The sequence below is a fragment of the Steroidobacteraceae bacterium genome, assembly GCA_041395505.1.
Lineage (GTDB): Bacteria > Pseudomonadota > Gammaproteobacteria > Steroidobacterales > Steroidobacteraceae > JAWLAG01.
Window position 1 is genome coordinate 1034631 of record JAWLAG010000001.1, and the last position, 57671, is coordinate 1092301.

The window sequence follows — 57671 nt, forward strand, 5'->3', positions numbered from 1 at the left end:
CCCATCGCAATGAACAGCTGTGGCAACACGTAGCGGTACAGACATATGAGCGTCGAGACTGGATTTCCGGGCAAGGCGAACACCGCAGCCCCATTGCCGGCGATGCCGAACCACATCGGCTTGCCGGGGCGCTGCGCGATCTTGTGAAAGACCCTGCGCACGCCGAGGTCGACCAATACCTTCGGGAGCAGGTCGAAGCGACCCATCGAAACGCCGCCGCTGAGGATGAGGATGTCCCGCGTATCGAGGTGAAATTGCAGCCGCTCCCTGATCTTGTCCTCGTCGTCCGCGACATGATCGTCGACTGAGCGTTGTAGCCCGGCTTTTTGCAGTGCTGCGAGCACGCCATAGACATTGGAGCGGCGAATCTGGTGACCGAGTATCGCCTCGCCGGGTTCGACAAGTTCGTTGCCGGTCGAGACAATGGCAATGCGAGGTTGCGCGCTTACGCGCACACGTGCCATGCCGGCGCCCGCGGCGATCGCAACCTGCACTGCGCCCATGATCTGGCCGGCATTGAGCAATAGCGAGCCCTGGGGTTGATCGGAGCCGCGCCGATGAACGTTGTCGAAAGGGCGGGGGAGAACATCGGCCGCAATGGCCGCGCGACCGTCGGTAACGGTGATTTCTTCCACCGGTATGACGCAATCGCAACCGTCCGGCAGCACCGCGCCGGTCATTACCTCGATGCAGGATTTCTCGCCGACCAACGCGATGGGCGGGTCGCCGGCCGCCAGTGTGGCTTGAATCTCGAGGTTGCGATCGAGCGCACTGACGTCGCTGCTCCTGAGCGCGATGCCGTCCATCGCCACGCGGTCGAATGGCGGCTGGTCGCGCTCCGCGTAGATGTTCTCGCGCAGCACGGCGCCGGCTGCATGCTGCAGCGGCAGTGATTCAATAGGCAGACACAGCAGTTGCTCGCCGATGATGCGCTCTGCATCAGCCGGCGTGATCATGCGGCCGGAATCGTTCATCGCTCCCGGCGCTGGTGGGATTACTTCTTGCTGTGTTCCTTGAATACGCGCACCTGCTCGTTGAAACGCGCAGCGACCGCCTGGGCATCATCGACGGCCGCGTTCTGTTTCTTGATCAGCATGTTCTCGAGCTCTTGCTTCTGCTCCGGCGTGAGCTCCTCGCCCTTTTCTGCAAGGGTAGCCTGCTGTTCGAGAGTCAGGCAATTCTGATAGGCCGTGATATCGGCATCGAATTGCTTGACCTGTTTCTGAGCGGCCAGCATGTCTTCCATCGTCGCCGTGCTGCCGTCCGGAATGGACTCCGGCGCCGCGGGGTAGGTGCAGGCGGCATGTGCGGCCCCCAGGGACAGGCTCAAGGTAACGGTGGTCGCGAGCAATAAGCGCATATTGTTTAATCCTCGTTCGTGGCGCCGCGCTGGCGCCGGCAGATTGGGCCGCCTGATTGTCCGTCTTCCGGCTGAACCCATGCTGAATATCGCGGCGCAGGACGGTCAAAAGCCGCACTCAATAATAATGACATACAATTGCCAATCGCAAACATTTTGCGCGCCCGTAGCTCAGCTGGATAGAGCATCAGGCTTCGAACCTGAGGGTCGGGAGTTCGAATCTCTCCGGGCGCGCCAAAGCCTACTTGCCCGCGGGGACGGCAGGCGGCAACAGCGGGGTGCACTTGAGCCGGGATCACTCGACAGCGGAAACAGCCAATATCGTGGCCCGGGTCTACAAGCCCACTTTTTCCGAGGCCGCCCGGCAGCGATTCGTACTCGGCGTCAAATTGCTGGCGAACAAGCCGATGCAGCAGCGTGTCCGCAGGCATTACGAAACGGCCATCCTGCCGCAGGTATCGGCCCGGCTCGGGCGTAGTCCCGTGTCGCGACGGGAGGTCGAGCGCGAGGTCGCGGCGTCGCCCGAATTCCGCGATTGGGCAACTTTTGCGCACTATTCGCAGAGCATGATGTGGAATGCCGTCGAGGCCACCACCCGACGCTCGCTGCAACGGGCTGGTGCACTTTACGAGCAGGTGACGAATCGTGCGGACGATTGTGGAAGCCTGAAATTGAATCCAGACCTGGCCGTCCCCTGGCCGATCGGCGCTACGGAGATACATCGCCAGCCGCAAGGCTACGCCGTGAGCGAACACGATCATGACCTCGCTGCGGGTCTGCGTTACCTCGGGTCATCGCTCATATATGGCCCGGCCAAAGGCAATGCCGCGGATGCGACTGATGCGCGCGGCGCTGAAATCGTCACCCAGTTGCACGACCGCTTTCCGGGGCTTGCGCCAGAACGCGTCCTCGAGCTCGGCTGCGGCATCGCGCGCGCGGGTCAAACCGTCGCGCGCGCATTCGCTCCGGCGGAATATCATGGCGTGGACGTAGCGCCGGGTCTGCTACGAATGGCCCATCTGTTGGCGCGGGAGAATCGCGTGCCAATGCACTTTCACCAGCGTGATGCCGCGGATACGGGCTTTGCCGGCGGCAGTTTCGATCTTGTCGTCTCGTTCATACTCTTTCATGAAACCAGCCACGACAAGCTCGGTGCGATTCTGCGCGAATGCCACCGGTTGCTGCGACCAGGCGGTGCCATGCTGCACCTCGACGTCGCCATTCAGACCAGGCGGCTGAACCTCGTCGACCAGACGTTGAATGACTGGCAGGTGCGCTGGAATGGCGAGCCGTTCTGGACAGGTTTTGCCGAAACCGACATGCGTCGAGCAATCGTTGATGCCGGGTTTTCCGGCGACAACGTGTTCGCCGAATACATGCATCGCGGCGATGGTGGTGCCTGGCATGTCTTTGGCGGCGTGCGCGACTGACATGCTGCCGCTGCGCGCTGGCGAAATCGTCGAAGTTGCCGATCGGGTCTGGCGAATCGTGGCCGGCAATGCCTCGATGATGACCGGCCCCGGCACCAACAGCTACCTGCTCGGCAATCCGCCCTCCGTCGTGGTCGATCCGGGACCCCGGCTCGATGCTCACCTGGCCACGATCGATGCCGCCTGCACGTCCCTTGCCGCAGTACTGGTCACGCATACCCACAATGATCATTCCCCGGGAGCCCATGTGCTCGCCGGCAAGCGCGGCTGCCGGCTCATCGGGCGCGAGGCGCCGCCGGACGGTTACCAGGATCGCAGTTTCAGTCCCGATCACGAACCGGGCGACGGCGAAATACTGCGCATGGACGATGTCGAGCTGCGCGCCATCCACACGCCGGGGCATGCTTCGAACCACGTCTGTTACCTTCATGAAGCGAGCGGCATGTTGTTTTCGGGAGACCACATTCTCGATGGCGTGACGCCGGTCATCGTCGCACCGGATGGCAACATGCGCGATTACATCGCCTCGCTCGAGCGACTGAAGACTCATCCGATCACCGCCATCGCACCCGGTCACGGTCACGTCCTGCGCGATCCAGGTGCGCAGATCGACGGCATCATCGCCCATCGCATGCGACGCGAAGCAAAGGTTGTCGAGCGGCTGCGCGACCTCGCTGGCGCCACGATTCCCGAGCTCGTGAGCAGCGTCTACGATGACGTGCCGGCCGATCGGCATGACTGGGCCCAGAAGACCCTGGCTGCGCACCTGTTCAAACTCGAGCAGGATGGCCTTTGTGTGCGGGAGGGTGAGCGCTGGCATGTCCGCTAGCAGACGCGGCCGCATACGCGTCGAATTGCGTGGCATCGAGCTGACCCGGGCGCGCAAGGCGATCCTGCGTGATGTGCATTGGTGCATACGCGATGGCGAGCATTGGCTGCTGCAAGGCGCGAACGGTGCCGGCAAGACACAATTGCTGAAGCTCCTGGCGGGCGACGTCTGGCCCGATGCCAACACACGCGCATTGCGGCGCTACTTTGCGGACGACGGGACTGCGCTGCCCTTGTCGCTGGCTCGCGATCAAATCAGCTACTTCGGACCCGAACGCCAGGACCGATACGAGCGCTATGGCTGGAATCATTCGGTGCCGCGTATCGTTGCGACCGGCATCGAGCGCAGCGACATACCGCTGCGCCGGCTGACTCCGGTCGATCGCCTGCAGGTCGCAAAGTTGTTGCAGAAGCTGTCGATCACTCATCTGGCACGGCGCAGATTCCTCACCCTGTCCTATGGCGAGCGACGGCTGGTCCTGCTGTGCCGGGCACTGGCCAGCCGGCCAAGGCTGTTGCTCCTCGACGAACCGTTCGCTGGGCTCGATGCGCAGAATACGCGGCGCCTGCGCGCCTATCTTGCGGGCAGCGGCAGCGCGCGCATGCCCTGGGTCATCACTTCGCACCGCGCCGACGTACTGCCGCCGGCCATCACCCACGTTGCCGGCCTGGATGGCGGCCGATTGCGTCGTCGGGCGAAAACGCGGCGCATTGCGCAAACCACCCACAGGGCGCGCGCTGTGCGGACTGTCCGGGCCACGGCCGCAAGCGCGCCAACGGTACTGCAGTTGACGAAGGCAAGCGTCTTTCTCGACGCGCGGCCGGTGCTGCGCTCCATAGACTGGCGCGTCGCCCTCGGCGAATGCTGGGTGCTGTCCGGCGCGAATGGCGCGGGGAAATCGACCTTGCTGCGCGCGATATATGGCGATCACCGTATTGCCATCGGCGGCAAACTGCATCGTGACTGGCTGCAACCGGGCGCTGCAATTTCGGAATTCCGCGAGCGGGTGGGTTATGTCAGTGCCGAGCTTCAGGCGGCGTATCCCCGCCGTGCCATTGCCCTCGACGTCGTGCTCTCGGGCCGCCACGCCAGTTTCAATCTCGCCGCGCCTGCGACCGCGGCCGAGAAAAAGCGCGCGCGATCGTCACTGGCTCGAGTCGATCTCGCGGGATGCGCCGATTGCGAGCTCGCGCAGTTGTCCTATGGACAGCAACGTCGCGTACTGTTGGCCCGGGCGCTCATCAACGAACCGCGGCTATTGTTGCTCGACGAGCCCTATGCGGGGCTGGATCGGGGCGCGAGGCATGCCATGATGCAAACGGTGGACAGTCTGGCGCAGGAGAAGCGGACCTTGCTGCTGGCACTTCATCATGCGGACGAGTGGCCGCGGAAGGTCACCCACGAATTGCGTCTGGCGCGCGGCCGGATTGCCTATCGCGGGCGGGCGAGGCCATGAAGCGCGCGGCGATCACGCTCCTTTGCGCCCTGCTGGCCTGCCTGCTGATTGCCGTCGGCCCGGGTACCGGCCGCAGCCGGCTGTATTGGCAGGCGCTGCTGCACGGGGCCGGTTCGATCGATGCAGGCAATGCCACGCGCACGATCTCGATCGACGAGCCGGCGCAGCCTTCGCTGCCGCCGTTGGATCCTGCGGCAGCCGGAATCAATCCGCTCGTGATCGAAGACGTAATGTCCCTCGCCGACTCACAGAACGCGACGGCGGTCGTGATCGTGCGGGATGGACATCTCGTGGCCGAGCGTTACTTTCGCGGCACCGATGCCAGTACGTCATTTGCCGCTGATCGCTTTGCGGCGCTGCTCGCGACACTCGCAGTAGGTGCCGCATTCGACATGGCGCGTTTCGGCAGCGAAGCCGAACCGATTGGCAACTATCTGCCGTCCTGGCGAGGTGATGCGCGTGGCGCGGTCACGATCGCCGATCTGCTGGCAGGTCGCGGCCGCTTCGTGCCATTGGGCGCGGCCCGCTGGCCTGGCAGCCCGGCTGTTACCAGTCGCACGGCCGCGGATTTTGAGGCGTTCTGGCTCGCGAGACCCCTGGGCGAGATCGCTGAGTATGCGAATGAGACGGATATCGAACTGCTTGCGCTTGCGCTTCGCAACGCGACCGCCACGAGCTATCCGCAATTTCTCCAGCAAACAATTTGGCGACCGCTCGGTGGCGGACGCCTGACGTTTCTTGCCGACGGCGGCGGGCAGGTGCGCGCCGCTTGCTGCCTGCAGATGCGCCAGGGCGATATCGTGCGACTGGCCGCACTGCTGATGGGAGACGGTGTCTATATGGGCGAGCAGATCCTGCGCCCAGGCTGGATTCGGCATATGTGGCCTCGGCACGAACCGGATCACCGGCCCGGCATGCAGCTGAACGCAGCGACGCCACATCCGCGTATCGATCCCGATAGCGGCGAGATGACCGATGCACCATGGCGCGAGCCGTTCCTTGTCGATGACGTGGTATTCGCGGCCGCGCGCGAACGTCAACGCATCTGGCTCGTGCCCTCGTTGCAGCTTGCGGTCATTCGATTGGGCAAGGCGCCGCCTGCAGGCGCCGATTGGCAGGAGAGCGCGCTGGTCAACGCACTGATACGCGGTATATCCAAGCGTTCCGCGACGACACGCGCTCCCGACGCCATGGATCCATCGCAATTCGCGCCGCATTGACACATGTTCCCGTGGCCGAGCACGATTGCCGATGCCTGATCCCACGACGCGGTTTGCCGGAGGTGTGATTCATGAGTAGCAACCCATTCCAGCCCTGGAGCCAGGGCGACATCCTGGCGGGCGCCACCTTGCTCAACGATGCCCATGACGATCATGCGGGGCGCGGCCGGATACTGCACTTCGACAGCGCACTCGTGCCAAAGGGGGAAATCTGGCTGCCGCGGACGACGCATCTGGTCACCGGACTGAAATTTGCGCCTGATGGGGTATTGTGGGCATTTGATACCCACGCGCACCTGGTGCTCAACATTCATCGCGATGGTCGCATCCTCGTGCGCGAGGAGTTCCCTTCGCGTGCGTTCTCCAACGTCAATTTCCTGCGTGACGGCTCGATACTGCTGGGCGAGCATGTGACTGGCAGCGAGATTTCACCCCGGGTCAAGGCGCGCATGAAGACGACGATACCCCACGTGCCGGGCACGCAGCGGTTCGGCGAAGGGCATGTCTATCGTTTCAGCGCGGCCGGCAAGCTCCTCGAGGAATACCCGACAGAGACGCATGGCGGCATGGCCGGATTCCTCGGAGTCACGATGTCGGCTGTCACGGCGAGCGGGCATATCCTCGTGTATTGCTCGGAGACCGGACCACGATTGATGCGCTACGACCTCGAACGCCGCAGCCAGCTCCCGGATCTGCAATCGTTCGCGCCACCCTATCCGCCCGGTCCGCCGCCGATGTTCTTCGGCATGGCCTTTGGCCGCGACGGAACACTCTTCGTGTTGCGAGGCGCTGCCTTGCATACGATCGACCTTGCAACGGGTGCCACGTTGCGGCAATTGCCATTGCCGGATTTCGGCTGGGCGACGCTGGCTCTGACGGCGCATGAACAGTCGGCCGTGATTGCCAATTTCATGACAGGCGAGATCGCCCTGCTCGATCTTGACAGCGGTCAGCTCGGTGCGCGGGCGCAGACCGGTGCCGCGAAATCTCTCGCGGGCGTTGCGGCAGTCGTCTCCGGCTGACCGCGAAGGCCAGCCGGAGAGCGAACTCGCGTTCTATTTCTCGTCGTTCAGGTAACGGTCGAGTTCGCGATGGAAATGCCGCAGGCGTTGCTCCTGCTCGCCCCACAACGGGCCTTTGAATGCGCGCGAGCGTATGCCCTGCTGCTGGACAGGTAACAACTCGGAATCCTGATCGAGCACGTCGCCGAGGTTCGGCGGATCGCCGGGCGGCACGTTGATGCAGTTCGGTCGCGTCGCTCCCGTGACATCGATGCCTGCCGGCAATCCCATCCAGGCCGGAACCGTGTAATCCGGGTCCTCAACGTGACGGTAGAGAATCATGGTTTCGTAATAGAACACTTCCGGATCGGTGGCATGCGGCAGGAAGCGCATGATGAACACACCTTCCGGATGCATACCCATCTGCACGTTGGGGAAAAGGCCTGTCGCCCAGCTATCGGTCAGCTGGCCGTCGCTGAAATTCTCATAGTGCGCGAGGCCGACCCGTTGCGCCCTTGCCCGCTTGGAGCGCTGGATGGCTGCCCGCACTTCCCGTGCAGTACCGTTGAACGCCGCAGGATCGATTCCGCCTTCCTTCAGCATGAACTTGAGATAGTCATCGACTGTGTCCTGGTCCCCGACGCGATGCGACTTGACGCAGATTGGCACGATCATTCGACTCGCGCCATTGGGATAGAGGTCGTACTGCGAGAAATCCTCCATGACGCCCTGCGTCTGCGGGTGGACATAGGGCAGGTGATAGGTCTCGTAGAATGCATCGACACCCGTTTTCCAGTTTGCGCGCCACTCGGTGAGCACGTGATGCACGACATGCATCTTGTCGATTTCGTACATTTCGATGTAACCCTTGGGCAGGCCAAGGTATTGCGCCAACGGCGGCGCCTTGCCATCCATGTTGATGAACACGATGCCGCCGAGCGTCTCACAGCGAACTTCTGTCAGGCCCGGTCGATGCGCAATCAGACGCGGATTGAAGGTCTTTTCATCGGAGATTTTCTGCAACTTGCCGTCACAGCCGAATTGCCAGCCATGGAAACCGCAGGTGAAGCGATCGACGCTGCCGCGTTCGTTCTGGCACACGCGATTGCCGCGATGAGGGCAGACGTTGTAGAAAGCCTTGATCGCGCCATCCGGCTGTTTGACAACGATGAACTCCTCCGGGCCAATGCGAAAAGTGAAATAGTCGCCGGCTTCCTGCAGGTCGGCGGTGACGCCCGCCAGCAACCAGACGCGTGGCCACAGGTTCTGCCATTCCTTGCGCATGAACTCGCTCGAGTAGTAGCGCGACGGATCCGGCACATCCAGGCCGTTGTCGATTTCCGGCTGTTTGGCTTCCAGCGAATTCCTGGGCGCGTTGAGAGTCATCGGCCATTCGACTTTGTAATTCACAGCCATGTTCAATCTCCTTGGGAATTGTGTTCAGGCCGCGGCGGTCGCGAACCGACAATAGTTTTCTTTTTCCACGACGTTGAGTACGAACGACAGTTTTGCCATGCCGCTGATTATCGCCATGGTGGTGCCTAGTTCGAGTATCTGCTCGTCACTGAAATGCTTGCGAAGTCGCTGGTACAGGTCCCTCGACATGTTCCCGTCCATGTTGGTCAGCGCAACCTCCTGGGCGTAGTCGATCACCGCACGTTCGGCCGCATCGAAGCCCTCATTGCCACCGGCGCTCAAGCTGTCGATCTGCGCCTGGCTGAATCCTGCCTCGAGTGCGCCGGGGATGTTCTGCTTGTTACAGGTGCGGCAGCCGTGCACCAGGGATAGCTTGAGCCGCGCAAGCTGTTTGTAACGCTGCCCCACCTTGCCGCCGAAGAATACAGGTCCGTAGAACTTGTTCATCACGAAATCGAGCATCTCCGGCGCTGCGGCAAATACCTCGACGAACTGCGGCGTACCTGTCAGTGAATTAAGCGTGTCCCAGGCGAGATGCCACTTCGGGTCGAGCCTGTCGCGTGAAATCCTCGGAAGCAGAGTCTCGCTCATGGTGCTGTCTCCTGATCGTTCCCGTGGCCGCTAGTCGCCGGAGATCCTGAAGTAATCGGGAATGCCGGCCGGCCAGGCATTGCCGTATTGATTGTTGCCGCCATCGATGACCAGCACCTCGCCAGTGATGAACTTGCCGGTCGGCGCAGACAGATAGACGACCGCCTGGGCAATATCCAGCGCATCGCCAAACTCATGCAGAGGATTGGCGAGCTTCAGTCTTTCCGCGACTTCCGGTTCGTAGACATTGAGTCCTTCGGTGGCTATGGAGCCGGGCGAAATGCAATTGACGCGAATTCGGTGCGGCGCCCACTCTGTAGCCAGCGATTTGCTCAGGTAAATGACGCCGGCGCGTGCCGCGCAGGTATGCGCAACCTGCGGCATGCCGCGCCAGACGTTGGCGACTATGCTCACGATATTGCCGGGCAGTTTGTTGTCGCGCCAGTACCGCGCCGCCGCCTGCATCATGTACCAGGTGCCGTTGAGGTTGGTGTCGATGACGGTGAGCCAGCCTTTGACGGTGAAATCGATCGCAGCCTGAGGATATTGTCCACCCGCGCTGTTGACCAGCGTGTCGAGCTTGCCGAATCGTTCGACGGTGGCTCGATGCACAAGCGCCACCTGTTCGGGGTCGCGGATGCTCATCGATTGGTAGGCAATTTCGCGACCGAGTTCGCGCTTGATCCCGGCGGCGACCTGCTGCAGGCGCTCTTCGCGACGCCCGCAGATCATGACGTCGGCTCCGAGTCGAGCGCATACGAATGCCATGGCCCGGCCCATGCCGCTGCCGCCGCCCGATATCAGCAGGGTCTGGCCTGCAAGCAGGTCGTTGCGAAACGCGAGCGGCATGCTCGCGAGCTGCGTATCGCTCAAATCCCAATTCTTGGTGCCAGGGCGTTGTCTCGGCACTGGTTTCAGCTTGGCGTCGTTCATACACTCGCGAGACCGAGTACCGATATGCTGGCGATATTGCGATTGGGTATGCCGCCAAGATTGTGCGTAACGCCAATGCTCGGTGACTTCAACTGTCGGTCGCCGGCGCGGCCGAGCAACTGCTGATAAACCTCATATGCCATGCGCAGTCCTGATGCACCGATGGGATGTCCGAAGCATTTCAGGCCGCCGTCGATCTGGCAGGGTATGGCACCGTCCGCGTCGTAACGCCCGTCCAGCACATCGTGAGGTGCCTTGCCGATAGCCGACAATCCAAGATCTTCCATGAGCACCAGTTCGGTGATCGAGAAGCAGTCGTGCACTTCGATCAGGTCGATCTCCCGTTGCGGATCCCCGATACCCGCTTCCTGCCATGCGCGCTGACTCGCGATGCGGGTCGTCAACGTGTAACTGCCATCCCAGGAATTGTGCCCCATTTCGACGCCGTTGCTCGGTGCGAGCTGCAACGCCTTGATACTGACCACGTCACGCCGGCCGAGGCCGCGCGCGATTTCCGGCGTGGTCACGATGGCACAGGCAGCACCGTCGCTGACGCCACAACAATCGAATACGCCGAGCGGGTAGGAAATCATGGGCGCATTGAGGGCTTGGTCGATGGTGATGCGGTTGCGCAGGTGCGCCTTCGGGTTGCGCGCGCCATTCTCGTGGCTCTTCCAGGAGATATGCGCCATGGCACGGCGCAATTCGTCCATCGAATAGCCATGCCTGGCTGCATAGGCGCTCGCGAGTTGGGCGAAGGCACCCGGCGCGGTGCTGCTTGGCAGGTACAGGTCCTCGAAGGTTCCCTTGGTGCGCTCCGGCAGGCCACCGTAGCCGGTGTCCTTGAGTTTTTCGACACCTAGCGCTAGGGCGATGTCGCAGGCGCCGGCAGCGACAGCGTACACCGCTCCGCGCAATGCCTCGGTTCCGGTCGCGCACAGGTTCTCGACGCGGGTCACGGGAATGTTGGGCAGGCGCAGCGTCATCGACATCGGCAGGGGTGACTTGCCGATGTTCTGCTCATCGAAGAAGACGCCCAGCCATGCCGCCTGCAATTGGTCGCGCTCGATCCCGGCATCGGCAATGGCCTCGTTGAATGCCTCGACCATCAGGTCATCGGCACCGCAGTCCCAGCGTTCGCCGAAACGCGAGCAACCCATGCCGATGATCGCAACCTTGTCCTTGATACCGCTTGCCATCGAGTCAGCTCTTTACTGCTTTCCAGAAGTAGCGCCGGAAGCCACGTCGCGTATCGAAATCCTTGATGCGAAATTCGAAACTGACCTGATCACCCACCACGAGTTCTCCGGTCGCAAGATCCGCGAACTCCATGAGCAGATTGCCGCCTTCCTCGAACGCAACATTGCCGTAAATATACGGCGGTCGGGGCGAATATGCCTGCCAGTCCTCGGTGAAGGTCTTGACGCGGCCGCGGCTGTTGGCAAGGCGATACGGCTGCTGCGTATCGGTCGCGCGGCACTCGGGGTTGACGCAGACCCGGGCGCGCGGAAACTGCACGGCCTGGCAGGCGCTGCAGCGGCCACCCACGAAGCCGTTGACATCGCGGTGCCGGCGCCACGCGGTCGATTGCGCGCTGCGATTGTCTCGCTCGGCGCGCATGCCAAAATCGACATCGACGATGCCGGCGTGCGAGAGATAACGAACATACTGCTCTTCCGCGCGGCCTGCCGAGATCGCCGTGTTGAGCGAAGATTTGCGCGCGAGCGCCGCCGCGCCGCCGCTTCGCAGCACCAGGGCATCCACGCCCTGACCAAAGCCCACGAGCAGGATGTTCTGTCCAGGCTGCGCTGCATCGAGCGCCGCGGCGAGCATCATGAGCGGTTGGGCGGCACCGCAATCGCCAACGTCCGCTGCGAGATCCGGCGTCAGCGGGCATTCGCCGAGCTTCGCCGCGCGGGCAATTGCGCGCGCCATCGCGCCGCCGCCCGGCAAAATTGCGGCGTGCAGGTCCGTGCGCTGCAGGCTGGCAGCGGCGAGCGCGCGATCGACAGCGGCAGGAATGAGTTTGGTCAGGCCTTCGTCCCGGACCCAACGCTCCTCCAGCGTGTAGTCGAAATCAGCGTCGGTGCCGCGGTAATGGTCGACGAAATCTGCGCTGAGCTCGGCCGACCCGAGCAACTGGGCGAGCGGATCGGCAGTCGCTTCGATGCGCAGCGCAACCGCCCCATGTCCGTACTTGAGTTCCTCGGGACTGGCCGGCCGCGCTTTGCGCGCATCGCTCGCAATAACGAGCTGTGCTCCGGAGCAAGAGTTGCCGATTGCCCGCAGCAGTGCGCCGGTGCCTGCGCGGAGCGAGCCTGTGACGTCCGTGCCGGCGTGCGCGGGATCGAGGTCGAGCGCCTCGCCGACCAGCGCTGCGTTGCTGCGGTCGGCGAAGGGCAGGGTGGTGGAGGCGAGCCACAGCGCATCGACCGAATGCTCATTGCCCATCGCGCCGCGCGCGGCAGCAACGGCCATGGTCAGGGCATCCTCATCCCAGTTGCAGATCGATCGCGAACCCTTGGCCTTGGCAGCCTGCGGATTCGCCCAGGCGGTCGCCGCGGCGATGCTCGAGCGAGCGAGTCGCAGCCGCGGCACGAAGACATGAATTCCGGTTACGGCCGCTGTACGCATGACTAGAACTGGTAGTAGGGCTCGAGCAGCGGTTTGATGCGCAGATTCTCCGGCACCTGATCGGCGCCTATGCGCCGGTCGAGTTCTTCGTGCCAGTGATAAATTCGCCGCTCCTGATAGTTGAGCGGCATGCCCTTGAAGCCGGGCGACATCACGGATTGCTGGATCTGCGCTGCAAACTGCAGGTCCTCGTCGAGGATGCGGTCGAAGTTGGCAATGCGTGTGTCCCAGATCGCATCGAGTGGACCATCACCCCAGTCCGGGGCGAACCAGATGCATTCGATGCGCATGGTCGTGTCCGAGGTCGGCCAGAACAACAGGAACGGGCAGCCGCTCGGGTCGATCGGAGTGACCAGGTTCGGATAGAAATTGAACGACGGATTGTTCTTGTCGGCGATTACGGTCGCCGTTGCAACGCGCTTGAGTCCGCGGGTACCAGGGTCTGACCAGTCTTCCCTGCGGTTCGGCGTCACCATCAGTGAGTGACCGTTGCGATAAAGCTCGATGCACGCACCGCGATGATCAAGAAAACGGTCGACTGTATTCTGGTGGATGGACTTCAGGTGGTAGACCTCGAGAAAGGCATCCATCAGGACTTTCACGTTGCACTCGACGTCGAAGGCCTCCTCACGCACGTAGCGCCAGCTGAGCGGCTGGAACTGTTGAAAATAATCGCCGAAAGGCGCGACATGTTCGGCGAGGGGCTCCGCCTGCGGGTCCTCGTTGATGAAGATCCAGTTGAAGAACCTCTCGCAGCGGACCTCGATGAGCCGCCTTTCGGCCGGGTCCAGGCCGACGAAATCGCGCTTGTCGCGCAGGTTGATCAGTTCGCCATCGAGTCGATAGGTCCAGCCGTGATAACTGCAGACAAAGCCCTCGCACTTGCCGGAAGCATCCTTGACGAGCGGTGCGCCGCGATGACGGCAGGTGTTGTAGAAGGCGCGCACGACATTGTCCTTGCCCCGCACGATGACAATCGGCGTGCCGGTCTTTTTCCACAGGAGAAAGCTGCCGCGTTCGGGCAGTTGATCGATATGGCAGGCATAGAGCCAGCTGCGTCGCCACAAGTGCTGGCGCTCGAGCTTCAGGAACTGCGGATCGACATAGCGACCAGCCGGAATGTCGGGAAATTTCGGGAAGCCAGGCGGCGGGGCAGTGCGTGCCGCCTCGTAGCGCATCGTGCTGAGTATTCTTTCGACTGTGCTGGCATCCATGGCGGACTGACGATCCGAAGGTGGGTCTGTGCGGGCCGGGCAGATGCCCGTTCCCTCGACATCGATCCGATTATAGGCGTGGTCCGTCGAAAAGAAACAGGCCTGACTGTTTTTATGCCGTCAGCACGACATAACAGATTGATTTTTATAGGAAAGCAAGAAAATCAGGTGACTCCCGTGAGGGAGTCACCTGATCGCAGAGTGCTTATTCGCCGACGATGCGCAGGACCACGCGACGATTGGTCTGGCGTCCCTCGTCCGTGGCATTGCTCGCAATCGGCTGCGCCTCGCCATACCCACGGGCACTCAAGCTGTTGCTCACCCCGTGAGCCTTCAGATACCCCATCACCGTCTCCGCCCGGCGCTGCGAGAGCGTCTTGTTGTAGCCCGCCGATCCCACGCTGTCGGTGTGCCCGGCCACTTCCACTTCAAGCTCCGGATAGCGCTTCAACGTCGCGACCGCACGATCCAGCACCGACTCGCTCCCCGCGCTCAGCTCGGCACTGTTGGTCTCAAAAACCACCCCGGGCAGGCGGATCTCTTCCTTGAATGAACAGCCGTCCTCATCCACCCGATCGCCCTTCGGCGTGCCAGGGCACTTGTCCTTGCTGTCCACGACCCCATCGCCATCGGAGTCCACTTCGCAGCCGCGCGCATCGACCTTCGCACCCGCGGGCGTCCCCGGGCACTGGTCCTGGCTGTCGACCACGCCATCGCCATCCGAATCGAGCTCGCAGCCCCTCGCATCCACCCGCGCTCCGGCCGGCGTCCCAGGACACTTGTCCATGTCATCCGTCACACCATCGCCGTCACTGTCCACAGGCGCAGGCGGCGGCGGCGGTGGTGGCGCTACAGCTCGCGGCGCTTCGCCGCCGCCGAACTTGTAGTTGAAATTGATGCCGATGACCCGCGGATGCGGCCGCAGGCGAATACCACTGGCGCCGAAGTTCTCCTGCGTACCGGTGTAGTACTTGGTGTCGGTCAGGTTCTGCACATACAGACCGACGCTGGTGCGTTCCCAGTCCATGCCAGCCCGCAGATTGATCAGATCGAAGGACGGGCTGAGATAGGGGAACTCGCCGACCAGCGGCGCACGCTGCAGACCCTGGTTGGGCGACGGGCCCAGGGTTTGCTGATTGGTGAGACCTTCAACGTCGGAATACTGACCGTCACGATGGACGAACTCGCCACGGATCCAGGCATCGCCACCGGCGGCCGGCCAGCGATACTCGCCGAAAGCGTTGAAGGTGATCTCCGGTGCCTTGGGCAGCACGAGGCCTTTCAAGGTGGGCGTGAATCCACCCGTGATCTGAACGCCGCGCTGCGGCTGGTTCAGCGCATTGATGAAGATCGGGTCTTCGGTGATCTCGCTGCTGAGATAGCCGAAAGCGCCGCCGATAGTGATGCGCTCGGAGGTGCGTGCCACGATTTCGATTTCGAGGCCCTTGGCTTCCGCCTTCGGCACGTTGATCGTCTGCTCGAAGTTCGACGACAGGTCACCTGGCGTCAGGAAACGGAACGCCTCCATCTGCAGGTCTTTCCAGTCGAGCTTGAATACCGAGGCATTGACCCGCACCCGGCGATCGAGGAACTCGGACTTCATGCCGATTTCGTAGTTGGTGAGGGTCTCTTCGTCGTAGGGCACGATGAAGGGGACGTCGTTGGCGTTCGTATTGTTGCCGACGCTGCTGCCGCCCGCCTTGTAGCCGCGCGAGACAGTCGCATAGAGACGGGTGTTGTCCGAAGCCTTGAAATTGAACACCAGCCGCGGCGATACGTTGCTGAACGAGCGCTTGGCGCTCGCCGGCGGGCGCGCATAGTTCTGGAAGCTCTGGAAGAAGCCGAAGCTCGGCGGCGGAGACGGCGGGTTGACTGGGGCAATGCCGAAAGATGCGACCTCGTTGAGCACGTCGTCACTGGTGTAGCGGGCACCCAGGCTGATGTCCAGCCGATTGGTGGCATGCAAGGTCGCGTCGGCAAACACCGCCAGGCTGTCGACTTCGAAATTCTTGTTGTTGCGCGCAAGACCCAGCCCTTCCGGGAAGGGCGGCAACAAGCCCGGCGGCGCCGTTGGATCGGAGGACACCGCGACGTTGTTGAATTGCTCCTGGTCGTCCTGGGCGTACAAGGCACCGACCGTCCAGTCGGCGCGCTCGCCCGAGGCCTCGAGGCGCAGCTCCGTGCTCCAGGATTTGCCGTCGTACTTGTTGGTGCGCTTCAGCGCATCGACACCGCCCATCAGGTCGTTGTCGAACAGGCGCTCCTGGCTGGCGTCGATGAGGCCGCTGATCCACTTGAGCGTCATGCCATTGCCGAAGCGGTGCCGGAGGTTCGCGACCGCTACGAAAGTATCGAGGGTGTTCTTCTCCGGCAGGTCGTGGCTCAGCTTGTCCTGGTTATCGGGCCAGAACCCGGTGCCCGGATCGAACGCCGAGGTAATCCCGAAGGTGTCGATCGAGTCGAGGTCGAGCACGCCCGAAGGCACGTTCTCGTCGGTGCCCTGGCGTTGATTGCTATAGAACAGGCTCAGCTTGAGATCGGTATCTTCAGTGAGGCTCCACAACGCCTTGACGCGCGTGTCGACATATTGATGGCCGCTGTCCTTGCGTCCGGTCGGGTTGATGTTCTTGACGATGCCGGAGCTGTCCTCGTAGTAGGCCACGCCGCGCAGCTTGAACCGGTCCGTGACCGGCAGATTGATGACGCCATTGATATTGAACATGTCGCCGGTGGTGCTGTAGGTCTCCGCACCGGCGCCTATGCTGCCTTCGAACACATCGGTTGGATCACGCGTCGTGAGGTTGAGCGCGCCACCCAGGGAGTTGCGGCCGAAATAGGTGCCCTGCGGGCCGCGCAGTACTTCGATGCGCTCCATGTCCGGCAGCAAGGGGTTCGCCACCTGGTTCGGCACCGAGGCAACACTGAACTCGTCGAGATAGATACCGACGGAATTGACGAAGGCGTTCTCTCCGGACACCAGGTTGTTGATGCCGCGAATGGCGATGCCAATACCGCGCGCACCGGACTGGCCATCTTCCGTGTAACTGACGTTGGGCGTCGTCGCGAGATAATCCGTCGCGCTCTTGATGCTGAGTTTGTCGATGTCGCCGCCGCTGATGGCCGTCACGCTGATCGGCACGTCCTGCAGTCGCTGCTCGCGGCGCTGCGCCGTGACCACGACCTCCTGCAGGCCGGCGTCGTCCTGGGCTGGCAAGGTGGTGGGAACTAACAAGACTACGGACAGGATCGCAAGCACTGACCTTTGCATAGACCTTCCCCTCGAAACACGGTGTTCTTGAATTCTACCGATGGGCCGTCGGGCCCGCCGTACGGTTGCAACCATGATACAGCGGCGCAAGCCTTGGGGGATTAGTTTATGCCTCAACTAAATGCTTGGCAACGGAGGTCAACTTAGAAACATCGAGTGCATGAGCCGGCCCGGCGTGAAGGCCAGGACCCCTGCAACGAGCGCGCCGCCGATGTAGCTTCCAAGCAACGCCCGCCGGTGCCCTGCGACATGGCCGCGGCGAATGGCGCGCAGTGCGAGCGCGATGGAAATCAGCGTGAGGGGTACGAACAGATGAATCCAGCCGAGATTCAAAGGTCCCAGGGCGATGCGAGCGAAACCGGGCGATTCGATGAATACGGCGGAGAATGAAGTGAGGGTCATCAGCGCCATGTACAGGACGCCGACGACGCGGTGAGTGAGCGAGCCCTTTCGGCTTGCCAGAAAGAGCCAAGCGCCCAGTCCAAAGGCCGGCACAACCGTGTAGACGTGAAGCTGGACGGGGAGCGACGCTTCGGCGAGCAGGGCAAGGTTCATTCGGTGTCTCCTGTGGTGCCTGTCGGGCCGCCGGTACCGACCAACCGGCCGAGGTGTTCGACATAGGCCTTGAATGCGCTGCGTCCTTCGGCTGTAAGCGCACATTCCGTGCGCGGTTTGCGCGCGATGAAGTGCTTGGTGATCGTCAGATAGCCTGCTTCCTCGAGTCGCCGCAGATGCACGCTGAGATTGCCGTCTGTGGCACCGATGCGATCGCGCAGAAACGTAAACTCTGCGCGCTCGAGCGTTGCGAGCACCGCCATGATCGAAAGGCGCAGCCGCGAATGAATGACATCGTCAATGCGGCTGTGATCGAAGACCCGATCGGCCATCAGCCGTTGCGCCGAGTCGCGCCGCGAGCCATGCGATTCAGCTGGAGCCCTGGAACGACGAACAACAGCAGCACGCAGCCGATGAAGAGCCAGTAGGCAGTAGCGCCGGGGAAGAGCAGCATGGCCGCACCGGCAGCCCACCAGGCATACGCGGTGTTTCGAAGCCAACGCAGGCGAAACAACAGCCCATTGACGAAAACGCCGATGGCAATGACACAGGCGTCGATGCCGAACGCGGCAGCCGCAGGTACTGCGCCACTTGGCAGCCCCACGAACATCACGATGCACAATGCGAGGCCCGTTGCGAACCAGACCTGCCCGGACAAGCGACTGTCAGGTGCCGAAGCCTCGGCCAGGCGGCGCAGGCGCCGGATGGCCAGGTAGGTAAGGAGCCACCCGAGCGCGATGCAGGCAACCCAGATGGGCAGGGCGGTCAGCCCCAGACGCCAGGGTGTGGGCAAGGCAGTGACTACCATTGCCGTACACAGTATCGTGCCCCAAATGAGAAAGAATTGGCCGGTAACTGTCGCGAATCGGTGGGTATCTACCATCAACTGCCGAATTTCACGCAGGTCAATCGGTTTCGCGGTCATTGCAATTCCAAAGTACTTTAAAAAACAAAGTATAGGCTGATTTGAGCCCTGGCGCAAGAAGAGCTCCGTTATTGATTCAAATCTGGGTCAACCGCCAGCTGGCGCCGGTACAGCGGGATTCGGGCCCGGTAGGACTGCGCGGCATAACGGATGCGGGCCCGGTCGTCGGCGGATGCCTGGCGGACGACTTTGCCGGGCGAGCCCATGACGACCGACTCGGGTGGAATGACCTTGCCAGGCGGCACGAGTGCACGTGCCGCGACGATGCTTCCGCGGCCGATTTTCGCGCCATCGAGAACGATCGCGCCGTTGCCGATGAGACACTCGTCGGCAACGGTGCAGGCATGCAGCGTGACGCCATGACCCACGCTGACATCCGTGCCGATGCGCGTAGGCTCGTCGTCATTGACATGGATGATGCTGCTGTCCTGGATGTTGCTCCCGGCACCGATGATGATCGGTGCGATGTCGGCCCGGAGCACGGCATGGAACCAGACGCTCGCATGCTCGCCGAGTTCGACCGCGCCGATCAGGTCCGCGCTCGGCGCAATGTAGTAATGTGTACCGAGCAACTTGAGTCGTCGCTCGCCAAGTGTGTAAATCATTCGCTGTCCGCCCAGACGGGTGATTCCGTTAGCATAGTTGCGTGAACGCGAAAAAAGTACTGCAGGGCGTGCGTGTGCTCGACTTCGGGCGCTACGTCGCAGGCCCGTATGCCGCCACCTTGCTCGGTTATCTCGGCGCTGATGTGATCCGGGTGGAGCGCCGTGAAGGGGGCGAGGATCGTTTCATCGCGCCGGTGACGGCCAATGGGGAAGGCGCGGTATTCCTGCAAACGGCGTGCGACAAGCGCTCGCTGACCCTCGATCTCGCGCACGCGCAGGCGGCGCAGGTGCTGCGCCCACTGATCGCATCCTCCGATGTGGTGGTGGCAAACTTTCCGCCCCGGCAACTGCAGAAGTTCGGGCTCGATTACGCATCTCTGTGCGCGATACGCAGCGACATCATTCTCGCAACGCAAACCGCGTTCGGCGAGTCGGGACCTTATCGCGATCGCGGTGGTTTCGACGGGATAGGTCAGGCGCTCTCCGGCGCCATGTATATCACCGGCACGCCGGGCGCGCCGGTCAAGGCGGCGGCCCCGTATGTCGATTTCTCGACAGCCGTGTTGTCGGCTTTCGGCATTCTGGCAGCGATTCTGCATCGGCGCGAAACCGGTCAGGGTCAGCAGGTCGGCGCCAACCTGCAAACAACCGCCATGGCGGTCTTCGGCTCGCATCTGATCGAGCAATCGGTGCTCGAACTCGATCGCGTCGGCTCAGGCAATCGCGTGCAGACTTCCGCGCCCTCGGATGTCTTCCCCACCCGCGACGGTCATGTGCTCACCCATGTCGTCGGCAATGCCTTGTTCGCGCGTTGGGCGCGCCTGATGGGTGACGCCGCGCGCTGGCTCGACGATCCGCGATTCTCGACCGATCAGTCGCGCGCCGATAATAGCGATGACATTCTCGCGCGGATGCGACTCTGGTGCGCCGAGCGCAGCTGCGAGCAGGCCATTACGGAGCTCGAGGCCGCGGGCCTGCCCGCGGCCCGCGTCTACACACCGCGCGAGGCATTGGCAGATCCACAGGTGACGGCCCTCGGGTCGCTGCACGAAGTCCATGACTATCCGGGTTTGCCGCGCGCGGCGGCGATACCGGACCTGCCGCTGCGGTTCTCTCAACTGCATGCCGGCATCAGCCAGCGGCCGCCAACGCTTGGCGAACACACAGACGAGATCCTCGCAAGCCTGGGCTTCGATACGCGCGCGATTGCCGCACTGCGAAACGCCCAGGTGGTTTGACGACCCGATCGGCCCCTAGGCGCGTTCGATGCGATAACCAAGCCGCGGGAAATGTACGATCACCTCCCCGCAACGGTCATGGCTGCGAAGCAGCGCCACGCTCTCTGGCGTCAGTGACACGAGTTCGCCCTGTACCGCGCCGCGGCGACTGTCATCGGGTCCGACCTGCACCCGATCTCCCGCCGCAAGGCGCAGCGGATCGTAGGCATCCACGCCATGCAGAGCGACAGGCTTGACCGCGAGCGCAGCGGCAAAGGCCTGCTCGGCGGTTCCCGTGCTTCGCGTGCCGACGCCTATCGCTTCCATGCGTGCATCCCACTGCAGGATGCGCCGCAGGCCCGCAAACAGACCATCGGCTATCTGTGGAAAATAACACTTGCCCATCCAGACGAACGAATGGGCCTGGATGTCGGCAAGGCTCGGCGCAGCGCCTGCGAGAAACGCGCGGCCGTCCGCCAGTTGCTTCTCGATGAGCGCCGCATGCGCGCGATATTGCGTCATCGAGTGCGCGACATCTTGACGCATGGCATCGAAATCGAGATGCGCGAACAGCGTCTTGCGATCCGCGAGAAAAGGCGCTGGCCAGCTCGCGGCGGAGCTGTCGATGGCAATGGCGAGCGCGCTGTAGAAAAACGCATCGCTCCACTTGACCAGCATGTAGTGCAGGCCGCGATCGCCCGAGCCGCAGAGACCTGGTTCGGGAAACCGTCGTTCGAGCTCGGCCGCGATACGCTGGGTATCGATGTAGACGTCGGCGCCAATCTGCATGACCGGTGTGCCGCGGTAGCCGCCGGTGAGCGCGGTCAGGTCGTCCTTCGGCGGCATCATGGGCGTCTCGACCGTCGTATAGGACAGCTTTTTGAGCCCCATCATGCGCAGCGCTTTCTGCGTAAACGGTGAGGCGTCGTAGCAATGCAGGAATATTTCACTCATGGTCGGCGCTCGTCAGGGAATGTCATTTGAAAACTCATCATCGTCCCGCGGCATCGACACTTGCCGCGGTCTGGCCGTACAGATACCGGTAGGCCTCCTGGTCGGCAGCCTGCTCATGTCCCAACGCATAGGCCCGGTGCACAGCCGGGCGGGCGCGGATGGACTCGAACCAGGCGGAGACTGCCGGGAAATCTTTCAGATTCTGTCCCTGACGCTCGTGCGATACCACCCACGGCCAGGCGGCCATGTCGGCGATGGAATACTCGCCGGCAAGAAATGGAAATTGCTTCAGCTGGCGCTCCATGACGCCATAGAGGCGATTGACTTCGTCGGTGTAGCGCTTGATGCCATAGGGAACCACTTCGCTCGCAAAGGCGCGAAAATGATGGGCCTGTCCTGCCATCGGTCCAAGTCCGCCGACCTGCCAGAACAGCCAGGACAAGACGCGCGATCGTGCCGGTTGGTCCGTACCGAGGAACCGGCCACAGGATTCCGCGAGATAAAGAAGTATGGCCCCGGATTCGAACATCGCGAGCGGACCACCGGGCGCATCCTGATCGATCAGGGCCGGAATCTTGTTGTTCGGGCTGACTGCCAGGAATTCGGGAGTGAATTGCTCGCCGCGCAGGATATTGACCGGACGGATCCGGTAGTCGAGGCCGCACTCTTCCAGCATGATGGTGATCTTCATGCCGTTCGGTGACGGGTAGAACAGCAATTCCATCATGACCGAAGGCACCCGATGTGGCTGCTATGCAACAGGATAGCCCAAAAAACAGTCAAACTTGATTCTTTTGTGCGGATGAACCCTATAATCCGCCCTTGCGCCGGCCTCGTGGAGGGCCGTGCGCCAACTGACATCAATCAAGGCAAGCTGCCATCAAGAGGGGAGTTTCCAGATGAGGCAACTGAGTCGAGTGCGAATGACGTCGGCCTGTGCTGCGCTGATCGCGGGCGCGTCACTGCTGGGTGCCGCATTACCCGCGTTGTCGCAAACCGAAGGCGGCTTGCAGGAAGTGACCGTGACGGCCACGCGACGCGGCAACACCAATATTCAGGAAACCCCGGTTGCTGTGACCGCAGTCGATGCGGCGGCGATCGAAACCATCGTGCCGCGCGATGTCAGCGACGTGGCGGCGATCGTCCCCAATTTCTCGGCTGCGCGCATTACAGCCTTCAATGCTGCATCGTTTGCCATGCGCGGCGCGGGCCAGACGGACATCATCGTCTACCTGGAACCGCCGGTGGCGGTCATCGTCGATGACTTCGTCATGCCTAGCGTACAGACGCAGTTGCTCGACACCTTCGACATGGAGTCGGTTGAAGTGCTGCGTGGTCCCCAGGGTACGCTGTTCGGCAAGAACACCACGGGTGGCGTCGTGGTCGTGCGTACCAAGAAGCCGGACCTGTTCGAAGGTGGCGGCGAAATCGTCTTCGGCGCAGGCAGCTTCGATCGCCGTCAAGCGCAGGGCGCGTTCAACCTGCCGTTGGTAGAGGGCAAGTTCGCGCTGCGCGTCGTCGGCAGTTACGTGCAGACCGATGGCTATTACCGCAACGGTGCCTCCTATGGCCCGACCGTAGCCGCATTGCCGGAATTCGTTGGCTTTTCGGGCCAGGCCAATGGCCAGCGCGCTGGTGGGCAGGATGTCACCAACGGTCGCATCAAGGCGCTCTGGCAAGTCACGGATAATTTCAGCGCTTTGCTGCAACTCGAAGCCTTGCGTGATCGTTCGGGCGCCGTTCCGTCCGTCAACGACACGCCGGCAGAGCCTGGTTGCATCCCGTTTGGCGATCCGACTGCAGGCGGATGCAATTTTGTCTGGAACAGCCTGGGCTTCACGCGCGATCCGGGCGATCCGCTCGATGTAGCTGCCACCAGCAATCGCAACGATGCGGGTCTGCTCATGGGACGGGGCCAGCGCATCAATGTCGATGGCGCCTATCTCAGCCTCGACTGGAACCTCGCCAACAACTGGACCGTCAACTCGGTCACCGGCTATCGCGAGCAGAAGTCGCGTCTGCCGAACACCTATACCGGCGATGTGCCCGTGCTGCCCAATGTGTTGGGCGGCGGCACCGAGGTCTATTCACTTTTTGACGCGGCTCGTAACGATGATCGCGAGACCTTCCAGCAGGAGCTGCGACTGACTCGCAGCACGGAAAGTTCCAGCTGGGTGTTCGGCGGGTTTTACCAGACCGACAAGACAACCTTCTGCGTACTGCAGGTACTGGGTTTCCTCGACATGTTGGGGCTCGGCGATGCATTCTTCGGTGATCCGAATTTCTTCAACAACAATCCGCAGGTGCTGTGTAACCAGCAGAAGTCGGACGTCTTCGCGGGTTTTGCGGATGCAACCTTCAATATCACCGACCGCTTCACCCTGGCGGCCGGCGCGCGTTGGACCAACGAGGAGAAGCGCTGGACCGGTCGCAACCAGGTGTTCTATCAGGCGTTGGGTGGCGGTTTCGACCCCGCACTCAACGTGAATACCGTAGGCGCCGAACTGGCGGCCGCTGACTTTACGCGTTTTTCGACGGGCGTCGTCAGCGACAAGAAGTCCTGGTCGGAACCTACCTGGCGCCTGACCGGCAGCTACAAGTTCACGGACGACGTGTTCGGCTATCTCACGTTGTCGCGCGGCTTCAAGAGCGGCGGCTATAACGACCAGACCGGCACGAGCGGCAACGCCATTGACACAACCGGGCCGCTGGCTTTCGGTCGCTATGACCCCGAGTTCGCGAATTCAATCGATCTCGGCCTCAAGACCGAGTTGTTGAACAACCGCCTGAGGCTCAATACGGCACTGTTCTACGTCAAATACTCGGATTCACAGCGCGCACTGGTCGCGACCGTGCAGAACAGTCTCGGCCAGACCTTCCAGGAGACGCGCTTCTTCAACGCAGCAGACGTCGAAGTCAAGGGTGTCGAGCTGGAAGCGACTGCGTTGCTGACGGATCGGTTCCAGATCGGCTTGAGTGCCGGTTACCAGGACGGCAAGTACAAGAAGTTCCAGGCCGACACCAACGGCGACGGTACCGTCGATGTGGACTTCACGGGTCAGCCGCTCACGCGCACGCCGGAGTTCTCGGGTTCGCTGTCAGCGACCTACGAACATCCGGTCGGCAATCGCGCCAAGATGCGCTGGTCGGCGTTGTTCTATCACGAGGACGAGAACCCATTCATCCTGTCTGACCTGGGTTCGGCGTTCAACGGCAACCTCGACGCCAAGGATCTACTGAGTGCCAACGTCACGCTGAGCGGCGCCGACGACAACTGGTGGCTGCGCCTCTACGGCAAGAACCTCACCGACGAGCGCTATCGTGTTGCGGTGCAGCCGGTGGCCAACCTCTGGACGCATGCGCAGTTCGGTGAGCCGCGCTCCTTCGGTGTGGAATTCGGCCTCAAGTTCCATGGCGGCGAAGCGCCGCGAGCTGTAGCGCCACCACCGCCGCCGCCGCCTGCGCCTGTGGACAGTGACGGCGATGGTGTGACGGATGACATGGACAAGTGTCCTGGCACGCCGGCCGGAGCGCGGGTGGATGCGAGCGGCTGCGAGCTCGATTCGGATGGCGATGGCGTGGTCGACAGCCAGGACCAGTGCCCAGGGACGCCCGCGGGTGCGAAGGTCGATGCGCGCGGCTGCGAAGTGGACTCCGATGGCGATGGGGTCGTGGACAGCAAGGACAAGTGCCCGGATACGCCGAAGGGCGATCGGGTGGATGAGGACGGCTGTTCATTCAAGGAAGAGATCCGCCTGCCCGGGGTGGTTTTTGAGACCAACAGTGCCGAGCTGAGCGCGGGGAGCGAGTCGGTGCTGGATCGTGCGGTCGCGACGTTGAAGCGCTATCCGGAGCTGGAAGTGGAAGTGGCCGGGCACACCGACAGCGTGGGATCGGCGGGCTACAACAAGACGCTCTCGCAGCGCCGGGCGGAGACGGTGATGGGGTATCTGAAGGCTCACGGGGTGAGCAACAGCTTGAGTGCCCGAGGGTATGGCGAGGCGCAGCCGATTGCGAGCAATGCCACGGACGAGGGACGCCAGACCAATCGTCGCGTGGTCCTGCGCATCGTCGGCGAATAAGCACTCTGCGATCAGGTGACTCCCTCACGGGAGTCACCTGATCCAACCGATCGGGTGGCCGTGACCCGCGATGGAGCACCGTCGAGTCGCGAGTGGGTCGCGGTCCTCGCCTTCTGCCTGTTCGCCTGGACATGCAGCAATCTCGACCAGTCATTGTTCGGCTATGCGGTCCCGGGCATCGTCGCCGAATTTCACATCGGGCTCGATGCGATCGGGCTGATACTTTCCATCGGTTTCATCGCCGCGGCCGTGCTGGTGGTATTCGCGGGCGTCCTTGCCGACCGGTTCGGGCGTCGCCGCACCCTCGTCGCCTTGCTCGCCGTCTCGGCGATCTTCGTGGGTTTGCACGGATTTGCCAGAGACCTGGTGGAACTGACCGTGTTGCGCGCGCTCGCTTTCGGACTCGCCGCAGGCATTGCGCCGATCACGGCGGCGCTGGTGGCGGAGTCGGCGCCCGCGCATCGGCGCGGCATGCTGATGGGCGTGTTGCAATGCGGCTATCCGCTTGGATGGTTCATTGCGGCTGAACTCGCCGCGCCAATGCTCGAATCGAGCGGCTGGCGCGTGATCTTCCTGATTGCCTTCGCGGTCGTGCCGCTCGCACTGCTGTTGGGTTGGAGGCTGCCCGAGAGCCGGCGATTTGAAGTCGTGGCTGCGGCGCGCGATACGGCGGGAGCGGGCGCATTCGATGTCAGGCAGATCAGGGAATTGTTCGGTGCAACCTACCGGCGGCGATCATTCGCCTGCGTGGTCCTGTTCCTCGCCTTCGGTTCCGCCTATGCGGGTACGGCGTTCTTCTTCCCCACATATTTCATGACCGTGCGGGGCTATGGTGCTGCGCAGGCGACGCAGCTGGTCGGGATGTCCTATGGCATCGCGATCGTCGGTTACCTGGCCGCCGCCTATGTTGGCGAGTACCTCATCACCCGCCGCAACACCTTTGCAGCCTGGTGTGTGGTGGGCGCACTGGCATTGCTTGGCCTCATGTGGCTGCCACAGGCAGGCTGGCAGGATCTCGCGTGGTTCGCACTGACCTGTGCTTTTTTCTATGGCAGCAACGCCGTGGTTGGTACGTTGCTGGTCGAGCTTTATCCGACGCGAATGCGTGCGACCAGCTATGCCGTCTGCGGTTCGGCGCCGTTGTGCGTTGGGTTCGCGTTGTTTCCGAGCGTCGTGCCGCAGGTGGTCGCAGCATTTGGTTGGCAGTGGGCGTTCACGCTCGCGATCGCGCCCTTGCTGCTCCTGTCCGCAGGGGCAGCGCTCGTATTGCCCAATATCCGCTCCGGTGCAGCCGTCGCCGATTTCTGATCAGTAGTGCAAACGCGCGCGCGGCGTCCGCGCTATTCGAGCACCGCCGGTGACTGGTCAATCCGATCCTGGGCCTGTCGCAGGCTGCGCGCGAGTGCCGCCGCGTCGGTGCGGGACAAGGATGCAAGCACTTCTTCCACGGCGGCGCGATACGCGCTTTTCATCTCTTTCCATGCGGCCCGGCCCTGCGGCGTGAGCGTGACATACTGGACGCGGCGATCATTGCGGCTGGCGCTGCGCTTGATCAGTTGATCGAGCTCGAGGCCTCGTACCACGCCCGTTACATTGCCCTTGGTCACCATGAGCCGGCGCGCGAGCTGGGTCATCGTCAGGCCTTCGCCGTGCTGTGCAAGAGCCGTCATGACATCAAAACGCGGCAACGTTGCGTTGAAACGCGACTTCAGCCGCCGTCTGAGCGTGCGTTCGACGCTCGTGAAGCAGCCAAGCAATGTGAGCCAGAGGCGCATGTAGTGATCGTCCCTGGCGAGATCATCCTGCATCAGCTCGAACAGATTCTTGGTTGACATGCCCAGAACCTATCTCAGCATTGCCATGACGGATTTGTGCTCGGTGTACTCGAGGAGTCCTTCGTAGCCGTTTTCACGGCCCCAGCCGCTCTGGCGGTAGCCGCCGAAGGGTACAGCCATGTCGGGAACGCCGTGGCAGTTGATCCACACGAGCCCCGCACGCAGTTCTTCCGCAAATGTGTGTGCCTTGTTGATGTCGTCTGTCCAGACGCTGCCGGCAAGCCCGTAGCGGGTATCGTTGGCAAGCTGTAGTGCTTCATGGAAGCTCGCAAAGCTCTGTGCGGCGAGCACGGGGCCGAAGATTTCCTCCTGGACGACCTGCATGGTCGGCTGGACATCGGCGAGCACGGTCGGCTGCATGTAAAAACCGGAACGTCTATCGAATGCTGCGCCGCCGACGACGATCCGCGCGCCCTGGCGCCGGCCGCTGTCGACGTGCGCGCAGATATTGCGCAGGTGCGCCGCGGAGATGACCGGCCCCATTTCGGTGTCCGGATCACTGGCCGGGCCGACACGAAGTTTTTGCGCCCGCTCGGCAATTCCCGCGAGCACGCGCTCGTAGACCGAAGCTTCGGCATAGAGACGCGAGCCCGCCACGCAAACCTGGCCGGCATTGTCGAAGATGGCGCGGCTCGCGCCATCGATTGCGCGTTCGATGTCGGCGTCGGCGAACACGACGAGTGGTGACTTGCCGCCGAGTTCGAGCGTAACTTTGCGCAGGTCGTTACTGCACTCGGCAAGTACCTTGCGGCCAGTCGCCGTGGAACCGGTAAACGATACCTTGGCGATATCGGGCGAACTGACCAGCGCGGCCCCGACCCGGCCATCGCCTGGAATGACGTTGACAACCCCCGGCGGCACACCCGCCTCGAGCAACAGTGCACCGAGATGCAATGCCGACAACGGCGTGTGCTCGTCCGGCTTCAATACGCAACTGCAACCGGCGGCGAGTGCCGGCGCAAGCTTCCACGACGCCTGCACCAGCGGACCATTCCAGGGCACAATCAGGGCGACAGCGCCGATGGGTTCGAGGCGCGTGTAACTGTGCATCCGGGCGGTGCCGACCGAAGAGATGCTCTTGCTGCGGCCCTCGAGCTTGGTGCACCAGCCCGCGTAATAGCGAAAGCACTCCGCCGCGAATGGCACTTCGCCGCCGAGCGCCGCCGTCCAGGGTTTGCCGCCGTTGCGCGTCTCGAGGCTGGCAAGTGCCGCGGCGTTGGCTTCGATGAGATCGGCCACGCGCCACAGGACCTTGGCCCGCGCGGCCGGCGTAAGCCGCCGCCAGGCGCCACTGGCGAAGGAGTCAGCCGCCGACTTGGCCGCCGCGGCCGCGTCTGCGGTTGTTGCGTCCGCGACCTCGATGATGTGGCTGCCGTCGGAAGGGTCGATGACCGCGCGCTCGGCACGGGTCGAGGACGGCCGCCACTGCCCGTCGACCAGCAGCTGGCGATAGGCCGGCGCGCTAGCCGCGGGCGCTGCCATGATCAGCTCGCAATATAGTCGCGCAGCGCCGCGAGGACGGCGTCGTTTTCATGATCCAAGCCTACTGTTATTCGCAGCCGCTCGTCCACGCCACGATTCGCAACCGGCCTCGGGATGATGCCCCGACGCTCCAGCCACCTGGCAGCACCGCTCGCGGACTTGCCAGGGAGCGCAGCGAAACTGAGCAGGTAGAAATTCGCGACGCTGTCGGTCACGCCAAGGCCGAGTGCCGATAGCGAGCCACGCAGGCTGCTGAGCGCGCGCTCATTGTGCTGGGCGCTGCGGCGCACGTGTTCCCGGTCGGCTATCGCTGCACTCGCCGCGGCCATCGCCGCGGCATTGGCATTGAATGGAGTGCGAATCCGGTTGACCGCTTCGACGATTGGCGGCGGGCCGTACATCCAGCCGATGCGCAGTCCCGCAAGACCATGAATCTTGGAAAAAGTACGCAGCATCACGAGGTTGTCATGTTGCGCAACGAGTTCCTCGCCGGCATCGAAATCCTCCCGCAGCACGTACTCGGCGTAGGCGCCATCGAGCATGAGCAGCACCCGGCGGGGAAGGGCACGTATGAGTTGCGCAATGGCCGTGCGCCCAATGCAGGTGCCTGTCGGGTTGTTGGGGTTGGCAACGATCACGGCCCTTGTCCGCGAAGTAACCCGCGTGAGAATCGCATCGACGTCGACCCTGTCGTCGCGCTCCGGTGCGAACACCACCTTTGCCGCCTGCACCTGCCCGTATATGGGGCACATCACGAAGTGATTCTCGGTCAACAGCAGTTCGTCACCGGCATCGACAAAGGCACGAATCGCGAGACCGATCAGCTCTTCGGAGCCATTGCCACAGACGATCTGATCGGCATTGATCCCGTGCGCGGCGGCGATCGCATGGCGGAGCCGGGTCTGCTGACCATCCGGATAGTGATGCAGCTGGGCTGCCGCGCGCTGGTAGGCATCCACTGCCGCGGGCGACGGACCGAAGCAGGACTCGTTGCTCGAGAGTTTGATGACAGTGCTGTGTCCGGCGAGCGCACTCTTGCCCTGGCGGTAAGGCGCGATGCTGGCGAGCGCCTGCCGCGGCTGCGGTGGACTGTTGTCGTCGGTCATGTGCCGCGCACGGCCGGCAGCTGGATGAAGGGCCATGGCGATGCCATGGCACCGGTCGGAACTTCGATCAGCGTGGGTCCATCGTACGCGAAGCCGCGCAGAATGGCCTCGCGCAACTCCACAGGGTTCCGGGCGCGCAGTCCCTGTGCGCCGAAAGACTCGGCAAGCTGCACGAAATCCGGATTGCGCAGTTCGACCGCGAAGGTATGGTCTGCGCCGAAGTGGCGTGTCTGGTCGCGACGCACATTGCCGAAGAAGTCGTCGCGGAACACCACGGTCGTCAGCGGCACGCGATTCGCGACTGCCGTCGAGAGCTCCTGGATGTTGTACATGAGTCCACCGTCGCCGCTGATCTGCAGCACCTTGCGTTCGGGATTCGCGATCTGAACGCCGAGCGCCGTTGCATAACCATAGCCGAGATTGCCCTGGTAGCCACTCGATATCAGCTGCCGCGGGCGGTAGACCGGCAGCATGTACCAGGAAGCAAATCCGACCTGGGTGACTTCGTCGACGAAGATCCCGTCCTCGGGCAGGCACTCACGAATTACCTTGAGGTAGGAATATTGCGGTTCGATGCTGGCAAACTGCTGCTCCAGGCTGGCTTTGAGCGCGAGCATTTCCTCGCGGAGCGAGTCGCGCTTGCGGTTGTGTCCAGGGATCTGCTCTATGAGCGAACGCAATGCCCGGGCGGCGTCCGCCACGATGCCGATCGCGGGTCGGCCCAGTTGTTCGATTTGCGCAGGATCGATATCGATGCGCACGATATCAAGTCCCGAAGTGCCCCAATACATCAGCGGATATTTGCCGCGCGTGCCAACCAGCAAAGCGGCATCTGCATCCTTCCACAGCCGGTTGCCTGCCGGATAGGTCTGTGCGAGATAGTGACGGTCGCTCAGGATGCCTCGGCCCTGGCGGAAGGATGTCACCGGTGCCTGCAGCATTTCCGCCAGCTCCCGGACTTCTTCGGCGGCGTCGGCGGCGCCTCCGCCCACGACGATAACAGGCCGCTTCGCCTTGCCGAGCAGTAGCGCCGCTCGTGCAAGCGCATCCGGGTCACCCGCAGGCAACGGGCCTGGCGTTACGCGCGTTGCGGGCGGCAGGTCGACCCGCTCGGCCATGGTGTCCATCGACATGTCCACTGCAACCGGACGCGGTCGGCCGTCGTGCAGCTGACGGAAGGCTTCGCTCATCACGGCCGCCGTATCGGCGGGCCGGTCGATGTGACGCGCCCACTTCGTGACGTGACGCATGAGTCCCACCTGGTCCGGGAGTTCATGCAGATAGCCGACACCGCGCCCGATGCCCGCCTGCGGGATCTCGCCGGCAATGCAAAGTACGCGACTGTTGCAGCCATATGCGGTCAACAGTGCCGCCGATGCATTCAGTACGCCGGGTCCCGGCACGATCGTGAACACTCCGATACGGCCGGTGGAATGCGCATAGCCATAGGCCATGTAGGCCGCGCCCTGTTCGTGACGCGAAGTGACGACGCGCAGCCGGTCGCTGTGCGAGCGCAAGGCTTCGAACAAGTCGTAGAGTTGTCCGCCGGGCAGGCCGAACACGGTGTCTATGCCATTGACCACCAGTGCCTCGACAATGGCCGCCGCTGCAGTACTCGCGTCGCGGTTCATCAGCTCTCCGGGGTGACGGGTCCAGTGCCTGCGCCGGCAGCGCCGCGGGCGCAGTAGTTTAAGTATAAACTAATTGGCCGCTTGCCTGCGAGCGCGCTTTTCGCGCTTGGCGAGGAGCTGGCCCGCGAGCGAGGCACCGCGTCCGGGCCGCGTCCAGGGACATACCTCGATGCAGATTCCACAACCCATGGTCTTGACGAAGTAGGGCACGCATCGATCGAAATCGACATACCACTTGCGTACGCCCCGAACCATCTGTTTCTCCGGCAGGATGGCGTCGGCAGGGCAGTCGATGGTGCAGCGGCGACATCCGGCGCAAAGATCATCGACGGCGATATCGACGGGCTCATCGGACGCAAGCGGCATGGTCGTCAGGACGGTTGCGATCCTGCAGTTCGATCCGAATTCGCGATTGATCAGCGAGCCGTGCTTGCCGAGTTGCCCGAGTCCGGCGCGGATCGCAAGTGGCAGGTGCAGGAGATCGGCGCCTTCACCGTAGGCCGCTGCCGGCCAGCCGAGCGCGCGAATTTCCGCGGCGAGTGCGATGACCACCCGGGAGATCTCCGCATAGACCCGCATGGTTTCGACCGCAGCTCGGGTTTCTGTCAGGTGCTGCATCTCGGCGTGATCCATGGGGCAAAGCACGACGATGCCGTGGCTGTAGCCGGGGTCGTAGCCCTCGTAGAGGCAGTCTTCGTCGATCCGCGCGATGCCGACGGCGCCTGCGCCGAGCGACCGGGCGCGCTGCTTCACGAAAGCTGCGGATTCGGTTTCGTCGCCGGGCGTACGCCGCGTACGCGCAACCGGGCCATTGGCTTTGCGCAGCAGCCACTTGTTGCGCAGGTTCTGCAGGAAGATATAGAACGGCATGGTCAGCGCGAAGAACGATTCCAGTGCCTGCCACTCGAGTTGCGTGCGCCCGGAGCCGTGAAAGATCGGCGTGGCTCGACGCGGCGACGATTCTCCAAGCCCGTTGATGACGTTGCCGGAGTGCGGTCGCCTGCGATAGTCGAAAGCGTATTGAGGTCGCGGAAAACGCTGTCGGGTCATGGCGCGGACTCGTCATCGAGCCACAATACCCGTCCCTGCTGCCTGGCTTTGCGATAGCCGCGCCGCAGGCGCGTTCCGGCTGTCGCATACCAGTACAGACCTCGCAGCAGGCTCGCCAGCAGCCTGAGGTCGCGTCTGCGGCGTTCCAGCCAGCTCGCGTTTCCAAGGTAATATTGCTGCTCGAAAGAAGGCACTTTGACAGTCTCGCGCGCCGCCCCTAGAATTAGTTCATACTTAAACTAGTTGGCCCATTCCCATGCGCATCACCGCAGCCAAGGTAATCATCACCTGCCCGGGCCGCAATTTCGTAACGCTCAAGATCGAAACCAGCGATGGTGTGTACGGTATTGGTGATGCGACGGTCAATGGCCGCGAGCTGGCCGTCGCCAGCTACCTCGGCGATCACGTGGCACCTTGCCTGGTGGGCAGGGATCCTTCCCAGATCGAGGACATCTGGCAGTTCCTGTACCGCGGCGCTTACTGGCGGCGCGGTCCGATCACCATGGCGGCGATCAGTGCCGTCGATACGGCGCTGTGGGACATCAAGGCCAAGTGCGCCGGCATGCCGCTCTATCAGTTGCTCGGTGGCCGATCGCGTAGCGGTGTGCTGGTCTATGGCCATGCCACTGGGGAGAATATCGCACAAACCTGCGACCAGGTTGCCGAGTACATCGAGCTCGGCTACAAGGCGGTGCGCATCCAGAGCGGCATACCGGGACTTGCCAGCACCTACGGCGTATCCGGCGACCGCTTCTTCTACGAACCAGCTGACGCGCAGCTGCCGACCGAGAACATCTGGTCCAGCGAAAAATACATGGATCACGTGCCAAAACTGTTCGACGCGGTGCGGGCCCGTTACGGATTCGATCTGCATCTCCTTCACGATGTTCACCACCGGCTGACGCCGATCGAGGCCGCAAGGGTCGCCCGCTCGCTCGAACCCTACCGCCCGTTCTGGCTGGAGGATGCCGTCGTGGCGGACAATCCGGAGAGCTTTCGCCTGGTTCGTCAGCACAGCGTGACGCCGCTTGCCGTCGGCGAGGTGTTCAACAGCATATTCGACTGCCGCACGCTCATCCAGGAGCAGCTGATCGACTACATCCGCGCGACCGTCGTGCATGCCGGTGGCATCACGCATCTACGCCGCATCGCGGATCTTGCCGCGATCTACAACGTGCGCACGGGTTGCCACGGCGCGACCGATCTGTCGCCGGTTTGCATGGGTGCCGCTCTTCACTTCGACCTCTGGGTGCCGAACTTCGGCATTCAGGAATACATGCGCCATAGTGCCGAGACCGACGCGGTATTTCCGCATGCATACAGCTTTGCTGACGGCTACCTTCACCCCGGTGAGCAGCCGGGGCATGGCGTCGACATCGACGAGACGCTCGCAGCGCGCTATCCGTACCGACGCGCCTACCTGCCGGTTAACCGCCTCGGCGACGGCACCATGTGGAACTGGTAAATGAGCAACAGCAACAGCGACTTCGACATCGTAATCGCAGGCGGCGGCCATAACGCGCTTGCCTGTGGCGCACTGCTCGCCAAATACGGACTCAAGGTCGGCATATTCGAGCGCAATGGTCATGTTGGTGGCGGTACGGTCACTCAGGAAGTCACACTGCCGGGATTCAAGCACGACCTCTACGGCTCATCTCATGTGTGGATACACATCAACCCGACCTTTCGCAGCGAATTGCAACCGGAACTCGCGAAATTCGGATTGAAGTACATCTGGTCGGATGACCACATCACCGGACATCCGAATCGATTCGAGGGGCAGGGCATCATCGTTTACAAGGATGTCGACAAGACCTGCGACACGATCGCCGAGTACAGCGTGGCAGATGCGAGGCGATACAAGGAAATCTACGAAGAGTTCGCTGAGATCGAGCAGGGCGTCATCAAGGGAATGTTCTCGCCACCGGCCCCGCCGAGCTACATGTATCAGGCAATGGAGATGAGCCCGGAAGGCCTGCGCCGGTTGCGCGAGTTTCAGCTCAGCTCAAAGGCATTCACGCTGGAGAATTTCTCCAATCCGCATGTGCAGGCTTTCATTCTCGGCTGGGCCATGGCGCCGCAGACGCTGCCCGATCAGCTCGGCACGGCGCAGGGCTTCTACGTGATGATTCCGAGCATTCATTATTACGGCCAGTCGATTCCCGAGGGCGGCAGCCAGATGCTCTCGATTGCCATGCAGCGCTACATCGAATCGCTCGGCGGCGTCGTCGAGACCGGCGCGACCGTCTCGCAATTCCTGGTCAAGGCGGGTCGCTGCCATGGGCTCAGGCTCGCCGACGGGCGCGAAATATCGGCGCGCAAGGCCGTGATTTCGGCACTCGACCCGCAGCAGACATTCCTGCGCTGCATGGACGCGAAACATCTGCCGCAGGATTTTCTAAAGGTCGTGCGCAATTTCTCCTTCGGAAACGTGACCATCGTGCGTGTCCACTACGCGCTGAACGAGGCGCCTGAGTTTCGCAATGGCGCGGAAATGTCGCGCACACCATTCCAGAGGATATTCGGCTCGATGGCCGATATCGACCGGCAATACGCCGAAATTGCCGCCGGCGTGGCGCCGGGAGATCCATTTCTCTGGTCGGCCTGCTGGACTCGCATGGACCCCTCACGCGCGCCGGCGGGCAAGCACACGCTCATTTTCGATACGTTCGTGCCGGTGCAGCTCGCGAACGGCGAGGACTGGGAGCAGGCAGGACCGCGCTACGCGCGCGAAGTCCTGCTGCCGCAATTGCGTCGCTACACGACCAACATGACAGATGACAACATTCTCGGCGAGTACATCGACACCGGACCCAACCTGGCGCGGGCGAATCTGTCGTTCGTCAATGGCACGACGACTGGCGGCGAGCGTACGCTTGCCCAGAGTGGCGCGTTTCGCCCCGTACCCGGTTATGCCGAGTACCGCTCGCCGGTCGATGGTCTTTACATGACGGGTCCGTCTACACATCCCGGCGCCGGAATCTGCGCCATGGGTACCAACACCGCAAACAAGCTTCTCGAGGATCTTGGCATGAAAGATCCGGAAGACGAATTCCAGGGGTTCAGCGAATGACGAAGAAAATCGAACGATATACCGCCATGGTGATCCAGCCCGAAGTGACGGTCGCCGAGGACAGGGTTGGCATCAAGAAGAATCTGGATCGCGTCTGCAATCTCATCGACTTCGGTGTCGGGTATTTCTGGGAATTGCCTGCGCGCCTGGTCGTGCTGCCAGAGTATTTCCTGCAGGGCGTAACGACCCCGGGCAAGGGTGAGCATGGGATCGACTCCTTCATGAAAAAGGCGATCACCATTCCTGGACCGGAAATGGACGTGCTCTCGGCCAAGGCCCAGGAGTATGGGATCTTCATCGCAGGCGGCGGCGTGGTGGAGAAGGTCGCTGCGTTCCCGGATCGTTGGTTCAATACCGCCTTCGTCATCGGGCCGAATGGCGACGTGATTCTGCGCTACCACAAGTGGCACGTACCGGCGTCGATCGGCCTCGGTTCCAGCCCGCACGACATCTTCGACGAATATTGCGAGAAGATCGGCGGCGACATCCGCACGTTGTTTCCGGTCGTGGATACGGAAATCGGCAAGCTCGGCACCATGACCTGCCATGATGGCTGCACGCCGGAGGTATCGCGCGCGCTCGGGTTCAACGGCGTCGAAGTGCTCTGCCATCCGACGGCATTGCAGGAAATCGAAGGCGTGTCAGATCCCTTCGATTTCTGGCGCTTTACCCGTCGCACCCGTGCCCACGACAACATGTGCTACCTGCTCGGCTCGAACTGGGGCAGCGTCAACTACGACTATTACCCGAAGGCGTTCTGCCCCGGGTATTCGATCATCATCGACTACCAGGGCACGGTGCTGCGCGAGGCGCCATACCCCGCCGAGCAGGTCATCGGCGCACCGATCGATATCGAGGGATTGCGCGAGCATCGCTCGCGGATCAATCACAACTGCTGGATCGACGTGCGTGCCGAGGCATTCCGCCAGATCTATGACCAGCCCATATATCCGCCGAATCAGTTTCCTGCAGGCAAGCCACCGCGTAGCCTCGCCGACAAGATGCAGCCCGCAAAAGCGGTGCTTGACAACCTCTACCGGCGCGGACAGTTCGTGCCGCCAGCGGGGCGCAGTGTGGAGGAGATGTCGAAGCTGCTCGAGGAGCGCATTCGCTACGCCCAGCGCACCGGCCGCCTGCGCAAGAGTGACTGAACGCCATGCGCGTGCGCAGCAAACTGGCCGACGTCGAGTTCAAGGTAGGCGTGGCGCGGCGGCAGGGTAATCAACTGGTGGTCACGAGCCATGCCGCGCAGCGCATGCAATCGGCGGTCTATATCGCGCCGCGTGATGTTTTTTCGATGCTTTGGGCGGTGCTCAAGAGCCCGTCAGCGGTCGGGTTCGTTATTCTGTTGCCGCTTCTTTATTGGCGGGATCGACGAGCGCAACCTCGATCATCCCGTCGATGATGCGCAGCCTGTGGCAGGCGAGCGGCTTGGTCGCCGGAGCGCCAAGCACGCGGCCGTCGCGGACGTCGAAGGACGCGCCATGCAATGGGCAGATCAGGCGCAGGCCTCGCAGCCGCCCCTCGTTCATGCGCGCCAGCGCATGCGTGCAGATGTTGTCGAGGGCGTGGACGCCCGCCTTGCTGTGACACAGCACGATTTCGCGCGAGTCGATCGCGACCGCGCGCATGGCTCCTTCCGGGAGCTCGGTGGCCAGTAATACGGCCCGGTAGTCTTCCTCTGGCATGATGCAATGCTAACATTGTCGCCGCGCGAACCTCAGTGGACCACCAATCGAAAGGGCCGAGCATGACCACGTTCATCGCCACACTGGAAGTCAAATCCGGCAAGGAAGCAGAATTCGAGAAATTGCAGAAGGAGCTGTCCGAGCTGACGCATGCCCATGAGCCCGATACACTCGTCTACGACGTCATCAAGCAGCGCGACACGCCGCGCACCTACGTGGTCTATGCGCGTTTTCGCGATGAGAAAGCGTTCGAATTGCACCAGAAGACGGAGTTTCACGACCGCCTCGTTCCGCCCATCCTCGCCTGCCTGGCGCGCGACATGGAACTGGCATTCTACGACTGGAAGTCCTGACAGGTTCCACGGCGGGACAGCCGCAGGCCTTTCACAGGGTTATCGTCGTCTCGAATACCAGCGCCGCTTCGCCGATGATCCACACGTCTCGCAGTTGGCCCGCTGCGAGTTGCAGTTCGATTTCGACTCGGCCGGGCCGGCCCACGAATTGGCCCTGCTGACCAGCGAATGCCGCGTGGTCGCCGTCCGCGGTCAGCAGCCGGTGTTGCAGCAAATAGGCACCAAGCAGACTGTGGGCGTTGCCACTGACCGGATCTTCGGGAATACCAATGGCTGGACAGAACATGCGCGACTGGAGCGCCAGTTGCTGGTCCGTTTGTTCGCGACTGAATACGAAAAATCCCGCCGTGCCGAGCTGTGCCGACAACGTGGTGAGGCGCTGGTGATCGGGCTTCAACTGCTTCAGCTGGCGGGGCCCGCGTACGCCCACCAGCAGCCGCGAGCTCGCCGTGCCATAGATCTGCAATGGACACTGGCTGTCGAGGTCGCCGCTCGAGAGCGCCAACGCATCGAGCACCGCGAGCCGCTCCCGGCTGGCGAGCTCGCGTCCCGCCGCGGGCGCATCACGGCGAATCGCCACGCGACGACCGGTGTCGCTGCCGCGTATCTCCACATCGACCATTCCGGCCGATTGCTTCTGGCGCACGCGGCGGCCGTCCGCGCCTAGTCTCGCGCGCACGAAATGCGCGGCAATGGTCGCATGCCCCACGAATCCGGCTTCGCTGCGGGGCGTGAAGAAGCGTAGCCGCAGGTCGTGGTCGGTGCCGTCCGGCTCGAGTACGAAGGCGGTATCGGCATTGTGCAGCTCGCGCGCGATGGCGAGCATCTCGCTGTCGGCGAGCGCATCGGCATCGAGCACGACACCCGCCGGATTGCCCGCAAACTTCTGGTTGGTAAATGCGTCGACCTGAAATACGCGGACGGTTCGTGACACGTCTCGACTCCGGGTGGCATGCCTCAGCAGCGCAGCGGTCATTGTAACTCTTTGCATTTGGCCACGCGGCTCGTAAGATGCGCCGATCGAATAGTCCTAGGGGTGGCCCAAGTGGGGGCCTGAGACGCCAGTTTCGGCGAACCCTTTGAACCTGATCCGGGTAATACCGGCGGAGGGAAAAGGCATGATCAATCCTCGTCCATGGTTCCTGACGGCGGTTTGCCTCGCACATTGCGTTGCGGCCGAACCCGCCTCGTCGGGCGCCGAAGCGCTGCAGGAGGTCGTCGTCAGTGCGTCCTTGCGTGACTCGGTTGCCGAATCAATGCCCGCGAGCGTTACGGTACTCGGCGCAGCCGAGCTCGGCGATCCCGGCGTGGGGCATCTTGAAGATGTGCTGCCGCAGATAGCCGACCTCAACTGGGCGGCCGGGACCAATCGGCCCCGCTACCTGCAATTGCGAGGCATTGGCGAACTCGAGCAGTATCAGGGTGCGCCGAACCCGTCCGTTGGATTTCTGATCGACGGTATGGATTTTTCCGGTATCGGCGGCATTGCTACCTTGCTCGATATCGGCCAGGTCGAAGTTCTGCGAGGGCCGCAAGGTACGATACTCGGCGCCAATGCCCTGGCGGGACTCGTAAACATCGCAAGCCGCGCACCGGGCGATGAAAGCGAGCTGAGTCTTGGCGCCGAACTTGCCGATTACGCCACGCGTTCAATGAGTCTCGTCGCCGGCGGGCCGCTGGGAGGGCAGGCGGCCTGGCGTTTCGCGGCACAAAAGACGCGCAGCGACGGCTTTCGCCACAACAGCTTTCTCGGACGCGACGATACCAACGGCATCGACGAATCCACGGCCCGGTTGCGTTGGCGCTGGCAGGATCGGGAGGAGCGCTGGCGTGTGGATCTCGCCGCCATGGCAGTGGATGCCAATGACGGCTATGACGCTTTTGCGTTCGATAATTCGCGCATCACAGAGTCCGACAAGCCCGGCCGCGACGCACAACGATCACTCGGCGCGTCGGCCCGAATCCATTATCGGGTCTCGGACGGGATCGAGCTGGAAAGTCTCACCTCGGTTGCCGACTCGCGCATTGACTACAGTTTCGATGGCGACTGGTCATTCGATCCGGCATACGATTTCTTCGAAGCCTTCGCACGGCGGCGTCGCAACTACAGCCAGGATCTTCGCGTCCTCGCGGGACAGTGGACTGCGGGCCTTTACCTCGCGCGCCTCGAAGAGTCGACACGGCAGCTCGACCTGTTCAATGGCGATGTGTTTCGCGCACTGTCGAGCGAATATGCAGCCAACAATACGGCACTATACGCTGAGCGGACGGTATCGTTTGCTCGTCGCTGGTTCGTTACTGCGGGCGCGCGCCTCGAGCGCAGGCAGGTCAACTATGGCGACACCGATGGCACCGTGTTGCGGCCCGGTGAGACGATGTGGGGCGGCAATCTGGCATTGGGTTATCACGCTGACGAGCGATCGCTCCTATACCTGACCGTTGCCCGTGGTTACAAGGCGGGTGGATTCAATATTGGACCACTCGTGCCAGCACAGTTGCGCCGCTTCGATGCCGAGTATCTGCACAGCATCGAACTGGGCTGGAAGGGTAGCTGGCCAACACAACGGCTGCAGGCGGAGCTTGCGCTGTTCGCCATGCAACGCCGCGATGAGCAGGTGCCGAGCTCTTTTCAGGTAACTCCCGGTGATCCGCTGTCGTTCATCTTCGTGACCAGAAACGCCGCAAGCGGCCGCAACAATGGTGCCGAATTGTCGGTACGGTTCGCCGCGGGTGAGAGTCTGGGGCTTGCCGCAAGTGCCGCATGGCTCGATGCCACTTACCGCGGATTCCAACTGGCCGATCGCAATCTCGACGGGCGCCGCCAGGCACATGCGCCGCGCTACCAGGTGGCGTTGAACGCGGACTTCCATGGCCCGCGTGGGTTCACCGCGGCGCTCGGTGTCGCCGCCGTCGACGGGTTCTATTTCGATACCAGTCACGATGAGCAGGCGCCGTCGCGCGTCGTAGTCAATGCCAGCATCGGCTTTCGCAATGAGCGCTGGTCGACCTCCCTGTGGAGTCGCAACCTTCTCGACCGGGTCTATGCCATGCGCGGTTTTTACTTTGGCAACGAACCACCCGACTTCGCGCCGCAGCGATATGTGCAGCAAGCAGACCCACGCCAGATTGGTATCTCGTTCAGTTATGTTGTGAAATAGCCGCCATGGACATTGGTGTTGAAATCAGCATGTATCCACTGCGCGATGAATTCATTCCACCCATTGCAGCATTCATCGAGCGGCTCAACATCGACGAGCGATTTCGCGTGGAAACCAACAGTATGAGCACCCAGGTATTCGGACCGGCCGAACCACTCCTGGAACTCGTTTGCAAGCAGATGCGCGTGAGTCTTGCCGAGCACGGTAAAGCCGTGTTCGTCCTGAAGGTACTCGGCCCCTACGCCGTCGTTGAATGATCGAGCAAGTACTGGCAGGTCTCGCGGCTACTACTGCGGCAGAGGCTGTCTCCGTACTCCTCGGCATCGTCTACGCGCTTTTGGCGGTGCGGCAGAACCGCTATTGCTGGATAGCCGGTGGCTTGAGTTCTGCCATTCTCGTCTACCTCTCGGCGCAGGCACTATTGCCCATGCAGGCCGTGCTGCAAAGCTATTACGTGCTCATTGCGATCTACGGTTACTGGCGCTGGTCGCGCGCGTCAACGGGTGCCGCGGGCGATAATCAGATCAGTGTCTGGCCGGCCGCCTACCACCTGCTCGCTGTCGCGCTTATCGCGGCAGCCGCGCTCTTCTTTGCCGAAAAGCTCGTCAGCGTGACTCCCGCTGCCTGGCCCCACCTCGATATTGCAACCACGCTGGCAAGCCTGCTCGCATCCTGGTTTGTAACCCAGATGAAGCTGGAGAACTGGCTGTACTGGATCGTCATCGATCTGCTGTCCGTCGTGATGTATGCAGCACAGGGATTGATGTTCGTCGCATTCCTGTACGTGGCCTTCCTTTGTATTGCCTGTGTCGGTTTCTTCACCTGGCTCAAACGCTATCGCTTGCAGTCTTTGCCGGCATGATGGACGTCAATCTCATTGCCACGCTGGCGAGTCGCTGGCCAGGGCTCGACGCCGCGCATGCAACCTTGCTCGAGGGCGGCACGATCAATCGTACTTGGGCGGTCGTGGCGGGCGAGGACAGGCTGGTCGTGCACGATCGGCGCGCCAATATGCTGCGCGGGGAGGGAGATCGACTGCGCGAGCTCAGGTTGCACGGCCTTGCTGCCCGCTATGGATTCGCTCCGGAAATCCTCGCGAGCTTCGAGGCGGGCGCGGTGTTGGTCACGCGCTATGTCGCGGCACCCGTATGGGACGGATCGACGATGAGTCCCGACGTCCTGACGACGCTGGTCGGGCGGCTGGTGGCATTGCGCAGGGTAGCGCCGCCGCCGGGTCCGGCATTCAATCCTGCCGAGGACATCCGGGGCTATTGCGAGAGCCTCACCGAGCTTACGGGCCGCAATCCGCTGGAGGAGTTTCCGCGGCTACAGCGCCTCGCCGAGCGAGAGCGCCATGCCCCGCACAGCGTGCGAACAAATTGCATCCTGCACAATGACCTGCACTCCGCGAATGTGCTCCTTTGCGATCCGCTGCAATTGCTCGACTGGGAGTATGCAACCGTGGGTGATCCTCTGCATGATCTGGCGTCCCTGCTTGCGGCGCAGCCCTCGCTTACCCGTCATGTCGAACTGATTCTGGCAACGGCACAGCTCGATCCTGCCGCCGGACGGAGCGAGTTGCTGGAACTCGCCTGCCTCCACGGTATTCTGGCCGATCTCTGGTTCGCTGCGGCAGCGGGCGAGGCCGGAGCCGCTCGGCGGCTCGCGGGCGAGAAGCTACATGAGCGGCTGACGATGCTGGCAAGCGTCGACCGACAGGGCTAGAGCGTCTCCGGTCGCTCGAGGAGCTGGCGCAGCGTCGCAAGGAAAGCCGCGCCAATAGCGCCGTCGACCACCCGATGATCGGCCGATAGCGTCATCGTCATCATGTGCGCGACGGCCGGCGCCGAATCACGCACCACGACCCGCGACTCGGCGGCTCCGACCGCCAGGATCGCGACCTGGGGCGGGTTGATGATCGCGTCGAAGCGCGTTAGACCAAACATGCCGAGATTCGACAGCGTGAAGCTGCCGCCCGTGATTTCCTCGCGAGCGAGCCGCGCACTGCGGGCCCGGGTACCGAGATCGGCGGACTCCGCTGCGATTTGCTGCACCGTCTTGGTATCGGCGCGGCGAATGACGGGCGTAATCAAGCCATTGTCGGTCGCGACCGCGACTGCAATGTCGGCGTGTTCGAAACTACGAATTTCGTTGCCATGCAGCTGCGCGTTGACGTACGGGTGCTTGACGAGCGCCATTGCCGAGCCGCGGATCAGCATGTCGTTGAGCGTGATCTTCGATCCGGTCATTTCCGAGATGGCTGCCTTACGCAGCAACAATCGTGAAACGTCGACATCGAGTACCAGCCGATAGTGCGGAATCTCGCGCTTCGATTCGCTCAGCCGGCGCGCGATCGTAGCGCGCATCGACGACATTTGAACGATACGGGTGCCGGCTTCGGCGGTATCGGCCGCGGCTGCTTGGTTCGCCGGGCGGGCATTGCGGGTGGCCGCAAAAGCTTCGACGTCTTCCTTGGAGATCCGGCCATTGCGGCCCGTGCCTTTGACCGCGGCAATGTCGATTCCGAGTTTCTCGGCCAGGCGACGTGCAATGGGACTGATGCGCTGCTCAGTGTTCGCGGCCGGATTCGGCTCCGCAGCTGTTTCACCGGTTGGCGCCGAGTCGGGCTCGAACGAGACAATCGCGCCTTTGAAACTGGCGATGAACGCATCGACCTCGGAATCGCTTGCCTCGCCTTCGCTTGCGACCGCGATCAGTTCGCCAACCGACCGAACTTCGCCTTTTTCTGCAAGGACGCGGCGAAGCACTCCCGCCGTAGGTGCCTCGACGGCATTGACGATCTTTTCGGTTTCCACCTCGAGGAGGGGTGCGCCGCGTTCGATCGCCTCGCCAACGCGGACATGCCATTCGTTGATGGTGCCTTCGGTCATCTCGATGCCCCACTTGGGCATGGTGATCGCGTGGATCTTGCCGCTCATCGGTGTCGACCTAGCGACCGTATGCAACTGCGGCGCGTATCGCCGCCGCGATGCGATCGGGGCCCGGCACATAGGCGCGCTCGAGCGAGGGCGCGAATGGCACAGGCGAGTGCGGCGCCGTAACCTGCTGCACCGGTGCCTTGAGCGCATCGAAGGCCCTGCTCGCCGCCATGCCGGCAATGTCCGACGCGATGCTGCAGCGCGGATTCGATTCATCGACCACGATGAGCCGGCCAGTATTCTCCAGGCTCTCGATGATCGTGTCCTCGTCAAGCGGCGAAGTCGTGCGCGGATCGATCAGATCGCAGGTGATGCCGTCCTTGGCGAGCCCGTCGATGGCTTTTTCCGCGAATGGCACCATGCGTGCGAGTGCCACGACGGTGGCATGCTCGCCTTCGCGCAGCAGGTTCGCCTCGCCAAAGGCTATCGTGTACGGCTCCTCCGGAACCTCTGCCTTGCGTGGGTAGAGCGCCTTGTGTTCGAAGAATACGACCGGGTCATCATCGCGCAGCGCCTGGATCATCAGTCCTTTGGCGTCGTATGCGTTCGAAGGTATGACAACCTTGAGCCCGGGAACACTGGTCAACATCGAATAGATGGTTTGTGAGTGTTGCGCGCCCATGTTCATGCCAGCGCCCATGGCCGCTCGCAGTACGACCGGGCAGCGGCTCTTGCCGCCGAACATGTAGCGAAACTTGGCGATCTGATTGTAGATCTGGTCCATGCATACGCCGACGAAATCCGCAAACATGAGCTCCGCCACCGGTCGCAGCCCGGCGAGTGCCGCGCCGCCAGCGGCGCCGATGATCGCGGATTCGGAAATCGGCGTGTCGATGACCCGGCCCTCGCCGAAACGCGGCAGCAGGCCCTTTGTGACACCGAATATTCCTCCCGATGCCTCGCGTTCGCCGGATGTGCCGCCGGCCCCGCCCGACACGTCCTCGCCCAGCACGATGATCCGCGGGTCACGTTCCATTTCCTGATGCAATGCCTGGTTGATTGCATCGCGCATTGATAACTGTGGCATGTTCGACTTCGCTCGGATAAGGATCAGTAGCTGATGTATACGTCCTGGGTGATCTCGCTCGCAGGCGGCGGCGAATCAGCCTTGGCGGCGGTCACCGCTGCGTCGATCGTGGCAAGCACCTCGGCATCGATTGCGTCCAGATCGGCAACACCGACGAGTTTGTTCGTCACGCATTGCTCACGAAAGCGCTTCAGGCAGTCCATGGTCTCGCGCAGTCTTGCGACTTCGCCCTTGGCGCGATAATTCTGGGGGTCGCCTTCGAAATGGCCGAAATAGCGTGTGATCGTCGCTTCGATACTGCTAGGTCCGTCGCCGCGACGGGCACGTTCGGTGGCGGTTCGCATCGCTGCATGTACGGCGAAGAAGTCCGCCCCGTCCACTTTCTCGGCAGGCATGCCGAAGGCAGCGCAGCGCCCCGCGATGTCCCCTGAGCCCACTGCATAATCGACGCCGGTGTGCTCGCTGTAGCCGTTGTTCTCGAAAACGAATATGGCCGGAACCTTGAGTACGACGGCAAGATTCATGGCTTCGAAGACCGTGCCCTGGTTGCAGCTGCCGTCGCCGCCAAAAGCGACACTGACCTGGCCCTTGTCGGCGAGTTTGCAGGCAATGGCAGCGCCGACCGCCAGCGGCGGGCCGCCGCCGACGATGGCATTTGCGCCAAGCATTCCCTTGGTGACGTCGGCGATGTGCATCGAGCCGCCCTTGCCCTTGCACAGTCCGCCGGCCCGACCGTAGATTTCCTTCATCATGCCGTCGATATCGCAGCCCTTTGCGATGCAGTGGCCGTGGCCGCGGTGCGTGCTCACGATGTAATCGAGGTCGGTCAGGTTGTGACAGACACCGGTTGCAACGGCCTCCTGGCCTGCATAAAGATGGGTGAACCCTGGTATCTCGCCGGTGGCGATCTCGGTGTGCAGCCGCTCCTCGAATTCGCGGATGAGTTTCATGTCGCGATAGGCGCGGAGCAATTGCTCGCGGTTCAATGGCATGGTGTTCGTCATGGTTCTAGAGTGCTCCCGGTGGCTTCTTGCCAGGACCGTAGATGTAGTCGTCGATCACCTTGTGAAAATGGCGGATCCGGGTTTCCTGCCGGCCGATCCACAGCCCCTTGAATCCGCGTGAATGCATGCCGAGCTGAACGCCCGGAAGGTTTTCCGCATCCTGGTCGAGCACGAGGCCTATTGACTTGTCGCCGTGGCGGAAATGCTGGTGGCGCACGCGCGGCCGAATTTCATCGGGATCATCGAGTTCGGACAGGTTCTGCTCGATCTCGAATGTCCAGATGTCGTAGTACATCTTGTCCGGATCGCTGGCGTGCGGGCGCTGGCGAAACACCCAGAAATCGTCCGCGTGCACATTGAGCGACAGGTTCGGAAAGATCATGTAGTGATAATCGTCCGTGAGCTGATCGTCATTCAGCTGCGAGTAGTCCTTGCCCTTGCTGGCGGCCCCGGCACGCATATGGCGTTGTACATCCTGGCGGATGTCTGCAATCCGGCCTTCATATTCGGCAGGGTCCATATTGGCTGCTTTCATCAGCACCTTGATCGGATCGGGAATCGTCGGCGGCACGCGCACGCGCGGCGACAGCAATCCAAACGGAATGAGATAGCGGTTATGCCGCTCGTAGCAGTCGATCTGGACATCCAGATCGTGCAGGTACCATAGCAGCTGCGGGTGTATGCCCTGCACGTGGTAGGTCTCGTTGAACGCATCGACCGAGGTCTTCCAGTTGCAGTCCCACTCGACGGTGATGTTGCGGGTCTGGATCATTTTCTCGAAGCGATAGGGCTCGAGGTGCTCAACCAGCGGCTCGAGGTACTGCCGCAGCGGCGGCGGGTTTTCGTTCATCGTGTACCAGATGAATCCCGCCCAGATTTCGCAGCCAACCTCCGTCAGGGCATGCCGCGGTTTGCCCTGCGGGAAAGTATCAATGTCGGGAATGCGATGATAGCTGCCATCGAGATTGTACTCCCAGTGATGGTAGCGGCATTTGAAGGTCAGTGATTCCTCTGCGGTGCCGATACCGCAGTCGCGCAGCCGGTTGCCGCGATGCTGACACACATTGTAGAAGGCGCGCACGGTGCCGTCCTTCTGCCTCACGATGAGGATCGACTCCGGCCCGATCTCCGTTACGAGGTAATCGCCGGGCTCAGGTATGTCGCAGGCGCGGCCGCCGAGCAACCATACTTTGGTCCAGATCTTCTGCCACTCGAGCTCCATGAATTCGCGCGATGTGTAGCGGCGCGGGTCGATGACATCCCAGTCGAAATCGGGTCCGGGAGATTTATCGGTCGGTGTGCCGCCCGGCAACGGCGTACCGCGCGGAACCGGTGCATAGGTCGGCGCTCGCGAACGCAGCATGAACCCCTCGTCCGGGGCTGGTTTGCGATCGCGCGTCATGAAGCCTCCGTGGCGTGGTCGATGCGGGCGGCCCAGCGGATGCCACGGCGGAGTATTCGGTAGAAAACCGGCAGTTTCCAGCTGCCGCGCTCGACGGTCGGGTAGTTCTCGATCAGCGGCTGCATGTCGTAGCGTCCGCGGCAGTGGCCAAGCGTGCAATAGAGGATTTCACCCGATCCGACGCGTCGTCGATAGAGCACGAGCTGGCGTTTGCCGCCACGCCAGTCGCGCTCGACGAAGCCTTCGGCAACGCCGTCAAAGCGGGTGTGCAGCAGGGCATGGTTATCGCCGTGGTATTCGCACAGGTAGAGCTCGTCGTCGGCGTCGAAGGCTTCGAGGTCGGCTACCAGCGGGTCGTCAGGATCGGAAATTTCAACCCTGTAGGGCGAAATGGCCGGGTGTGCGATGAACTGGCTGCCGAGCATCTGCATGAATCCTGGCGCCGTTCGCGGCGCGTCCCAGGCCTTGTGCTCGCGCGACCATTTCAGCACAGAGTTCGTTCCATGCAATGCGAGCCAGCGGCCACCTGTCTCGAGGAACGCGCGCAACGCAGCTTCGCCAGCCTCGTCGGGCAGCACATTGCAGGTGTAGGTCACGAGACAGTTGCTGGCACGGATGGCGGCGGCATTGCTGAAATCTTCCGCAACCCTGACGCGAATCTGCTCGTGTTCGGCAAGCAGCTTCAAAAGCTCGAGGCGGGCGAAATCCATGTCATGGTATTTGCCCCCGCAGACCAACAGGACATCGATGCGGGCCATGCCAGGCTACAGCTGCACCCGCTTCGTAAAGCCGTTGTCGGCGACCACATTGGCGCCGTTCATGAGGCTCGCCGCCGGGCTTGCGACGAACGCAATCACCTTGGCAATTTCGGGCAAGGATCCAAGGCGCCGGTTCGGCATCTGCTTGATGGCCCAATCGTAGAATTTCGGTTGCGTGCCTTTGATCATCTCCCATGCGCCGTCTTCGAAATAGATTGGCCCGGGCGAGACGGAGTTGACGCGAATGTTGTCGCGGCCAACGAATTGGCCCAGTTGCTTGCCATATACGATCAGTGCACCCTTGAGTGCGTTGTACGCCATCGGGCCGCCGAATGTTTCGACGGCATTGGTCGATCCGATGATGACTATCGATCCGCCACCCGCCTTCTTCATGTGCGGGATGACGATTTCACAACCACGCACGGTATGCAGCACATCGATTTCAAAATTGCGGTGCCAGTTCTTCTCGCTGTCCATGCCGGCACCGCCACTGACCCCGGCAATGAAAATGTCGCAGCCGCCCAGTTCTTCGATCAATTTCTCGAGCCAGGCCTTGTAGGAGTCGCCGTCGCGCACGTTGACAGGCGCTCCGACCGCAGTCAGTCCCTTGGCACGCAGTTCGCGCACGGCCGCTTCCACCGTCTCCGGCGTGCGCGCGCCGATGCCGACTTCGGCGCCTTCCGCGGCGAGCAGCTCGACGACAGCCCGACCGATACCCTTGGTGGCCCCCGTGACGATGGCTTTCTTGCCTCGCAGTCCAAGATCCATTGCTGTCGTTCCTCGCTGAAAGACGGGTTATTCAATGCGCCGCTGCCGGAATTTGACCGTCATCCGCCCGGCTGGCACTGGATTACTCGCGGCAACCTCGGCAGACTAGCGCGCCCGGTGCCACAGCTGGAATTATATGTTTGGGCGGCAACCGGAACAAACAGTCATGACTGTTTTTTTGTGAGACAATGATGGATTGTCAGGATCCGAAAATTCTTTAGTAACCTATTGAAAAATAACAGGAATTATTGATGGCTCTGTTGCGTGTAGTTGATCGTGATGGCATCGAGCACGAGGTCGATGGCAAGTCAGGATTGAAGTTGATGGAAACATTGCGCGAGCTCGACTACGGGGTCGCGGCGATCTGCGGCGGCATGTGCTCCTGCGCAACCTGCCATGTCTACATCGATTCCGAATGGCTCGAACGTTTGCCGACCCCCATGTCGGACGAGGCGGAGCTGATTGCCGAGTTGGCCGAAAAGCGTGATAACTCGCGGCTGTCCTGCCAGGTGGAATTCACCGACGAGCTCGCTGGCATGCGCGTGACGATCGCGCCGGACGAATAACACCCGCCCGATCCCGCATGCCGCGCCGACCGCAAGCTGTCAAACCGATCGCCGCCGAGAGTGCTGCAGAGCTTGGCTGGCAGGCGCAGAAAAGCGCCAGTACGCGCCGTCAGATTCTCGAAGCGGCGATCAAGTGTTTCGCTGACCTCGGCTACGCGCGCTCGACGACGACCGTTGTCGCTGCCAAGGCGGCCGTGTCCCGCGGCGCGATGCTGCATCACTTTCCATCCAAGCGCGACATGGTCACTGCGGCGGTCGAACACCTGCATGCCAAGCGTCTGCGCGCTTTTCGCAAAGCCATGTCATCGACGCCGCCCGATGGCGATCAGGTGCGCCAGGGCGTGATCGGATACTGGCAGCACGTCAAGCACCCACTGTTCGTCGCCTTCTTCGAGCTGGCGGTCGCAGCCCGCACGGATCGCGAATTGGCGCAGATACTGCGCCCTGTGCAGGAGGCGTTCGAAGCCGAATGGCGGCGCACCGCCCTCGATCTGTTTCCACTCTGGCGCGGCAAGGGCGAGAAATTCGAAATCGGCTTCAACCTGAGCCGTTACCTGCTGGAAGGCATGGCGATCAGTTTTCTGACCCACAAGGAAACCGAAGCCGACCAGAAAATGCTGCAATACCTGGAGACGCGCCTCAAGGATCTCTTGCAGCCTGACAGCAAACCGGAGGGCCATGAATGAGCACATCCCCACCCGTACTCGTCTCGAAGCAGGAGCAGGTCGCGGTCATCACCCTCAACCGCCCCGACAATGCCAACACCCTCGACATTCCTACCGGCCGGGCTCTGCTCGAAGCGGCAATCGACTGCGAGCGCGATACGGCGGTGCGTGCCATCGTCCTGACCGGCGCAGGCAAGAACTTCTGTTTCGGTGGCGACTTGCGTGGGATGGTCGCGGCAGGATCGTCGCGCGAAGGTTATCTGCGCGAGCTTACCTCCTACCTGCATGGCGCCATATCGCATTTCGTGCGGATGGACGCCCCTGTGATCGCTGCCATCAACGGTACGGCCGCCGGGGCGGGGATCGGCCTAGCCTTGATGGCGGATCTTGCAATCGCAGCGCAGAGCGCGAAATTCTCGCTGGCCTATACTGGCGTTGCGCTCACACCCGATGGCAGTACGTCGTTCTTCCTGCCGCGTATGGTCGGACCCCGCCGGGCGGCGGAATTGATTCTCACCAATCGCAATCTGAGCGCGCAGGAGGCCTGCGACTGGGGCATGATCAACCAGGTGGTTGCGACTGACAAAGTCCTCGACGAGGCGAAGGCCCTTGCCACGCGGCTCGCCGCCGGTCCGATTCGTGCCTATGGCAAGTCGAAACGCCTGCTCGCGGCCTCGAGTGGCGCGCTCGAGGCGCACATGGCCCTCGAAAGCCAGATGATAGCGCGCCAGGCGTCAACGTCTGAAGGTCACGAAGGCATCGGCGCGTTCCTCGAGAAGCGCCAGCCGAAATTCAACTAGGGGAGCGCTGCCGAGGTGGCCGTGCGCTGGTTGTCTCTCCTGCTGATCGCTGCCGCCATGGCAGCCGTGCTGCGCATTTTCTTCAACCTGCGGCGTCTGCGCAATCAACCCACGGATGACTGGGACAGCCGGCAGATCGCCCGGTTGAAAGCCGCAGGCGCCGATCCGTTCTCGAGCCACGACTGCGATTTTTTCTTCGCGTTGCCGGATGCCGAATCAGCGGCTGCCGTCGAGGCGCATCTGCGCGCAATGGGCTATGAGGTCGACACGCGCGAATTGGATGGCGATGACGGTCATCGCTACAGCGTCCATGCAAAGCTGGCCGTGCGTCTGCAGCGCGATGAAATGCAGGAGCGTTCGAAGTCGTTTCGCGAGCTCGCCGAGCGTCACGGCGGGCGCTATGACGGCTGGGCCGCTGCCGGGCGCTAGCCGCGCGACGTCTGCTGGCGCACCGCTTCTGCCGCGCGAGCGACGGCCTCGGCGTCGCCGAGGTAGCGGCTTGCTGTCGGGCGCAAACCGTCGTCCAATTGGTACAGCAGGGGCGCTCCGGTCGGGATATTGAGCTCCACGATCTGTGCTTCGGAAACGTTGTCCAGCATCTTGACCATGGCGCGCAGCGAGTTGCCATGGGCTACGACCAGCACATTGCGTCCCGCGCCGAGCGCCGGCGCCAACGTCCGCTCCCAGTATGGCTTGACGCGCGCGAGCGTGTCCTTGAGTGATTCGGTCGCCGGCAATTCGTTCGCTGTCAGGCCGGCATAACGCTCATCGAAGCGCGGATGGCGACGGTCATCCAGTGCAAGAGGTGGTGGCGCGATATCGTAGCTGCGTCGCCAGATCTTCACTTGTGCCTCGCCGTGCTGCGCCACGGTTTCGGCCTTGTTCAAGCCCTGCAATGCGCCATAGTGACGTTCATTGAGCCGCCAGCTGCGCTCGACCGGCACCCACATGCGATCCATGGCATCGAGCATGATCCACAGTGTGCGTATCGCGCGCTTGAGAGTGGAGGTGAAGGCCAGATCGACCTTGAGCTGCTCGGCGAGCAGGAGCTGTCCCGCCTGGCGCGCTTCCTCGCGACCCTGCTCGGTAAGATCCACGTCCGTCCAGCCGGTGAACAGATTCTCGAGATTCCAGGTGCTCTGCCCGTGTCGCACCAAAATGAGCTTGCCAGTCAAGTCGCTGATCCTTCATCGGGGTTCGTGTGAAGATGCGCATCGAGCCCGGCTGTGCAACGTGTAAGGCACTGCTGCCGGGTGGCCACGAGGATTTTACTATTTTCTGCGGCACGATGGCGCGCTGCCGGCGCGTGCGCAAGATGCCAGGCGAGTCCTGAGAACAGGAGTGTCTGGCGCCTGACGCCCGCATGTTCGAGCCGTTGGCAGAGCTCCTTGTCCTCCGCGCCCCAACCGGTGAATTGCTCGTTGAAGCCGTTGACCCTCACGAGGTCATTGCGCCAGAAGCCGAAATTACAACCCTTGACGGATATCAATGCATTGCCTAGTCGCCGCAAGCGTCGCGACAGCGCTGGCCAGTGTCGGCCGAGCAGACGATGGCGGGTCGCGCAGCCCTCACGCAGCCTCGCGATGTCCGGCAAGGCGTTGCCACTCATGATCTCGCGAGTCGTGCCGTCATCGAGAGCCAGGCGCGGTCCCTGGTTGAAAAAACCGCGGCTTGCCTGGCGCCTGTGATCGCGAACGAAATGCGGGTGAAGAAGCATGTCGCCGTCGATGAACAGCACAAAGTCGGCGCGCGTGGCCGCGATGGCCAGATTCCGCAGCCGGGCCAGTCGAAATCCTTCGTGAGGCTGGCGCAGGTAGAGAATTTTGCAAGTTGGCGGCGCGTGTAGCCTGAGCGCAATGGACTCGTTGTCGCAATCGGAGCCATCGTCCGCGACGACCAGCTCATCCGGCGGATCGCTCTGCGCGAGCGCACTGCGCAGAACCATGGCGAGTGCATCGGCTCGCTCGTAGGTCGAGACGATGAGCGAAAGCGAAGGCCTGGCGCTCGCTGCGCGGTCAGGCACGGAGAAGTTTGCGCAACGATTCGACACCGACCGACAGCGTCGCAAAATCGCTGCCGCCCACAGCGCGCATCTCCGAGATCACCTGCAGCCAATCCGCAACTGCCGACTCGCGCGGTTTACGCCACAGTCCAATTCGATCGGCGACCGGGCCCTTGCGCGTCGCGAGCAAGTTGCGAGTGAAATCGCGATGCGTTCTTGCGGCGCGCTCGCGCAATTCGTTGCGGGCCCTGGCCTGCCAGGGTCCGTCCACACGCAGTCGGTCGATTTGGTTTTGCAGCCAGTCGATGCCGAGGTTCGCGCCTATGGCGAAGTGCAGGGCGGCCACGCTGCGCAGGTCCTGCCTGGCGCGGCGATTGATCTCGACCAGGTCGAATGCGGCTTCGAGCGGCGCAAGCGAGGCAACGTGGTTGGCAAGTCCCGCTGGCGTCCCGGCGCCGATGAGTTCATCGCGCATCGCATGGAAACGAGAGAGATCCTCGCCCGCAAGATACGACTCCACGTTGCGCGCCAGGCCGGCAATGGCCGGTTGATATTCACGAACAACGGATTCGACGTCACTTGCGCCGCGGCGATGCGCGAGCAGCCAGTAAGTCACATGCCGCAATGCCCGGCTCGTCGCCCAGTGCATGCTGTACTGCGTTGCCGCGGCAACGCGATTATCGAGCGCCTCGATGGCCGCCCACACGTCCCGCATCGCGAAACTCTCGCGCGCGATCGCGTAGGCCCGCGCAACCGCGACCGGCGGTGCACCGGTATCGTCGCCCGCGCGAATCACGAATGAAGGCCCCATGCGGTTGATCAGGCTATTGGTCGTCGCAGTAACAATGATTTCGCGACGCAGGCGATGGCGTTGCATCTGCTTGGCATAACGGCGTGCCAGCGCCGTGGGGAAATAGCGCGGCAGTTCGCCGGACAGATAGGGATCATTGGCTACATCGCTGCCCGTCAGTTGCGACTTCAGCAGTATCTTGCTGTAGGACAGCAGCACGGCCAACTCCGGCCGCGTCAGCCGCTCGCCACGCTTGCCGCGCTCGGCAATTTCCTCGTCGCTCGGCAGGAATTCGACTTCGCGATTCAGTTCCGCCACACGCTCGAGCGAACGAATGAGTTGCCTGTGCTCCTGCAGGCGATTGCCGGCATTGAGCTCCAGCACGCTCAGCGTTTGCGACTGGAGATAGTTGTTGCGCAGCACAAGTGCGGCCACCTCGTTCGTCATCTGCCGCAACAACTGATTGCGTCGCGGGCGGGTGAGCTGCGTGCTGCGTTCGGCGTCATTCAGGAGGATCTTGATGTTGACCTCGAGATCCGAACTGTTGACGCCGCCGGAATTGTCGATGAAATCCGTATTGATCCGTCCGCCGCGCGCTGAAAACTCGACGCGGCCGAGCTGCGAAACGCCGAGGTTGCCGCCTTCGCCTATGACCCTGGCGCGTACCTTGCGGGCATCGACCCGCAGGCCATCGTTGCTGCGATCGCCGATCTGGGCATGGGTTTCCGTGCTCGCCTTGATGTAGGTGCCAATGCCGCCATTCCAGAGTAGGTCGACCGGCATCTGCAGCAGCGCGCGGATCAATTCGTTCGGCGACAGCGCCGCGGCTTCGATGCCCAGCATGGCGCGTATCTCGTTCGACAGGGCGACGGTCTTGGCGCTGCGCTGGAATATGCCGCCACCGCGGGATATTGCCCGCCGATCGTAGTCATCCCAGCCCGAGCGCGGCAGGGCAAACAGGCGTTGCCGTTCTGCGAAGCTGCGCGCAGCAACGGGAGCGGGGTCGATGAAAATGTGCTGGTGATTGAATGCCGCGAGCAGGCGGATGCGGTCCGACAGAAGCATGCCGTTGCCGAACACGTCGCCCGACATGTCGCCAATGCCGAGCACGGTGAATTCATCTTTCTGCGTATCGACGCCGAGTTCGCGGAAATGGCGCTTTACAGACTCCCAGGCGCCGCGCGCCGTGATCGCCATCTTCTTGTGATCGTACCCGGCTGAGCCGCCCGAGGCGAACGCATCGCCAAGCCAGAAGCCATACTCGGCCGCGATGGCGTTGGCAATGTCCGAGAAGGTCGCGGTGCCTTTGTCGGCCGCGACAACCAGATAGGGGTCATCGCCGTCCCGACAGCGAACGGCGGACGGGTGGACGACCCGGCCGTCGACGATATTGTCGGTTACATCGAGCAACGAGCGGATGAAGATCGAGTAGCAGGCGATACCTTCGCGCTGCACTTCGTCGCGGTTTGCGCCGGCAGGCATCTGCTTCGGCACGAATCCGCCCTTGGCCCCGGCCGGCACGATGACCGTGTTCTTGACGTTCTGCGCCTTCATCAGCCCCAGTACCTCGGTGCGAAAATCCTCGCGCCGGTCGGACCAGCGCAATCCGCCACGCGCCACCGGTCCCTTGCGCAGGTGCACGCCCTCGACGCGCGGGCTGTAGACGAAGATTTCGTACATTGGCAGTGGCAGTGGCAGACCAGGTATGCGGGTCGGGTCGAGCTTGAGCGCGATGTTGCTCTTGTTCACGCCGTCCTTGTCGCGCTGGAAGAAATTGCTGCGCAGGGTCGCGAGGATGCAGTCGCGAAAACTTCGCAGCATGCGATCGTCATCGAGACTGGTCACATCATCGAGCAGCGCGTTGCTGCGCTCGAGCATCCGCTGTTCCTGGCGCAGACTGGTCCTGCTTGCGGACTCCGGGTCGAGACGCAGTGCAAACAGCTGCCAAAGCGTCTGCGCCAGGCGCGGATGGGCGGCAAGCGCGCGCTCCATCGAGTTCTGGCTGAAAGGAATGCCTGTTTGCAGCAGATAACGACCGTAGGAGCGCAGCATCGCGATCTGCCGGATGGTCAGGCTGGCGCGCAACAGCAGCCGGTTGAAGCCGTCGTTCTCGACTTCGCCGCGCCAGACGGCAAGGAAGCCTTCGACGAAGCGATCCTCGATACGGGCGATGTCGACGGCCGCGCCATCGTGGTCTTCGAACTCGAAGTCCTGGATCCAGGCCGTGCCACCATCCGGCCATTCGAGCTGGTAGGGACGCTCGGCGATGACCCGCAGGGAGAAATTCTCCATGGTCGGCAGCAGGTCGGAGATGGGGATCGGCTCGCCGCGCTTGATGATCTTCAGATGTGCCCGCTGGCGCAGTTGTTCGACCGGACGATGCAACACGAGTCTGAGCGCACGCGAGTCAGGGCCTAGGGCCTGCAGTTCGGTGATGTCGTCGATTGCGGCGGCTGGCTCGAGTTCGTCCTGGTAGGCGATGGGAAAAGTATTTTCGTAACGTGCCGCGAGCGCGGCAGCGGCGTCGGCCGGCATTGCAGCATGCAATGCCTCGCGCAGTCGGTCGTTCCAGGTGGTTGCCGCGGCCGTGATCGCTTCCTCCAGCCGGTCGAGGTCGGGTCGGACGCGCTCGCCCGGTTCGGTGCGTACGACGATATGCAACCGCGCGTGATTGGAGTCCGAAATCTGTACCTGGCTCTCGAGCGCGCGGCCGCGATATGCCTCGCGAAGCAGCTGTTCGATCCGTTGGCGAACCTGCGTGTTGTACCGATCCCGGGGCACGTAGACCATGCAGGAGAAGAAACGGTCGTAGGGGTCTCGCCGCACGAGCAATCGAACCTTGCGGCGCTCGTAGAGATTGACCGCCGAGCGCACGATGCGCGTGAGATCGGCGACGCTCGCCTGGAACAACTCGTCGCGCGGATAGGTCTCGATCAGATGGCTGACCGCTTTCGCATCGTGGCTGCTCGGCTCCAGCGCGAATTCCTCGAGTACGCGCGCGACCTTGGCGCGCAGGACCGGTATGTCGCGCGGGCTCGACAGGTAGGCCCCGGAAGTCCACAGCCCGAGCAGCCGGTGCTCGCCAATGGCGCGACCGCTACGATCGAAGGCCTTGACGCCGACATGATCGAGATAGGTTGCGCGGTGCACCGTCGCAACCGAGTTTGCCTTGGTTATGACGAGGGCAGCCTGCTCGCGTGCGCGGCGCCGCGCTTCACCGCGCAGTTCGACCGGTTTGCGACGTCGCGCCCGGGTAGTTCGAAGGATGCCTAGGCCGCTCGTCTTGTCCGGTATCAGCCGGTCGGCACCGCGACCGCGATGCAGCCGGTAGTAGCGGTAGCCGAGGAACACGAAATGGCCCGCATCCATCCACTTCAGCAATGCGGCAGCTTCGTGCCGCTCGGCGGCGGCAACCGGTCCGCCCGGCTGTTCGAGTGTTGCTGCCAGTTGTTGGGCGCGCTTACGCATGGTGCGCCAGTCACGCACTGCCGCCATCACATCGGCGAGCGCTTCGCGCAAGGCAAGTTCGATGCGGCGAATCGACGCGGCATCGGTCTGCTTGTCGATCTCCAGCAGCTGCCAGGACTCGTCCCGGCCGGCTCCCTGGCCAGGTTCGCCGATCCCGATGATGCGGCCGTTCGCCGTGCGCGCAACATTCAGCACCGGATGCACCAGCAGATGCACACCGATGCGCAAGCGGCTGAAGACCATGCCAATCGAATCGACGAGGAATGGCATGTCCTCGACGGCGATCTGCACGAGCGTCGCGGTCGATTCGAAATGATCACTGCGCTGCGAAGGGTTGAACACCCGCACCAGGGCCTGGCCGCGCCGGCGCGAGTCGGCATGCTGATAGTGCGAAAGCGCCCTGGCTGACAGCTGCC

Annotated in this window: 52 protein-coding genes, 1 tRNA gene and 1 riboswitch (2 of these 54 cut by a window edge); of the genes, 21 read left to right on the plus strand and 32 right to left on the minus strand. The window is 62.5% G+C overall.

The annotated features are described in order from the left end of the window. Both R3E77_04755 and R3E77_04760 read right to left on the minus strand, forming a co-directional pair. Nucleotides 1-974: the 5' portion of a molybdopterin molybdotransferase MoeA gene (locus R3E77_04755; GenBank protein ID MEZ5498727.1), read on the minus strand. The gene continues 244 nt to the left of window position 1, outside the view; the window shows 974 of its 1218 coding nt (coding positions 1-974); the start codon lies at nt 972-974; its stop codon lies off the left edge, out of view. Between the two features lie 20 nt (nt 975-994). Then, a complete protein-coding gene (locus R3E77_04760) occupies nt 995-1360 on the minus strand; it encodes a hypothetical protein (GenBank protein ID MEZ5498728.1) in 366 nt (121 codons plus the stop codon). A 160-nt stretch (nt 1361-1520) separates the two neighbouring features. Here R3E77_04760 and R3E77_04765 point away from each other — a divergent pair. The 6 genes from R3E77_04765 to R3E77_04790 all read left to right on the plus strand — a co-directional run bounded on the left by R3E77_04765 (nt 1521) and on the right by R3E77_04790 (nt 7317). Beyond that, nucleotides 1521-1597, plus strand: a tRNA-Arg gene (locus R3E77_04765). Nucleotides 1598-1644: 47 nt separating this feature from the next. Further along, nucleotides 1645-2790 carry a class I SAM-dependent methyltransferase gene (locus R3E77_04770; protein MEZ5498729.1) on the plus strand — a complete coding sequence of 382 codons (1146 nt, stop codon included), beginning with the start codon at nt 1645-1647 and terminating at the stop codon, nt 2788-2790. Next, nucleotides 2765-3619, plus strand: coding sequence for an MBL fold metallo-hydrolase (locus R3E77_04775; protein ID MEZ5498730.1), 855 nt, complete (start codon nt 2765-2767; stop codon nt 3617-3619). The genes R3E77_04770 and R3E77_04775 overlap by 26 nt, the downstream gene beginning before the upstream one ends. After that, the gene (locus R3E77_04780; protein MEZ5498731.1) at nt 3609-5075 is read left to right on the plus strand and encodes an ATP-binding cassette domain-containing protein; all 1467 of its coding nucleotides are present in this window, start codon (nt 3609-3611) and stop codon (nt 5073-5075) included. The genes R3E77_04775 and R3E77_04780 overlap by 11 nt, the downstream gene beginning before the upstream one ends. Next, nucleotides 5072-6295 (plus strand): serine hydrolase domain-containing protein, encoded by a 1224-nt coding sequence (locus R3E77_04785; GenBank protein ID MEZ5498732.1) that lies wholly within the window; start codon nt 5072-5074, stop codon nt 6293-6295. The genes R3E77_04780 and R3E77_04785 overlap by 4 nt, the downstream gene beginning before the upstream one ends. A gap of 71 nt (nt 6296-6366) precedes the next feature. Continuing rightward, nucleotides 6367-7317, plus strand: a complete 951-nt coding sequence (locus R3E77_04790) for a hypothetical protein (GenBank protein MEZ5498733.1) — start codon at nt 6367-6369, stop codon at nt 7315-7317. Between the two features lie 33 nt (nt 7318-7350). On the opposite strand, the gene R3E77_04795 is transcribed toward R3E77_04790, so the two are convergent. From R3E77_04795 to R3E77_04845, 11 genes are all read right to left on the minus strand, one after another. Continuing rightward, nucleotides 7351-8712 (minus strand): aromatic ring-hydroxylating dioxygenase subunit alpha, encoded by a 1362-nt coding sequence (locus tag R3E77_04795; protein ID MEZ5498734.1) that lies wholly within the window; start codon nt 8710-8712, stop codon nt 7351-7353. A 24-nt stretch (nt 8713-8736) separates the two neighbouring features. Further along, nucleotides 8737-9303, minus strand: coding sequence for a carboxymuconolactone decarboxylase family protein (locus R3E77_04800; GenBank protein ID MEZ5498735.1), 567 nt, complete (start codon nt 9301-9303; stop codon nt 8737-8739). A gap of 30 nt (nt 9304-9333) precedes the next feature. Further along, nucleotides 9334-10176: an SDR family oxidoreductase gene (locus tag R3E77_04805; protein ID MEZ5498736.1), complete on the minus strand. Its 843-nt coding sequence runs from the start codon at nt 10174-10176 to the stop codon at nt 9334-9336. A gap of 56 nt (nt 10177-10232) precedes the next feature. Next, complete coding sequence (locus R3E77_04810; GenBank protein MEZ5498737.1) at nt 10233-11435, minus strand: acetyl-CoA acetyltransferase; 1203 nt, start codon at nt 11433-11435, stop codon at nt 10233-10235. 4 nt (nt 11436-11439) lie between these two features. Continuing rightward, complete coding sequence (locus tag R3E77_04815) at nt 11440-12870, minus strand: zinc ribbon domain-containing protein (protein MEZ5498738.1); 1431 nt, start codon at nt 12868-12870, stop codon at nt 11440-11442. Nucleotides 12871-12872: 2 nt separating this feature from the next. After that, entirely contained in the window at nt 12873-14084 is a 1212-nt protein-coding gene (locus tag R3E77_04820) for an aromatic ring-hydroxylating dioxygenase subunit alpha (protein ID MEZ5498739.1), read from the minus strand. A 205-nt stretch (nt 14085-14289) separates the two neighbouring features. Further along, complete coding sequence (locus R3E77_04825) at nt 14290-17316, minus strand: TonB-dependent receptor (GenBank protein MEZ5498740.1); 3027 nt, start codon at nt 17314-17316, stop codon at nt 14290-14292. Between the two features lie 174 nt (nt 17317-17490). Continuing rightward, nucleotides 17491-17907, minus strand: a complete 417-nt coding sequence (locus R3E77_04830; protein MEZ5498741.1) for a DUF2306 domain-containing protein — start codon at nt 17905-17907, stop codon at nt 17491-17493. Continuing rightward, nucleotides 17904-18239 carry a transcriptional regulator gene (locus R3E77_04835; protein ID MEZ5498742.1) on the minus strand — a complete coding sequence of 112 codons (336 nt, stop codon included), beginning with the start codon at nt 18237-18239 and terminating at the stop codon, nt 17904-17906. Before R3E77_04835 ends, R3E77_04830 begins: the two co-directional genes overlap by 4 nt. After that, on the minus strand, nt 18239-18832 hold the full coding sequence (locus R3E77_04840; protein MEZ5498743.1) for a hypothetical protein: 594 nt from the start codon (nt 18830-18832) through the stop codon (nt 18239-18241). The genes R3E77_04835 and R3E77_04840 overlap by 1 nt, the downstream gene beginning before the upstream one ends. A gap of 68 nt (nt 18833-18900) precedes the next feature. Next, nucleotides 18901-19437, minus strand: coding sequence for a gamma carbonic anhydrase family protein (locus tag R3E77_04845; GenBank protein MEZ5498744.1), 537 nt, complete (start codon nt 19435-19437; stop codon nt 18901-18903). A gap of 41 nt (nt 19438-19478) precedes the next feature. Between R3E77_04845 and R3E77_04850 the strand changes: the two genes are divergently transcribed. Next, complete coding sequence (locus tag R3E77_04850) at nt 19479-20675, plus strand: CoA transferase (protein MEZ5498745.1); 1197 nt, start codon at nt 19479-19481, stop codon at nt 20673-20675. Nucleotides 20676-20690: 15 nt separating this feature from the next. Here the strand turns inward: R3E77_04850 and R3E77_04855 are convergent, their stop codons facing one another. Together R3E77_04855 and R3E77_04860 are read right to left on the minus strand one after the other, a co-directional pair. Further along, nucleotides 20691-21608 (minus strand): glutathione S-transferase family protein, encoded by a 918-nt coding sequence (locus tag R3E77_04855; protein ID MEZ5498746.1) that lies wholly within the window; start codon nt 21606-21608, stop codon nt 20691-20693. 37 nt (nt 21609-21645) lie between these two features. Beyond that, nucleotides 21646-22335, minus strand: a complete 690-nt coding sequence (locus tag R3E77_04860) for a glutathione S-transferase N-terminal domain-containing protein (GenBank protein ID MEZ5498747.1) — start codon at nt 22333-22335, stop codon at nt 21646-21648. 172 nt (nt 22336-22507) lie between these two features. On the opposite strand from R3E77_04860, the gene R3E77_04865 reads away from it, so the two are divergent. Both R3E77_04865 and R3E77_04870 read left to right on the plus strand, forming a co-directional pair. After that, entirely contained in the window at nt 22508-25690 is a 3183-nt protein-coding gene (locus R3E77_04865) for a TonB-dependent receptor (protein MEZ5498748.1), read from the plus strand. A gap of 60 nt (nt 25691-25750) precedes the next feature. Then, the gene (locus R3E77_04870; GenBank protein ID MEZ5498749.1) at nt 25751-26998 is read left to right on the plus strand and encodes an MFS transporter; all 1248 of its coding nucleotides are present in this window, start codon (nt 25751-25753) and stop codon (nt 26996-26998) included. A 32-nt stretch (nt 26999-27030) separates the two neighbouring features. Here the strand turns inward: R3E77_04870 and R3E77_04875 are convergent, their stop codons facing one another. From R3E77_04875 to R3E77_04900, 6 genes are all read right to left on the minus strand, one after another. Beyond that, entirely contained in the window at nt 27031-27525 is a 495-nt protein-coding gene (locus R3E77_04875) for a MarR family transcriptional regulator (protein MEZ5498750.1), read from the minus strand. A gap of 9 nt (nt 27526-27534) precedes the next feature. Next, entirely contained in the window at nt 27535-29007 is a 1473-nt protein-coding gene (locus tag R3E77_04880; protein ID MEZ5498751.1) for an aldehyde dehydrogenase family protein, read from the minus strand. A gap of 2 nt (nt 29008-29009) precedes the next feature. Beyond that, nucleotides 29010-30113, minus strand: coding sequence for a histidinol-phosphate transaminase (gene hisC / locus R3E77_04885; protein ID MEZ5498752.1), 1104 nt, complete (start codon nt 30111-30113; stop codon nt 29010-29012). Beyond that, complete coding sequence (locus R3E77_04890) at nt 30110-31744, minus strand: thiamine pyrophosphate-binding protein (GenBank protein ID MEZ5498753.1); 1635 nt, start codon at nt 31742-31744, stop codon at nt 30110-30112. The genes hisC and R3E77_04890 overlap by 4 nt, the downstream gene beginning before the upstream one ends. 69 nt (nt 31745-31813) lie before the next feature. Then, on the minus strand, nt 31814-32794 hold the full coding sequence (locus R3E77_04895; protein MEZ5498754.1) for a 4Fe-4S dicluster domain-containing protein: 981 nt from the start codon (nt 32792-32794) through the stop codon (nt 31814-31816). Next, on the minus strand, nt 32791-32988 hold the full coding sequence (locus tag R3E77_04900) for a hypothetical protein (GenBank protein MEZ5498755.1): 198 nt from the start codon (nt 32986-32988) through the stop codon (nt 32791-32793). The genes R3E77_04895 and R3E77_04900 overlap by 4 nt, the downstream gene beginning before the upstream one ends. A gap of 62 nt (nt 32989-33050) precedes the next feature. On the opposite strand from R3E77_04900, the gene R3E77_04905 reads away from it, so the two are divergent. From R3E77_04905 to R3E77_04915, 3 genes are read left to right on the plus strand one after another with little or no spacing between them, the layout of a single operon-like run. Beyond that, nucleotides 33051-34259: a D-galactonate dehydratase family protein gene (locus R3E77_04905; protein ID MEZ5498756.1), complete on the plus strand. Its 1209-nt coding sequence runs from the start codon at nt 33051-33053 to the stop codon at nt 34257-34259. Continuing rightward, on the plus strand, nt 34260-35867 hold the full coding sequence (locus tag R3E77_04910) for an NAD(P)/FAD-dependent oxidoreductase (protein ID MEZ5498757.1): 1608 nt from the start codon (nt 34260-34262) through the stop codon (nt 35865-35867). It begins immediately after the preceding gene. Then, entirely contained in the window at nt 35864-37018 is a 1155-nt protein-coding gene (locus R3E77_04915) for a nitrilase-related carbon-nitrogen hydrolase (GenBank protein ID MEZ5498758.1), read from the plus strand. The genes R3E77_04910 and R3E77_04915 overlap by 4 nt, the downstream gene beginning before the upstream one ends. 189 nt (nt 37019-37207) lie before the next feature. Here R3E77_04915 and R3E77_04920 read toward each other — a convergent pair whose 3' ends face one another. Continuing rightward, nucleotides 37208-37555, minus strand: coding sequence for a non-heme iron oxygenase ferredoxin subunit (locus R3E77_04920; protein MEZ5498759.1), 348 nt, complete (start codon nt 37553-37555; stop codon nt 37208-37210). Between the two features lie 62 nt (nt 37556-37617). Between R3E77_04920 and R3E77_04925 the strand changes: the two genes are divergently transcribed. Further along, nucleotides 37618-37908, plus strand: coding sequence for an antibiotic biosynthesis monooxygenase family protein (locus tag R3E77_04925; protein MEZ5498760.1), 291 nt, complete (start codon nt 37618-37620; stop codon nt 37906-37908). A gap of 31 nt (nt 37909-37939) precedes the next feature. On the opposite strand, the gene R3E77_04930 is transcribed toward R3E77_04925, so the two are convergent. Continuing rightward, nucleotides 37940-38842 (minus strand): PhzF family phenazine biosynthesis isomerase, encoded by a 903-nt coding sequence (locus R3E77_04930; protein ID MEZ5498761.1) that lies wholly within the window; start codon nt 38840-38842, stop codon nt 37940-37942. Between the two features lie 88 nt (nt 38843-38930). Then, a riboswitch (TPP riboswitch) is annotated at nt 38931-39038 on the plus strand. Between R3E77_04930 and R3E77_04935 the strand changes: the two genes are divergently transcribed. The 4 genes from R3E77_04935 (at nt 39027) to R3E77_04950 (ending at nt 42791) form a co-directional block, all read left to right on the plus strand. After that, nucleotides 39027-41066 carry a TonB-dependent receptor gene (locus tag R3E77_04935; protein ID MEZ5498762.1) on the plus strand — a complete coding sequence of 680 codons (2040 nt, stop codon included), beginning with the start codon at nt 39027-39029 and terminating at the stop codon, nt 41064-41066. (Overlaps the previous riboswitch by 12 nt.) Nucleotides 41067-41071: 5 nt before the next feature. Further along, nucleotides 41072-41323 carry a hypothetical protein gene (locus R3E77_04940; protein MEZ5498763.1) on the plus strand — a complete coding sequence of 84 codons (252 nt, stop codon included), beginning with the start codon at nt 41072-41074 and terminating at the stop codon, nt 41321-41323. After that, the gene (gene pnuC / locus R3E77_04945) at nt 41320-41928 is read left to right on the plus strand and encodes a nicotinamide riboside transporter PnuC (protein ID MEZ5498764.1); all 609 of its coding nucleotides are present in this window, start codon (nt 41320-41322) and stop codon (nt 41926-41928) included. The genes R3E77_04940 and pnuC overlap by 4 nt, the downstream gene beginning before the upstream one ends. Beyond that, nucleotides 41925-42791 carry an aminoglycoside phosphotransferase family protein gene (locus R3E77_04950; GenBank protein ID MEZ5498765.1) on the plus strand — a complete coding sequence of 289 codons (867 nt, stop codon included), beginning with the start codon at nt 41925-41927 and terminating at the stop codon, nt 42789-42791. Before pnuC ends, R3E77_04950 begins: the two co-directional genes overlap by 4 nt. Here R3E77_04950 and R3E77_04955 read toward each other — a convergent pair. The 6 genes from R3E77_04955 to R3E77_04980 are packed head-to-tail and all read right to left on the minus strand — an operon-like array spanning nt 42788 to nt 48964. Further along, nucleotides 42788-44005, minus strand: coding sequence for a dihydrolipoamide acetyltransferase family protein (locus R3E77_04955; protein MEZ5498766.1), 1218 nt, complete (start codon nt 44003-44005; stop codon nt 42788-42790). The two genes, R3E77_04950 and R3E77_04955, sit on opposite strands and share 4 nt — an antisense overlap. A 10-nt stretch (nt 44006-44015) precedes the next feature. Further along, the gene (locus R3E77_04960) at nt 44016-45032 is read right to left on the minus strand and encodes an alpha-ketoacid dehydrogenase subunit beta (protein MEZ5498767.1); all 1017 of its coding nucleotides are present in this window, start codon (nt 45030-45032) and stop codon (nt 44016-44018) included. Between the two features lie 23 nt (nt 45033-45055). Beyond that, on the minus strand, nt 45056-46036 hold the full coding sequence (locus R3E77_04965) for a thiamine pyrophosphate-dependent dehydrogenase E1 component subunit alpha (protein MEZ5498768.1): 981 nt from the start codon (nt 46034-46036) through the stop codon (nt 45056-45058). Between the two features lie 4 nt (nt 46037-46040). Next, complete coding sequence (locus R3E77_04970) at nt 46041-47438, minus strand: aromatic ring-hydroxylating dioxygenase subunit alpha (protein ID MEZ5498769.1); 1398 nt, start codon at nt 47436-47438, stop codon at nt 46041-46043. Further along, nucleotides 47435-48196, minus strand: coding sequence for a ThuA domain-containing protein (locus R3E77_04975; protein ID MEZ5498770.1), 762 nt, complete (start codon nt 48194-48196; stop codon nt 47435-47437). Before R3E77_04975 ends, R3E77_04970 begins: the two co-directional genes overlap by 4 nt. Before the next feature lie 6 nt (nt 48197-48202). Then, nucleotides 48203-48964 (minus strand): SDR family oxidoreductase, encoded by a 762-nt coding sequence (locus tag R3E77_04980; protein ID MEZ5498771.1) that lies wholly within the window; start codon nt 48962-48964, stop codon nt 48203-48205. Nucleotides 48965-49215: 251 nt separating this feature from the next. On the opposite strand from R3E77_04980, the gene R3E77_04985 reads away from it, so the two are divergent. From R3E77_04985 to R3E77_05000, 4 genes are read left to right on the plus strand one after another with little or no spacing between them, the layout of a single operon-like run. Beyond that, complete coding sequence (locus R3E77_04985; GenBank protein MEZ5498772.1) at nt 49216-49530, plus strand: 2Fe-2S iron-sulfur cluster-binding protein; 315 nt, start codon at nt 49216-49218, stop codon at nt 49528-49530. A gap of 17 nt (nt 49531-49547) precedes the next feature. Beyond that, a complete protein-coding gene (locus R3E77_04990; protein MEZ5498773.1) occupies nt 49548-50216 on the plus strand; it encodes a TetR/AcrR family transcriptional regulator in 669 nt (222 codons plus the stop codon). Further along, nucleotides 50213-50995 carry an enoyl-CoA hydratase-related protein gene (locus R3E77_04995; GenBank protein MEZ5498774.1) on the plus strand — a complete coding sequence of 261 codons (783 nt, stop codon included), beginning with the start codon at nt 50213-50215 and terminating at the stop codon, nt 50993-50995. Before R3E77_04990 ends, R3E77_04995 begins: the two co-directional genes overlap by 4 nt. 21 nt (nt 50996-51016) lie before the next feature. Continuing rightward, nucleotides 51017-51424 carry a ribonuclease E inhibitor RraB gene (locus tag R3E77_05000; GenBank protein MEZ5498775.1) on the plus strand — a complete coding sequence of 136 codons (408 nt, stop codon included), beginning with the start codon at nt 51017-51019 and terminating at the stop codon, nt 51422-51424. On the opposite strand, the gene gpmA is transcribed toward R3E77_05000, so the two are convergent. The 3 genes in view from gpmA to R3E77_05015 are tightly spaced (each overlapping or abutting the next) and all read right to left on the minus strand, a layout consistent with a single transcriptional unit that may run on beyond the window. After that, entirely contained in the window at nt 51421-52170 is a 750-nt protein-coding gene (gene gpmA, locus R3E77_05005; protein ID MEZ5498776.1) for a 2,3-diphosphoglycerate-dependent phosphoglycerate mutase, read from the minus strand. The genes R3E77_05000 and gpmA overlap by 4 nt on opposite strands. Next, on the minus strand, nt 52167-53018 hold the full coding sequence (locus R3E77_05010) for a glycosyltransferase (GenBank protein ID MEZ5498777.1): 852 nt from the start codon (nt 53016-53018) through the stop codon (nt 52167-52169). The genes gpmA and R3E77_05010 overlap by 4 nt, the downstream gene beginning before the upstream one ends. Continuing rightward, a protein-coding gene (locus R3E77_05015) for an NAD-glutamate dehydrogenase (protein MEZ5498778.1) crosses the window boundary here: on the minus strand, nt 53011-57671 show its 3' portion. Its footprint extends 142 nt past the window's final position; 4661 of the gene's 4803 nt are visible here — the last part of the coding sequence; its start codon lies beyond the right edge, outside the window; it ends in the stop codon at nt 53011-53013. The genes R3E77_05010 and R3E77_05015 overlap by 8 nt, the downstream gene beginning before the upstream one ends.

Excerpts from the sequence above, each read along its gene's own strand:
- R3E77_04820 (MEZ5498739.1), bottom strand. The coding sequence starts at position 14,084 with ATGGATGCCAGCACAGTCGAAAGAATACTCAGCACGATGCGCTACGAG.
- R3E77_04980 (MEZ5498771.1), bottom strand. The coding sequence starts at position 48,964 with ATGGATCTTGGACTGCGAGGCAAGAAAGCCATCGTCACGGGGGCCACC.
- R3E77_04775 (MEZ5498730.1), top strand. The coding sequence starts at position 2,765 with ATGTCTTTGGCGGCGTGCGCGACTGACATGCTGCCGCTGCGCGCTGGC.
- R3E77_04905 (MEZ5498756.1), top strand. The coding sequence starts at position 33,051 with ATGCGCATCACCGCAGCCAAGGTAATCATCACCTGCCCGGGCCGCAAT.
- R3E77_04895 (MEZ5498754.1), bottom strand. The coding sequence starts at position 32,794 with ATGACCCGACAGCGTTTTCCGCGACCTCAATACGCTTTCGACTATCGC.
- R3E77_04985 (MEZ5498772.1), top strand. The coding sequence starts at position 49,216 with ATGGCTCTGTTGCGTGTAGTTGATCGTGATGGCATCGAGCACGAGGTC.
- R3E77_04830 (MEZ5498741.1), bottom strand. The coding sequence starts at position 17,907 with ATGAACCTTGCCCTGCTCGCCGAAGCGTCGCTCCCCGTCCAGCTTCAC.
- R3E77_04975 (MEZ5498770.1), bottom strand. The coding sequence starts at position 48,196 with ATGGCCCGCATCGATGTCCTGTTGGTCTGCGGGGGCAAATACCATGAC.
- R3E77_04785 (MEZ5498732.1), top strand. The coding sequence starts at position 5,072 with ATGAAGCGCGCGGCGATCACGCTCCTTTGCGCCCTGCTGGCCTGCCTG.
- R3E77_04760 (MEZ5498728.1), bottom strand. The coding sequence starts at position 1,360 with ATGCGCTTATTGCTCGCGACCACCGTTACCTTGAGCCTGTCCCTGGGG.
- R3E77_04990 (MEZ5498773.1), top strand. The coding sequence starts at position 49,548 with ATGCCGCGCCGACCGCAAGCTGTCAAACCGATCGCCGCCGAGAGTGCT.
- R3E77_04965 (MEZ5498768.1), bottom strand. The coding sequence starts at position 46,036 with ATGACGAACACCATGCCATTGAACCGCGAGCAATTGCTCCGCGCCTAT.
- R3E77_04795 (MEZ5498734.1), bottom strand. The coding sequence starts at position 8,712 with ATGGCTGTGAATTACAAAGTCGAATGGCCGATGACTCTCAACGCGCCC.
- R3E77_04810 (MEZ5498737.1), bottom strand. The coding sequence starts at position 11,435 with ATGGCAAGCGGTATCAAGGACAAGGTTGCGATCATCGGCATGGGTTGC.
- pnuC (MEZ5498764.1), top strand. The coding sequence starts at position 41,320 with ATGATCGAGCAAGTACTGGCAGGTCTCGCGGCTACTACTGCGGCAGAG.
- R3E77_04940 (MEZ5498763.1), top strand. The coding sequence starts at position 41,072 with ATGGACATTGGTGTTGAAATCAGCATGTATCCACTGCGCGATGAATTC.
- R3E77_04875 (MEZ5498750.1), bottom strand. The coding sequence starts at position 27,525 with ATGTCAACCAAGAATCTGTTCGAGCTGATGCAGGATGATCTCGCCAGG.
- R3E77_04995 (MEZ5498774.1), top strand. The coding sequence starts at position 50,213 with ATGAGCACATCCCCACCCGTACTCGTCTCGAAGCAGGAGCAGGTCGCG.
- R3E77_04970 (MEZ5498769.1), bottom strand. The coding sequence starts at position 47,438 with ATGACGCGCGATCGCAAACCAGCCCCGGACGAGGGGTTCATGCTGCGT.
- R3E77_04950 (MEZ5498765.1), top strand. The coding sequence starts at position 41,925 with ATGATGGACGTCAATCTCATTGCCACGCTGGCGAGTCGCTGGCCAGGG.
- R3E77_04955 (MEZ5498766.1), bottom strand. The coding sequence starts at position 44,005 with ATGAGCGGCAAGATCCACGCGATCACCATGCCCAAGTGGGGCATCGAG.
- hisC (MEZ5498752.1), bottom strand. The coding sequence starts at position 30,113 with ATGACCGACGACAACAGTCCACCGCAGCCGCGGCAGGCGCTCGCCAGC.
- R3E77_04840 (MEZ5498743.1), bottom strand. The coding sequence starts at position 18,832 with ATGACCGCGAAACCGATTGACCTGCGTGAAATTCGGCAGTTGATGGTA.
- R3E77_04860 (MEZ5498747.1), bottom strand. The coding sequence starts at position 22,335 with ATGATGGAATTGCTGTTCTACCCGTCACCGAACGGCATGAAGATCACC.
- R3E77_04780 (MEZ5498731.1), top strand. The coding sequence starts at position 3,609 with ATGTCCGCTAGCAGACGCGGCCGCATACGCGTCGAATTGCGTGGCATC.
- R3E77_04835 (MEZ5498742.1), bottom strand. The coding sequence starts at position 18,239 with ATGGCCGATCGGGTCTTCGATCACAGCCGCATTGACGATGTCATTCAT.
- R3E77_04855 (MEZ5498746.1), bottom strand. The coding sequence starts at position 21,608 with ATGAGTGAAATATTCCTGCATTGCTACGACGCCTCACCGTTTACGCAG.
- R3E77_04815 (MEZ5498738.1), bottom strand. The coding sequence starts at position 12,870 with ATGCGTACAGCGGCCGTAACCGGAATTCATGTCTTCGTGCCGCGGCTG.
- R3E77_04935 (MEZ5498762.1), top strand. The coding sequence starts at position 39,027 with ATGATCAATCCTCGTCCATGGTTCCTGACGGCGGTTTGCCTCGCACAT.
- R3E77_04915 (MEZ5498758.1), top strand. The coding sequence starts at position 35,864 with ATGACGAAGAAAATCGAACGATATACCGCCATGGTGATCCAGCCCGAA.
- R3E77_04880 (MEZ5498751.1), bottom strand. The coding sequence starts at position 29,007 with ATGGCAGCGCCCGCGGCTAGCGCGCCGGCCTATCGCCAGCTGCTGGTC.
- R3E77_04925 (MEZ5498760.1), top strand. The coding sequence starts at position 37,618 with ATGACCACGTTCATCGCCACACTGGAAGTCAAATCCGGCAAGGAAGCA.
- R3E77_04790 (MEZ5498733.1), top strand. The coding sequence starts at position 6,367 with ATGAGTAGCAACCCATTCCAGCCCTGGAGCCAGGGCGACATCCTGGCG.
- R3E77_04865 (MEZ5498748.1), top strand. The coding sequence starts at position 22,508 with ATGAGGCAACTGAGTCGAGTGCGAATGACGTCGGCCTGTGCTGCGCTG.
- R3E77_04800 (MEZ5498735.1), bottom strand. The coding sequence starts at position 9,303 with ATGAGCGAGACTCTGCTTCCGAGGATTTCACGCGACAGGCTCGACCCG.
- R3E77_04890 (MEZ5498753.1), bottom strand. The coding sequence starts at position 31,744 with ATGAACCGCGACGCGAGTACTGCAGCGGCGGCCATTGTCGAGGCACTG.
- R3E77_04960 (MEZ5498767.1), bottom strand. The coding sequence starts at position 45,032 with ATGCCACAGTTATCAATGCGCGATGCAATCAACCAGGCATTGCATCAG.
- R3E77_04910 (MEZ5498757.1), top strand. The coding sequence starts at position 34,260 with ATGAGCAACAGCAACAGCGACTTCGACATCGTAATCGCAGGCGGCGGC.
- R3E77_04845 (MEZ5498744.1), bottom strand. The coding sequence starts at position 19,437 with ATGATTTACACACTTGGCGAGCGACGACTCAAGTTGCTCGGTACACAT.
- R3E77_04920 (MEZ5498759.1), bottom strand. The coding sequence starts at position 37,555 with ATGCCAGAGGAAGACTACCGGGCCGTATTACTGGCCACCGAGCTCCCG.